Origin of the sequence: Mesorhizobium salmacidum (SeqCode) (assembly GCF_037179605.1) — a bacterium.
Classification (GTDB): Bacteria; Pseudomonadota; Alphaproteobacteria; order Rhizobiales; family Rhizobiaceae; genus Mesorhizobium; species Mesorhizobium salmacidum.
This window is the reverse complement of sequence record NZ_JAPYKS010000028.1, coordinates 1-56,267: the sequence shown is the minus strand read 5'-3', so window position 1 is coordinate 56,267 and position 56,267 is coordinate 1. Positions and strand designations below refer to the sequence as shown.

Sequence of the window (56,267 nt, the reverse complement as noted above, 5' to 3'; positions counted from 1 at the left end):
GTGATGCGTCAGGCACTGGAAGCTTCGCATCGCGGTTGGGGCAAGTCGGTCGTCATCGGCGTCGCCGGCGCCGGCCAGGAGATTTCGACACGGCCGTTCCAGTTGGTCACCGGTCGCAGCTGGATGGGCACCGCCTTCGGCGGCGCACGCGGTCGCACCGACGTGCCGAGGATCGTCGACTGGTACATGGACGGCAAGATCCAGATCGACCCGATGATCACCCACACGCTGAAGCTCGAGGATATCAACCAGGGATTCGACCTCATGCATGAGGGCAAGTCGATCCGGAGTGTCGTGGTTTACTGAAGACGGCAACTGCCGCCGACTCCAGCTCGATGAAATAGATACGCCGAGCCCCGGTTCTGTGTTCCCAAATACTGTGCCTCGGGCAAATGGCGTAAAACCGGCGGCGTGGTTGGGTATGAGTACCTCAGATCACGCCGCCGGTGCAGGTCATAAAGGTGCGATGCTGCGGCACATTGTGGCAGCTCTATCGTGATCACAGCAGAATAGCGAAAATCACACATCCGCAGCCGCGCCCGTCTTGGCCGAGAGGCCCGATGAGCCTCCATGGGTTCTCCACTCAGACGACAGCATAAAGGTGGCGGGCCTCCTCCAGTTTATGGGATCAGGCCGCTTGATCAGGCCTCTTTTGCGGAGGCCGGCGGACCCAATGACGCGTTGGGCATGATAGCCGAGCGGATGGCGGGGGCGACGCTCCCAAACTTCAGGGCTGCGACTACAGGTGTAACTGTCCCGCTAACGTTTCCCTCCACCGTGACAGCTCATTCCGCTGGCGCGACCCGCAGCGATGGCATTCGGGCGCTTAGCCGGTCGAGATAGAGGTAAACGACCGGCGTGGTATAGAGCGTCAAAAGCTGAGAGACGACGAGCCCGCCGACTATCGCGATGCCCAGCGGCTGGCGGAGTTCCGCGCCGGTGCCGGTTTCGAGCGCCAGCGGCAAAGCGCCGAGCAGGGCGGCGAAGGTTGTCATCATGATAGGCCGGAAACGCTGCAGGCTGGCCTTGTGTATGGCCGCGCGGGACGAGAGCGCTTCGTGGCGTTCGGCCTGCAAGGCCATGTCGATCATCATGATGGCGTTCTTCTTGACGATACCGATCAAGAGAATGATGCCGATCAGCGAGATCACGTCGAACTCCATGCCGGTGATGATGAGCGCGAGCAGCGCGCCGATGCCCGCCGAGGGTAGCGTCGACAGGATGGTGATCGGATGCACATAGCTCTCGTAGAGGACGCCGAGTACCACATAGATCGTGGCGAGCGCCGCGGCGATCAGCAAAAGCTCGTTTATCAAATTGGCGCGGTAGGCGAGCGCCGTGCCGGCCAGTGAGCCGTGGATCGACACCGGCATCTTCAGCTCGGCCATGGCGCGGTCGATCGCGGCCGAAGCGTCGCCAAGCGTGGCGCCATCGGCAATGTTGAACGAGATTGTCGTGGCGACGAAATGGCCCTGGTGGTTGACCGAGATCGGCATCGTCGCCGGGCCGTAGGTGCTGAAGGCGGCCAACGGCACCATTTTTTCGGCCGAGGTGCTGACCGCCGCGCCGCTCGACGCACTCCCATGGCCGGTGACGGCAATGGCGTTGGTCGCCTGGTTCCGCAGCGAGCCCGTCAGGCTGCCGGCCAGCGCGTTGGTCTGCTGCGCGCCGCTGGCCGCAGCACCCGAGGTGCTGACATAGATGCCGTTCAGCGCGCTCGGATCCTGCAAATAGCGCGGCGCCACTTCCATGACGACATGGTACTGGTTGCGGGCGTTGAAGATGGTCGACACCTGGCGCTGGCCGAAAGCATCGTAAAGCGTGGCGTCGATGCTGGCCGGGGTCAGGCCGAGGCGCGCTGCGCTCTGGCGGTCGACCGTGATGTTGGTCTCGAGCCCGGCCTCGTCGCGGTCGGAATTGACGTCGGTGAGCTCGGGCGCCTGCTTCAGGACATCGACCAGCTTCGGCGTCCATTCGTCTAGGTCGGCGGTCGTGTCGGCCTGCAGCGTGTATTGATAGGTTGCGAGGCTCTGGCGGCCGCCGACCCTGATCTCCTGGCGCGGATTGAGGAAGAGCCGCGCGCCGGGCAATTGCCCGAGCTGCGCGCGCAACCGCGTCAGCACCAATTGCAGCGGCGCCCGTTCGCCCTTCGGCTTCAGCGCGACCTGGACGAAGCCGGAATTGGTCTGCCGACCGCCTATATAGCCGACCACATTCTCGACCGCCGGATCGTTCTTGAGAATCGCTTGCAGCTGTTCGAATTTCTACCGCATCAGCTGGAAGGAAATGGCCTGATCGGCGCGCAGCCCACCCATCAGTTCGCCGGTGTCCTGCTGCGGGAAGAAGCCCTTCGGGACCACTGTATAGAGATACACGTTGAAGACGATGGCCGCGAAAAGCACCACCAGCATGAGTTCCGAATTGTCGAGCGACCAGGCGAGCGAGCGGCCATAGAAGGCGCGGACGCGCTCGAAGACGCCTTCGCCGAAGCGGGCAAGGACCGAGCGCCTGGTTGACGGGCTCGCGCCCAAGTGCAGGAAATGCGCACACATCATCGGCGTCACGGTCAGCGACAGCACAAGCGAAATGGCGATCGACAGCGACAGCGTCAGGGCGAATTCATGGAACAGGCGGCCGACTATGCCGCCCATCAACAGGATCGGCAGGAAGACGGCCACCAGCGAGGCGCTCATCGACAGCACTGTGAAGCCGACTTCCTTGGCGCCGGTCAGCGCCGCCTTGCCGCGCGGCATGCCGTCCTCGATATAGCGCGTGATGTTTTCCAGCACCACGATGGCATCGTCGACAACGAAGCCGGTGGCGATGGTCAGCGCCATCAGCGACAGATTGTCGAGCGTGAAGCCGAGCAGGTACATCGCCGCGAACGTGCCGAGGATCGAGAGGACCAGCGCGACGCTCGGGATCAATGCCGCCCGCCAGTCGCGCAGGAATGAGAACACCACGAGGATGACGAGCAGCACCGCCAATACCAGCGTCAGCTCGGTGTCGTGCAGCGAACCACGGATGGTGGTCGAGCCGTCTGTCGCGATGCTCAACCGCGCATCCGCCGGCACCGAGGCTTGCAGCGTAGGCAACAGCGCGCGCACCCGGTCGACGGTCTCTATGATGTTGGCATTGGGCTCGCGGTAGAGCACCAGAAGCACCGCCGGCTCGCCATTGACGAGGCCGAGGTTGCGCACGTCCTCGACGGAATCCTCGACATCGGCCATGTCGCGAAGCCTGACCGCGGCATTGTTGCGCCAGGCGATGACGAGGTCGCGAAAATCGGCGGCATGGCTCGCCTGGTCGTTGGTATACAGCTGGTAGTGCAGCACACCATCTTCCTCGAAACCTTTCGGGCTGCGGGCGTTGGCCGAGGCAAGTGCGGCGCGCACGTCCTCCAGGCCTATTCCGTAGTGGAATAGCGCGCCGGGATTGAGCTCGACGCGCACGGCCGGCAGCGACGAGCCGCCGAGGTCTACATTGCCGACGCCCTCGACCTGCGACAGGCGCTGCTGCAGCACGGTCGCGGCGGCATCGTAGAGCTGGCCGGGTGTCAGCGTGCGCGAGGTCAGCGCCAGGATCATCACCGGCGAGTCGGCGGGATTGTATTTGCGATAGTTCGGGTTGCTGCGCAGGTCCGACGGCAGGTCGGCGCGCGCGGCGTTGATGGCGGCCTGGACGTCACGCGCCGCTCCATTGATGTCGCGGTCGAGGTCGAATTGCAGCACGACATTGGTCGAGCCGGTGCCCGAGCGCGAGGTCATTTCGGAGACCCCGGCGATCTGGCCGAGATGGCGCTCCAGCGGTGCGGCGACATCGCTCGCCATCGTGTCAGGGCTCGCGCCCGCCATCGAGGCCTGCACCGAGATGGTGGGGAAATCGACCTTGGGCAAAGGTGCTACGGGCAGATTGAAATAAGCGATCAGGCCCGCGGCGGCCAGGCCGATCGCCAGCAGCGTGGTGGCAACCGGCCGCGCGATGAACGGCGCCGAGAGGTTCACGATGTGGATCCGCCGTTGGAGGCTTCGACGACGCCGGAGCCGCGCCGCGTCAGCCGGTCGAAGGCGAGATAGATGACAGGCGTTGTGAACAGCGTCAGCACCTGACTGACGATCAGCCCGCCGACGATGGTGATGCCGAGCGGCTGGTGAAGCTCGGAGCCGGCAAGGCCGCCGAGCAGCAGCGGCAGCGCGCCGAACAACGCGGCGAAAGTCGTCATCAGGATCGGGCGGAGCCTCAGCAGGCACGACTCGTAGATCGCCTCGCGCGGATCGAGCCCCTGCAGCCGCTCAGCCTGGAGGGCGAAATCGATCATCATGATGGCGTTCTTCTTGACGATGCCGACGAGCAGCACGATGCCGATGATGCCGATGACATCAAGTTCATGACCGGCGAGCATCAGCGCCCCCAGCGCGCCGACGGTGGCGGACGGCAGCGTCGACAGGATCGTCAGCGGGTGGATGAAGCTCTCATAGAGCACGCCGAGCACGACATAGACGGTGGCGACGGCCGCCAGCACCAGCAGCAGTTCGTTGGACAGCGAGCTCTGCAGCGCCAGTGCCGCGCCCTGGAAGCCGGTCGTCAGGCCGGCGGGTGGCTGCATGTCCTGCTCGGTAGCGGTGATTGCCGCAGTCGCGTCGCCCAGCGAGACGCCGGAGGCGAGGTTGAAGGAGATAGTCGCCGCCGGGAATTGCGCGAGATGGTTCACCAGCAACGGCGCCTGCCGGACATTAATGCTGCCGATCGCCGACAGCGGCACCTGGCCCGAACCCGACGATGGCAAGTAGATCGAGCCCAGCGAAGCCGGAGTTTGGCCGACCGACGGATCGGCTTCGAGGATGACGCGGTATTCGTTCGACTGGGTGAAGATGGTCGAGATGATGCGCTGGCCGAAAGCGTCGTAGAGCGCGTTGTCTACCGTCGCCGGCGTGATGCCGAAGCGCGCCGCCGTAGCGCGGTCGATGGTGACGTCGACGGCAAGTCCGCTCTGCTGGCTATCGCTGGCGACATCGGCAAGCTCGGGAAGCGCCGAGAGCCTGTCGGTGAGCTTGGTCGTCCATGCCGCCAGCTCGACGGGATCGGAATCCTGCAGCACATACTGGTATTGCGAAGCGCTTATCGTGGAATCGACCGTCAGGTCCTGCACCGGCTGCATGTGCAGCGCTATTCCCGTGAGCCCGGCGGCTTCCCGCGTCAGCCGCCTGATGATGGCGCTGGCGTCAGCCTGGCGCTCGTCGCGCGGCTTCAGATTGATCAACATATGGCCGCTGTTGGCGGTCATATTCTGGCCGTCGACGCCGATGAAGGACGACAGGCTGGCGACATCGGGATCCTTCAGAATGGCGTCGGCCAGCGCCTGCTGATGGTCCGCCATGTCGGCATAGGAAGCCGAGCCCGCCGCCTCTGTGATGGCCGAGATGGCGCCGGTGTCCTGCGCCGGGAAGAAGCCCTTCGGGATGGCGATGTAGAGGTAGACGGTAAGCGCCAGCGTCGCGACCGCCACCAGCAATGTCAGGGCCTGGCGGTCGAGCACCCAGCGGAGCGCCGCACCATAGCCGTTCGCGACCGCATCAAAGGCGCCTTCGCTCCAGCGCACCAGCGCGCCTTGCCTGCGCTCCGCCGGCGGCTTCAACAGCCTGGCGCACAGCATCGGCACCAAGGTCAGTGAGACGACGGCCGAGATGACGATGGCGACGGCTAAAGTGATGGCGAATTCGTGGAACAGGCGGCCGACGACATCGCCCATCAACAAAAGCGGAATCAGCACCGCGATCAACGAAACGGTGAGCGAGATGATGGTGAAGCCGATCTGGGCGGAACCTTCGAGCGCGGCGGTCACCGGATCTTCGCCATGCTCGATGAAGCGCGAGATGTTCTCGATCATGACGATGGCGTCGTCGATGACGAATCCGGAAGAGATCGTCAGCGCCATCAGCGACAGATTGTCGAGGCTGAAACCCAACAGATACATGACTGCGAAGGTGCCGACGAGGGACAGCGGCACCGACAGGCTGGGGATGATCGTCGCCGGGATATTGCGCAGGAAAAGGAATGTGACGAGCACGACCAGAAGCGCCGCCAGCCCCAGTTCGAACTCGACGTCGTGGACGGAGGCCCGGATCGTCGTGGTGCGGTCGGTCAGCGGTTCGACATCGAGCGCCGCCGGGAGGCCGGCGCGCAGTTGCGGCAGCAGCGCCTTCACGCCGTCGACGACGCGGATGACATTGGCGCCGGGCTGGCGCTGGATGTTGAGGATGATCGCCGGCGTGCGGTTTTTCCATGCGCCCAGCCTCGAATTTTCGGGCCCTTCGACGATGTCGGCCACCTCGCCCAGCCTCACCGGCGCGCCGTTGCGGTAGGCGATCACCATATCGGCATAGGCCTTCGGATCGGCGACCTGGTCGTTGGCGTTGATGGTATAGGAGCGCGCCGGCCCGTCGAAACTTCCCTTCGGCGTGTTGACGTTGAGCGTGCCGATGGCGGTGCGCAGATCGTCGATGTTGAGGCCCATGGCGGCCAGAGCCTTGAGCTTGACTTGCACGCGCACGGCCGGGCGCTCGCCGCCGCTGATCGAAACCAGGCCGACGCCGGGAAGCTGCGATATCTTCTGCGCCAGCCGCGTCTCGGCATAGTTCTCCACTTGCGTCGGCGGCAGCGTCCTGGAGGTGATCGCCAGCGTCAGGATCGGCGCGTCGGCCGGATTCACTTTGGCGTAGATCGGCGGCGCCGGCAGGTCGGCGGGCAGAAGATTGCCCGACGCATTGATCGCCGCCTGCACCTCCTGCTCGGCGATGTCGAGGCTGAGCTCGAGGCTGAAGCGCAGCGTGATGACCGAGGCGCCGGCGGAGGAGCCCGACGACATCTGCTCCAGGCCCGGCATCTGGCCAAACTGGCGCTCGAGCGGCGCGGTCACCGAAGTGGTCATCACCTCCGGGCTGGCGCCCGGGTAGAAGGTCTGCACCTGGATCGTCGGGTAATCGACTTCAGGCAGCGCCGAGAGCGGCAGGAACAGATAGGCGATCATGCCGACGATCAGGATGGTGGCCATGATCAGCGTCGTCGCCACGGGCCGCAGGATGAACGGCCGCGACGGATTCAGCCAGCCGGAGACGAGGCCGCTCGGCGTGTTCATCGGCTTTCGCCGGAATCGCCGCCATTGCCGGCACCACCGCCGCCGTCGCGACGATTGTGGCGGTGGTGCTTGTGGCCGGAAGCATCGCCCGATGCAGCCGTGCCCTCGCCCGCCGAGTCGTGGCCTGTCGAACCGGCGCCTTGGCCGCTCGATGTCGCGGGCGGGTTGCCGGGATTGGCGGCCGGCGCACCGGCGGCCGCGCTGCCGGTGCCCGCTGCTTGCGGCGGCGCTGGAGATGCGGCGCCGGAGATCGGCGCCGTGCCGTTGTCGGGCACGGTGACCTTGGCGCCGTCCTTGAGCCGGTCGACGCCGTCGACCACGACCTTGCCGTCAGGCGCCAGGCCGGACAGAAGCTGCGTGACGGTGGCGTTGCCCGGGCCGAGCGAAACGGTCTTCACCGAGACGGTGCTGTCGTCGTTGAGCTGGTAGACGAAGGTGCCCGGCGCGCCGTGCTGGATGGCGGCGTTGGGCAGAACGCTGACCCCGGTGAGCGTGCGCACAAGCAGATGCACGTTGACGAACTGGTTGGGATAGAGTGCGCCGTCGGCATTAGGGAAAACCGCGCGCAGCTTCACCGTGCCAGTCGTCGGATCGATCTGGTTGTCGATCGTCTGCAGCGTGCCTTCGGCGACCTGGTTGGTGTCGTTGCGGTCGAACAAGCTGGCCTTGAGCCCGGGATTGCCGTGAGTCTGCTCCAGCACTTGCGCCAAGCTGTCCTCGGTTAGCGAGAACAGCACCGAGATCGGCTGCATCCGAGCGATCACCGCAATGCCGGTGCTGTCGCCCGGCGTGACATAGTTGCCCTGGTCGACGAGGCGCAGGCCGATACGGCCGTCGGCCGGCGCCGTGATATGGCTGTTGGCGATGTTGACCTGCACACCCTCGATCTGCGCCTGGTCGGACATCACCGTGCCCTCGTCGGACTGCACCGTCGCGCGCTGCAGGTCCACCGCCTGCTGGGTGACCGCGTTGGAGGTAAGCTTCAGGTCACGGTCGAGGTCGAGCTTGGCATCGGCAAGCAGCGCCTGGTCGTGCTGCAATTGCCCCTGCAATTGGTGCAGCGAAGCGTTCAACGTGCGGTCGTCCATCTGGGCGAGGAAATCGCCCTTCTTCACCATCTGGCCCTCGGAGAAGCCAATTGCGGTGATCTGGCCACTGACCTGCGACCGCACAGTGACGGTCGACAGCGACGTGACCGTGCCCAGCGCCTCGAGAACGATCGGGATATCCGCCTGTGCCACGGGCGCCACGGCAACCGGCTGCGCGAGATCGCCGCCGCCGCGGAAACGGCCGCCGCCACGCTGGCTGCCCTGCTGGTGGACCTGAATGGGATGCAGCCAGAACGCGCCGCCTACCGCCGCCAGGACGAGGAGCAACGCAACGATCCAGCCTCGCCGCGAACGGCGCATGACCACTGGCCGGACCCCTGTCAGGGGCTCGCCGGGGGTCACGGGGCCGCTGGGGGGCGCCGCCTTGCTGCGGAGCTCGCGCCGGCTGACGACTTCGTCGTCCACTTCTCTCACCTGTCGTTCGACCGCATTCCCGGGCTACCGTCTTCGCCGACCGCGCCGACCGCGCCGACGGACCGTGCCGAGGCGACAGCCCGAGGTGCGATCCAGCCGGAGCATAGGCACCCGAATTTCCCCGTTCAATTCCAGGCACATTAAATTCTCGTGAGAAATTGAACCACTTAGGCGCTGAAGGCTGCTTCATATTGCGAGATAGTCCGGTCGCAGTTCGCCGCCAATCCGAGCGGGCAAACGAGAGTGGATGAGTGGCTTTATGCAAGCGACGACAAGGCCTTACGGGACCCGTCACCCGCGCGAAACGGGCCGCGAACACAGTGGTGAGGTGCTCATGGCCTCGACGCCCCCACCTTCACGACTGGGGCTGCAAGAAATCTAGCTCGCAAAGATGTGAACGCGCCACCGGCTGGTTCCGCCAAGCCTGCATTAAGTCGGGAAGCTGCTACCGGACCAAGGTTCTGCTGACGCATCGGCGCATTTCGAAGGCCAAGTTGCTCGACCTAGAGGACGCAATCCGGCCTTCGCTGAAGTCTTTCGTCATCCGCTTGTGCAAGGTCGGCGGCCGGGCTTTCGAGCAGGCGGTGCTCGCCGCGATGGCGGACGAGTCGGCTGTCGGCCGAGCTGATGGAAGTTATGCTGACAGCGCGCGCCTCGGAGGAAACAGTACTGCCGGCGGCACGATCTCGTCGTAAAGATTGTCGCCAAGAGCGAGCCATGCTGACGCTTCGTGGCCATTCCGGTGACGGCACTTTCGTTCACAATGGCGATCCGTCACCCTTGCGCCGCTCACCCGACGTGGCGGCCTACTTCGGGCTGACGTCGTGGCGCTGGCAGTCGGGAACCTCGATTGACGTCCGGGCCGCATCTCGAAGGGCGGCGACGCGGACGTGCGCCGCTCGCTTGACGAGGCGGCTTCGGGCTGATGACGCGCTTCAAGGGCTCCGACAAGGTCAAGAGCTGGGGGCAGGCTATCGCCAAATGCTCCTGCCACCGCAAGGCCTGCGTCGCCGCGTCGCGCAAGCTGGCGGTGACCATGCACCATGTGGAGCGACGGAACGTTCTATGTCGGCGATTCCGCGGCGAACCGAGGCGATGCCGCGCAGCGCGCTCATCGCAAGGATCGCAGGCTTTTGGGAGCGCATCGATGAACGGTGCGAGCGTGGTTCAAACATGGCGCAGGCACGCTGACGGGCGCCATCTGACATAAGGATCCGCTCCGTCGGACGAGGACCGATGCAGACCAGGAACGGCGAAACGCACGCCACGCTCAGCAACAAGCCGATCCCTCTACCCTAAAAAGGGAGGTCGCGCTAAAGGGCTGGAAGCCAGTCCGTGAGGACTTGCGAATAAGTCGCGACTTATGCGGCCGTGTGAAGCACTTGCGCGGCGAAGAGGACTTGCGCCACGCGCGGGGGCAGCGGGGTAGTTAGCCTTGCGCACCCGCGCGGCACCTCGGCCCCGGATTACGATTCAGTTACCGTCGAAGGCGTAGGACCGCCGGGCGGCAGGAAACCGCTCTCCGGCGGGGGTTTGCCAGCCCTTGTTAATAGTTCTTCATCGCTCGGTGCGGCATGCCGGCTTCCTCGAACTCGTCGCCACATGCGACGAAGCCAAGCTTTTCGTAAAGTGCGGTCTTGTCGGCCTGGGACGTGAGGTAGAAGCGGTTCTCGCCACGTGACCGCGCTATCTGCATCCCCGCCTGCATCATCCGCATGGCGATGCCATTGCCCCTTTGGCGTAGAAGGGCGACGCGGCCGAACTTGGCATGTTCGGTCAGAAAGACAATCCGCAGCGTGCCGACGACATAGCCTCCGGCAATTGCGACGAGGTGAGTGGCCAGCGCGTCATACGCATCCTGTTCCACCGTCTCGGGCACGTTCTGCTCGACAATGAACACTTTGCGCCGGACTTCCAGGGCGAGGGCGCCTAGGTCAGAGGCAATCGGAACGGAGAGGATCGTGAAACATGGCAGACTATTTCCGCAATCTTACGCCAGCGCCACCACCATTCTCGGGATGAACTCGACCCCGGCCGTTTCGCAGGTTCACGCAACTCTGAAACGCGATCCATTTTGTAGGCCCAAGCGCTGATGACGGGGCAGCAGCGGCCTTGAAGGGAACGACCACAGTTTCGACCGAGTCCCAGCCTCCTGGCAACCATGACCTTCGCCTGACGTTGCGCGGGCGGAGAAGATCGAAAACATGCTGCGGTATGGGAGTGGCATCGCAAATTGATCCTCATAGGGCTCTGACCCCGTTGTCGACCTTAGCCCGGACAGGAACCGGTTGCAGGGTCTTCAGGAAGGAAGAAGCTTCGCCGCTCGCAAGCGGTGAGTTCGCGACGGACGGTGCGCCGTGCGAAGTCAATGAGGTCCCGGGGTGTTTGGAAGACGCGCAGGATGCGGACACCTTTTTCGCCGGAAACAATTGCGACGTGGGTGCCGTCGGAACTGAAAGCTGCGCGTGTAAAGCCCAGTAGAACGGTTGCTTCGTCGTGGCTGCCAAGGACGGCAACCTGGCGCCCGGATTGCGTCGCCCATAGCCGGACCGTGCGATCTTTCGAGGACGCGGTCACGACATATAAGCCATTGGGACTGAACTGGGCGCTGTCCACCGCGCCGCTGTGGCCCCTTAGAACGGCCCTTTCCAGTCCGCCAGCCACACTCCAGATCCGGACGGTTCCATCGCGCGAGCCGGTCAGCAGCAACTGACCGTCGGGGCTGAAGGCGATGACCGTTACCGCGCTGGTGTGTCCCACTAGCGTTCTGACGTTTGCTCCGTCCGTGGTCGACCAAATGCGAGCCGTGTGGTCGAGTGAGCCCGTGGCGACGAGTTGACCGTCCGGGCTGAAGGCCGCTGCCGTGATGCGATCCTGATGCCCCACAAGAACCCTGAGCTCGGCTCCGCCCGTCGTCAGGAGGTGGCCCGCATTGTCTTCCCTGGCCGAGAGGATCAGATTTCCGTCATGGCTAAGAATGGCCTGCGGCAAGTTACTGCTCGTATGGATGGCGGCTAGCTCGGTGCCGGTCGCGGCGTCCCACAGCTGCGCGGTGCCGTTCATCGATGCGCAAAGAAGCGATTTGTCATCGCGACCAAACTGGATCTGGATCAGGCCGCGATGTGATCGGAACTGGGCGGTCTCGTGTCCTGTGGCCACATCCCAAACACGTACCTGCCCCCCAAGAGATGCCGTCCCGACGCGCCTTCCATCTAGGCTGAACGTCGCGCTTTGAACGATCTCCTGTGTATCGAGCCGGATTGTCTCGCGCCCGCTCACGACATCCCACAGGTGCGCCGCGCTGTCGCCGCCGCCGGTCAGCAGGTGGACATTGTCGGGACTGAAGACCGCGAAAGTCGGCCGATATTCATGTGAGAGCGCGGTCGTTAGTGCGCCGTCGACATCCCACAGCCGAGCGGTGCCATCGTGTGAAGCAGTGAGAAGAATGTTGCTGTCGACCGGGCTGAATTCCATATGCTCGACCAAAGATTCATGACCGGCGATCGTCGTCATCAACGAGGTGCGTTCAGCGTCCCAGATGCGGATCGGCCCATTGACCGAGGCGGTCGCCAGGAAGCGGTCGTCCGGAGTGAAAGCACCGTTCATCTCGACATCGCGTTCATCCGTGTCCATGTCTGCCTTCAACCCCGAAACCTCCTGGCCGAGCACATCATCCAGCGTTCCCAACGCTCCATCCCAAATCCGGGCAGTGCCATCGAGGGATACTGTGGCGATTCGCTGACCCCCGTGACTGAAAATCACGCCGTTCAATTGCGTGTCGCTCTTGCTGCCGGCCAACTTTGCGATCTCCGTTCCATTCGACAAATCGAAAAGGCTGGAAGTGTTGCGGTGTGAATGCCAACCCCACGGGCCGGCCAGCATCCGGCTTCCGTCCGGGCTGAACGCCAGGCTGTAGGGCCAGGAGGTCACTCGGATTGACCGCGTCAGCGCCCCGTCTGCGGTATTCCAGACCGAAACAAAATGCTTGCCTGCCGTCGCGAAGCTGCGGCCGTCTGAACTGAAAGCAGCACGCGTATATGCGTCGCTCCTTACACCCAGGACTTTCTTTCCGATCCGAGCATCCCACAGCGTTGCATCGCTGTTCTCCCCCGCCGTCAGCACCCGGGTGCCATCCGGGCTGAAGATTGCCGTCGGATAATTGCCTACCGGCCGCAGGATGAAGAGCTGTTCTCCCGAGACGGCGTCCCAGAGACGTGCAGTGCCGTCCCTCGCGGCCGTCAGGATACGGCTCCCGTCCGGGCTGAATTCAGCCCTCTCCACGACCTCCTCATGACCTTTCAGAACTGCAGTTTCTGCACCGCTGGAGATGTCCCAGACGACTGGGGTCTTGTCGTAGGATGCGGTGACGATGCGATCGCCGGTCGGATTGAATGCCGCATCCGTCACGCCGGCGCGATGCCGGAAGATTTTGATCTGTTGGTGCGCCAGCAGAGCCTTGTAGAGGGCTGCCTCCGCCTCAAAGAGATATGGCCGCTCGGATTGGTCCTTCGGGGACAGCGCTTCGAGCGCCAACAGGATCGCAGCCTCGGTGTTGCCTCTCGACGCGGACTGCTCCGAAAGAAACGAGAGCGAAAGGAACTGATTGCGCAGCGCCTGGTCTCGTTGCCACCTTGCCTCCTCCTGCGCCCTGAAGGCGACCAGTGCACCTGCGCCCGCCAGGAGAGCGAGCACTATCGCCACGATCGCGGCGTTGCGTGTACGTCGGGCAAGCCGGTTTGCTGCGGCAGCCGCGAGGCTCCGGCGCTCGGCTTCGCGCTCCAGGCGCTCGCGTTTTGCCTCTTCGGCGGCCGCGATCAGCGCCAGCTCTGCGCGCCGGTCCTTCTCCTCTTTCTGCCGGTAGGCAAGCAAGGACTCCTCGATGTATTCCAGGACGTAATCGTCGACCTCCTCCCGTCTTGACAGCATCAGCTCTTCGCCCTCCGCAAGACGTTTGCCGGACGGAAGGAGAAGCTCTCTATTCCTGTTCTCCAGGTGCCATCGGTGGGCGTCGGACCTGAGGCGTTCGCGCGTCTCTAGGAAATTCCGGTTTGCATTCACAATGTCACCGGCGCTCGGCCAGCGCCTCAACAGTGCTTCATGTGCAACGCGGACTAGGACATGTCCTGCGGCGTCCTCATCGCTGACGAGGAGCCGTGCGTCGATCAGCGCCCTGACGAGGGCCGATCGCGCGGGCGTGCTTGCAATTTCGGCGAAGACGGCCGGACGTGCCGTGACCGTATCATCGCCCGGATTTGCCGTGGTGAGGGCGCGCAGCACCGCGGGCAGGGCCTCCTGTATCTCGGGCGCCAGCAAGTCCACGACTTCGTCGGCGCGGCGCGCGATTGCGCCTTCGAGCCCGCCGAGCGCACGATAATGCGCAAAGGTGAGAACTCGGCGCTCGCGGCCGGCCTCGTACAACGCGTCAAGGACAAACTCAAGAAGCGGCAATGATCCGGGATCGGCAGCTGCTGCCTCCTGCAGCACATCATCGAGACGCCCCCACTCGGCATTCTCCTCGAAGCGGAGGCCGGCAACGCGCGCGGGTTCGCGGATGATCTGCCCAATCTCTGTGCTAGTCGGCGGCAGGAGTTCGTAGTTTGCGAGGCCGTCCTTAAGTGCCGAGAAACCCTGGACCTCACCGCAGCGGTGAAAGAAGTCCGAACGGATCGCCACTATCACCCAGACCAGTCCGCTGGCGGCCAGCACCGCCATGAACCGCACAAGGGCCTCGCGCGTCGCCGGCTGTCTCTCTGACGTGAACAGCTCCTCCAATTGATCGATGGCGACAAGCAATCTGATCTGCGACCGGTCCGGCCCGGCGGCCTTGAGAAGTGCCTGTCGGACCATCGCCATTGCTCGATCCGGCGTGCTGCTGCAGAGCCGGGCAAACTCCGCGGCTGTTATTTCGCAGGACAGCTCCGGCACGGCAGCTTCGTGAAGCAGCGCCGCAGCCAGCACAGTGAATGCATCCGGTCCTTCGGAAAGGCGGATCAGGCAGCGGCGCCACAAGGATATGCCTGCCACGGCTTCAGATCGCGTCAATGACGGCAGCAGGCCAGCGCGCAGGAGGGAAGACTTGCCGCAACCGCTCATTCCGTAGATGAGCAGGAATGCCGTGCCGCTTGCTGCCTGCTGCTCCAGTCTTGCAGTGCAGGCAGCAATCGCCCGCGCTCTGCCAAAGAAGAGATCGGCGTCTTCGAATTCGAAGGCATCGAGACCGCGAAATGGCGACCTGTCCGGTTCCTCCGAAGCAAGAGGTACGCGGTAGATGCGCAAGGCACGTGCGACGTCCTTCAGCTTGTGCTCGCCGAGCTTGATGAATTCCAGCGGGAGCCGGTCTCGAGCCTGGGCGTGAACCGCTTCCGTGACACAAATCCCGCCCGGTCGTGACAACGTTTGAAGGTGAGCTGCGACCTCGACCGCCTCGCCCCGGAGGTGGTCACCCTCGTCGACGACGTAGCCGAGGTGAACGCCGATGCGGAAGTGCAGGCGCTTTGTCTTGGGAACTTCGCAATTCCGCCTATCGACCTCATGCTGGATGTCGCTCGCACATCGCAACGCCTCGACAGGGCCTGTGAATTCGGCGACCACGCTCCCCTCGGCGCTCGAGAACACGCGGCCCGCATGTTGAACCAGCAGCCTATCGATGATCTGCCTGTACGGCCGGATAGGTACGACAGTGCCCTGCTCATCCTCATTTGGCGGCCGACCGTCAGCAGCCAGTTCGGCTGCCAGAATAGTGGCCATTCTTGGGCCGGCGTTTGAGGGCCGGACCAGCCTGTACCCGCGCCTAGGCACTGTCTCCACAACAGCCTGCCGACTGTCGTTGAGCGCCGCACGGATCTCGTGAATGCATTGCACAAGGCTGTCGTCGGTAACCGCGATCCCGTTCCAGACCGCCCTCATCAGCTCGTCCTTAGTGACGACGCGATCAGCGTTCTCCAGAAGGTGACGAAGCACCTCGAAGGTTTGGTGGCGAAGTGCGATTGTGCTGTTGGATTTGTCGCGCAAGGTCTCGCTGCTCACGTCGACGGTGACGCCGTTGAGCACGAACATCGTGGGCGGCGAGCTAGTCAAGCCATTTCCCTCAAGCACGAAGCCGCAGTCCAATGCTCCGATCTTAGCACGGTTTCGCACTTGCCATCATCCTTCAGATCGGGCGGGACCGCGGTTTTCGGCAAATGATCGGAAGCCGTTCGTGACCCCGAGACGCCTCGGACCGACAATCGCAGTGTCAGCGAGAGGCTCACCATGGACGACGAAGTGCAGATGGCTCGAAGTGTGGGTGCAAGACCGGTGCTACGGCTCACAGGCGTGTGCCTGCTCACCCTGTTCTTCGCGATGGCGCCACAGGCTCACTCGACCAATCGTCCCGCAGCTGGTCTGGTCGAAGTCGATCTGCAATTGATCCTTGCCGTGGACATCTCGCCGTCGATGAGCAGAGCTGAGCAAAGAGTGCAGCGCGACGGCTACGTCGATGCTTTCCGCCACGCGGACATCGCGGGGGCAATCAAGTCGGGAGAGCGGGGCAGAATCGCAGTGCTCTATCTGGAGTGGGCAGGGCCAAATCAGCAAACCGTCATCGTGCCGTGGACAATTATCCAAAGTCGCGAGGACGCTCTCACTTTGGCAGACGGGCTCGCGGCTTTGTCGTTGACTGAAGGCCGCGGTACGTCGATCTCCGGCGCATTGTCGGCCGCGAATAAACTGTTCGCGAATAGCGGCTTACGCAGCCCGCGCAAGGTAATTGACGTATCCGGCGACGGACCTAACAATGCCGGAGCACTCGTTGACCCCATCCGGCAAGTTCTTCTCGCCGATGGCGTGACGATCAACGGGCTGCCTATCGCGCTGCCCCGCATTGGCGGGGTCGGCGGGTTTGCGATATATGATCGTTCCTATCTGGAGTCTTATTTCGAACGCTGCGTCATTGGCGGACCAGACGCATTTACAATCAGTGTCACTGAGACCGCCATGTTCAACACCGCAGTCCGACGAAAGCTGGTGCGGGAAATCTCCATGAATACGGGGCGGATGATCTACGCCGCTTTGAGTTCAGACAGCACGCTCGATTGCAACGTGGTCGCCCAGTGGCCGGGCCGGTAGCGATAGGCCGTGACGGCATTGTAGAGGGCGGGAAGCAAAGGAATGCCCTTGCGCACCCTGCTAACAGCCAATTGGGTCTCCTTGCGGATCAATGTCGGCCGTTGAAGTGAGCTCTGCCGACGCCTGAAAGCCGACCTTGACGGCGACCAGGGTGGAGGTCGTGGTTGCGCCACGTGTCGCGTTGAGTTCGGCCCGTCGTGCTGTCAGGGTCGACAGCTGATCAGTCAGTCTGGGTTAAAGGCTATCGACGAGCGATGTTGAGTTTCGACCGGTTGCGGATGCAGTAAGCATTATCGTTCGATAGCGATCCAGAATTAACCGCTTGCTTCGCAATGTCGCCACCTTCGCCGACGGCTCGATGACACCCGCAGACTGGAGAGCCTGCGGGACCGAAATCTCGATATCCTCGGGGGTGAGATTTGCGACCAGGATACGGGTGCCGTCGCCGGTGTGATAGGCAACAGCCGCGATGCCGGAGCGATCGGACGCAACCTCGCAGCGTTCTGCGCCCGAGGCCGCTGCCAGTTCGGCGTGGACTGCCTGGAGCGGCCGGCGCTCCCCGGCGGCGTTAAGCAGGCCGAACCGCCCCGTTGGCGCCGCGAGAATGAGACGATCTACACCGGCGGCGGCGGCCTGAGCCGCGACGCCGACAGCGAAAGCCGCCCCAAACAGCGCGCCGTGACGAGGGTCATCGCCTGCACCCGGCACTCGGGAAGGAGCCGGATTCGCCGCAACGCCCTGGCCGTAGGGATTGTGGCGCATGCCGATCGTGCATGGGCCAAGCCAGATCGGTTTTCCCGGACACAGATGCCGCGCCGTGGCGATAACCGAGGGGTAAACGGTCAAGGTCTCCATGACCGAAAGATCGTCGGCGGCATGGACGATGGCTGCGTTGCCGAAGAAGACGAAGTCGGCGTCGCCGGTCGGTGGGTTTCGATTGAATTCGGTAAACAGGGAAGGGGTTCCGGCGCCCACGGAAGCGGTGATGCCGGCTGCGTTAAATGCGTTCACCAGATCGCCGACCGGCCGTTCGCCTGCAGGCACCAGATTCGACGCCCGCGTCTTGAACTCGCGCCTTGGTGAAATCAGGATGGCGCTTGGTTCGACGCCCGATGAACGGATCGCATCAACAACAATCTTCGCCTCGGCTGCCGGGTCGACAGCATCAACGATCGCTTCGATCGCCAGCCGGGCACCAATCGAAGCGGCTAAGCCGGCTGCTTTTCTCAGCGAGCGCTTATCATGCCGACGCGCACTATCGAAGCGAACTATGACCTCTTGTGCCGGGCCAAGCAACGAGGCTCCGGCTATCGCTGCAGGCAAGTCATCCGGATCGAGAAACAGCGCCATGGATGGCATGTGTCCAGCTGATCTACCAAGCGTCAGCGTCGCCGTATCGGTGGGCTGAACTCGCACCACTGATGCCTTGGCTTCAATGGAGACAACGACCCGCTGGATGTCGTTTGAGCCCTTGCTTATGACGTAGGGCCGCGGCTTCGACAGGGGACGGACATATGTCTTGAACGAGGCGTCAGTCCAATTGCGTTGGTCCTCCATCTCGAAGGCATCGCCTTCCATTGCGACTGTGCAGACCATGCCAGGGGCCGGCTCGTGGGTAAGGGCGGCGATGTCAAAGGCCGGCTGGTTAGGACTGATCATCTCTGGAAATACCGTCTCCTCGATCCGACCGTCGCTGTGGGTGATGGTCAGCCGTCCACCCGCAGCCTCGGACGGGTGGAGGACTACGAAACCAGTGCGATTGGTCGAAAAATCGGTGAGGGCGATGCCTTGCGCCTCCATCGTCAGCTCACCGGAAGCCTTGCCTGTTATCGTCATCCGGTAAGAAAAGCGGCCCTGTGGACCTGCGCACAGCCCGTCGTAACCCACGTCGAACGCAGCCAGGCCTTCCGATATTCGGATGTTCGAAAGCTCGGGCTTATATGTCCCCCAGGACGCATCCCGCGCCAGATAGTTGATGGCGCGCACGACCTCGACGCCGGCGAAGCGGATTGTGCGAAGGTTACCGTCTTCCAGGATGGCGCTCAGTGGTCCAGCGGTGAGGATGCGACGCTCGGCAACACGCTCGTTCGTGCCGAATAGGTCGAGTGCACTGACGTCCCCGCTCACGTCGATTCCCTGATCTTCGCGTTTTCCTGCACGGTATAGGCGAGAACGGTTTTGCTGATTACCAGCTCCCGTGAGCGTTGGTCGAATTGACGGAAATGCTCCGAGGCGAGGTGCAAGTCGAAGGCGGCGCGATCCTTGTAAATCTCATAGAGGAAGACGTGCGTGGAATCGGCCTCGTGCGTCGGCGTCAGCACGTCGAAGCGCAGGCAATCGGGCTCAAGTTTGACGGAGAGCGCGGCGTTCTCAGCAACCAGGCGATGGAATTCGGGAAAGGCGCCTTCGAGAAGTTCAAATGCGACTGTGATTGCAAAAGCGGCGGCCTTTGATCGTCCTTGCGTCTTTTCCCGGCCGGCCGTCATTGCGCCCTCCGCTCTTTTGAGGCAACGCCAAGACTTTCCTTCCACTGCGCCGGCACGACCGCCCGGTGTTGAGCCGCGGCGCGGTATGCGGCGTCAACCAGGGCGTAGGTCTTCAAGTTGTCATGGCCCGATGTTTCGGCAGGCACGCCGCGCTGAAGGCAATCGAGAAAATGGCGGCAGGCAAGGAACGCGCCTTCCTGGGCGACATGCCAACGAACGGTGGTCCATGAGCGCAGCGGTGAGCCAATGTCTTCCTCTGTCGTCACTCCGTTGCTGCTAACCCGCAGGCGCGAGCCCGGAAGCACAACAATTGAACCCTTGTCGCCCTCGATCTCCACCAGCGTTTCTGGGAACGGATCGGGGTCGCGCCGTGCCTCGTATGTGCAGTCGACGACGCTGACGGCACCGCTGTGATGGCGCAGAAGCATCGTGGCCGTGTCCTCGGCCCGCACCTTGGGATTGCGACGCTGGGTTTCACAGGCGATGTGCTCGACCTCGCCCAGGAAGAAGCGTGCGAGGTCGAGCAGGTGGATGCCGACATCGGCGATCGCCAGTCGCTCCTCGTCATAGAAATAGGGCTGCGTGCGATACACATCGAAGCCGGTGCGAAACATTATCCGAGCCCAGCTCGGCGCGCCGATGGCGCCGCTGTCGATAACGCGGCGAACATGGCGCATCGGCGTCTGGAAGCGGAAATTCTCGTGAACCGCCAGCCACACCCCGGCCTTTTCGGCGGCTTCGACGATGGCGACGCAGTCCTCCCACGTCGGTGCGAACGGCTTCTGAACGACGGTGGCGATGCCGCGCGAAATCGCCAGTTCGCAGAGCGCACGGTGTGTGTCGTGCCGGGTGACGATGTCGACGGAGTGAAGGTGTTCGCTTGCAAGCATGATTGCGGCGTCCTTGTAGAACGGCACGCCGAAAGCACGGCCGGCCGCTTCCGCCTTGCCGGCGTCGACATCACAGACGGCGGCAAGCACGGCACCTTCGCCCGCGAGGTCCTGCCACGCATGCAGATGGTTCTGCGCGTAGAAGCCGCAGCCGATCACGCCGATCCGGATCGCCCCCCTCGCCATTTCTATCCCGCAACGATCGGAGTTCTGAGGATGCCGATGCCCTCGGCTTCGATCTCGACGATGTCCCCGGCCTTCATGAAGATCGGCGGCTTCTGGAAGATGCCAACCCCAGCCGGCGTTCCCGTCGATACGATGTCGCCAGGTTCGAGCGGAATGTATTGCGACAGGAAGGAAATCAACAGCGGCAGTGAAAACAGCCAGTCCGAGGTGCTGCCATCCTGTAGGGTTTTGCCGTTCAGCCGCGTCTTCAGCGCGACATTGTCGGGGTGGGGCATCGCGTCTGAGGTCACGATGCACGGACCAATGGGCGAGAAGCCGGCAAAGTTCTTGCCGATGGTGATCTGATTGTCCTTGAATTGTACGTCGCGTGCCGAAATGTCGTTGAGCAGCGTGTAGCCGAAGATCGCCGGCATCACGTCAGCCTCCCTAGCCTTGTGCAGCTTCCTGCCGATGACGGCGGAGAACTCCACCTCGTAGTCCATCTGCTCGGTTCTGACAGGCTTTTCGACCGGCACATCCGGCCCAACCACCGAAGTCGGCAGCTTGGTGAAGAAGAACGGCTCGGTCGGCATTTTCGCGTTGGGGTTTTCCTCGGCGTGGCCCTTGTAGTTGATGCCGGAGCACAGCACCTTGGCGGGCCGGATCGGCGCTTCGAGCGTCACGTCTGCCAATGCATAGCGCGGTGCCGAAGCGACGCCGGCGCGGATCTGGTCCAGCATCTTTTTCCCGCCGAGCACGATCTCCATCAGGCTGCCGGCGATGCCGGCTTCAGTCAGACATGCGACGTGATCGCCGTCGAGCACGCCGGCGTGATGGTCATGGCCTCCCTTACGATGGGAGAAAGTAACAAGCTTCATCTAGCCCTCCGAAACGAACACGGCCTTGTGCAAAGCCATTGGATTGTCGGCGAGTGTTTGGAAGACGCCTGGGGCTTCGCCGAGCGCGAAGGAGCTTGCGATCTTCGGATAATGGATCTTGCCCGAGGCAAGCAGGGCCAGCGCCTCGGGAAAGCAGTCGACCGAAGCGCGCGAGCCGAGGATCGTCACTTCCTTGCGGGTGAAATCGAGGCCAGGATAGGTGATGCCCTGGCCCTTCTTGAGCAGGCCGAGAATGACGATGCGTCCGCCGGCTGCAACGAGATCGATCGTCTCTTCCATCATCGTCGCTGCGCCCGTCGCCTCCATGACAACCGGCATGCCTTCGCCGTTGCTGATCTCAAGCACCCGTTCCAGAAGACCGGCACCGCCGGCAATTGGTATGGCGCCGAGGTCGGCTGCCGTGGACAGGCGCTCAGCCGAAAGATCTGTCGCGTAGACCTTTGCACCGACCGCGCGGGCCACCTCGACGATCGCCAACCCGATCGGTCCGGCGCCAAGCACCAACACGGTATCCTCTGATGTGACCATGCCGCGTCGGCAGCCCTGAACACCAATAGCCACCGGCTCGGCAAAGGCTGCCTCGAAGTCGGTTAGCGTCTCTGGCACGAGGTTGAGGTTCTGAACCGGCGTTGTGACGAATTCGGCGAAGCCGCCCTCCCGATGCACACCAACAATGGTGAGATTGGCGCAGCAATTGCGCTTGCCGATCCGGCAGGGATAGCAGTGCCCGCAGCCGATGAACGGATCGACAACCACACGTGTGCCGATTGCCGGACCGCTGGTGCCAGCGCCATAGGATTCGACAACCCCGGCGATCTCGTGGCAGCCGATCCGGGGATAGGTCACATAGGGGTTCTTCCCGGTATAGATGTAAAGGTCGCCGGCGCAAAGGCCGGCAGCTTTCACCCGAACCAGCACCTCTCCGGCTCGCGGCCGCGGCTTCGGCGCCTCGGCCATGCGGATTGAAAAAGGTGCGTCGAAGATCGCTGCGCGCATCGCGTCAGGCCGCCTTGGCCGGCCGCAGGACCTTGCCGTCGCGGCCGAATTCGATCCAGTCACCGGCACGCAGCAGGTAGGGATCGGCTATCGTTTCGCCGCGTGCCTTGGCTTCGCGATGGTGCTTCATATATTCGGCGACGTCCTTGTCGCCATCGAGCTTGATGTAGTGGCACGGCAGCACGGTCTCCAGGCCAAGCCATTGCGTGGCGAGCACGCCTTCATAGGGGCTCATCTCGCCGGTCAGCATTTCGCCCGGCATCGGATTGAGATGCAGGATTTCCTGCGGATTGGCGATGCCGATGCAGCCGACATTCGGCTTATAGAGCTCGCCCTGCAATTTGAGGTCCGAGAAGATCGCCGTGTCGCCGTAGTGGTAGAAACGCAGATTGTCGTCGGCATAGACGATGAAAGCCATTGGCACACCAGAAATGAAGGAGTTGTCCTTTAGCCTGATCTGCGACCAGTGATGGCATTCGAGCGGCTGGATTTCGATACCCGCCACCTTGACGCGGATGCCCCAGGTCGTGGCGCGGATCTGGGTTGCGGGAATGCCGCGATCCATCAGCCAGGCTTTCACCTCGCCGCCGCAGACGACTGGACAGCCATATTTGGCTGCGATCTTGTCGGTGTCGCCCAGATGGTCGTAGGCAGCATGGCTGACGATGACGAGATCGACATGATCGAAGTCGGTCGACTTGGTCGCAGCGCCAGGGTTCTGGTCCAGAAACGGATCGCACAGGATGCGCAATCCTTCGCGCGTCAGGATTTCGTAGGCGGCAACGCCATGGAAGCGCATGCGGGTGGTGGGGTGGGTCATGGTCAATGCGCCTTTTTTCTACCAATGAGCAAGGGCAGGCTTGCAAGACCGCGCCGATCGCCTGGTCTTCGAGCGCGGTGCGACTGCCGGGTCGAGGGCCAGGCCAATTCCGGCCTCGATCAGAGCCTCCAGCGTCACTGCGAATTCCATACGGGCGACACCGGCCCCGGCGCAGAGATGCGGTCCAGCGCCAAAGGTGAGATGCCTGTTGGGCTTTCGGTCCAAACGCAATTCGTCCGGTGCCTCGAACGCCGCTGGATCACGGTTGGCTGAGCCGAAGCTCAGGGCGACGATGTCGCCCGCCGGTATTCGGCGCTCGTGCACAAACAGGTCGCGCGAGGCGTTACGGCCGAAAATCTGGATCGGCGCGGAAAAGCGCAGGAATTCCTCGACCGCCGTCGGGATCAGGCTTGGCTCGGCGACCAGCCGCGCCAAGCCATCCGGATTTTCGGCGAGCCAATGCAACATGACCGAGAGGCCGTCAGCGGTGGTCTCGAAACCGGCGCCGAACACCACTGTCATGAAGGATCGTATCTGTCCGTCGTCGAGACTTTCGCCATCGATCTCGGCGGCCATCAGCATGCTGATGAAGTCGCCCGTCCGCGCCGCCCGCCGCGCCGCTACCAGCCCATCGATATAGGCACCGAGGTCGCGGCTCGCGGCCGCGCCGGCAACGGGATCGCTGACGTCGAACATTTTGGTAATCCAGCCGACCCAGTGTTCGGAATCAGCCAGCGGCACGTCGGTGAAGGCGGCAAGCGAGGCGATCGCGACCGGCACGCAGAATTCGGCCACCGCGTCGGCGCTGCCTTTCTCCGCCATGCGTGCCAGGATCGACCGCGCGAGACTTCCGATGCGCGGCGTGATTTCTGCGACCCGTTCCGGCGTGAACACCGGATTGACGAGGGCTCGGTAGCGAGAATGGCGCGGCGGATCGATCTCGATCGGCAGCATCGGTTCGGTGCGCGGGGTGATGACCGGAATAGCGGTAACGCCTGCGACGCTCGACGTATAGTCGCGCCAGTTGATGGCGCTGGCGCGCACGTCCTCATAACGGGCCATCAGCCAGAAGCCGCCGTGCTTGTTGGAGCGGGCAATCGGACACTTGCGGCGCAACCGGTCATATGCGGTGAACGGGTCTCGGACGAACGTCGGATCGTGGATATCCACATCCTCCGGAATCTGCGGTTCGCTCATTGCTGCGGTGTTCGACATGGTTTCGGTCTTGCCAGATGACGTTTGAATTGGCAGTCCGGCGGCGGGGAGATAACGCCGCCGGACGCTGCTTGAGCCTTGATCCAAGACTCCGCGATGTCTGCGTTCACCCTACTTCACATTCAGAGCGGTCAGCACCTTGTCGACATTGTCCTTGGTGATCAGGATGACGCCCGTATCGAGCGAGTCCGGGATCGGACGGCCGCCGTCTTTCGACGAGAGGCCGGCCGACTTCAACGTGTTGGTGTTGTAGTCGTGCAGCAGCTTGACCGCGTAGTAGATGAAGAGCTCGCGATTCTGCACGACGATGCCGTCGACCCAGCCTTCCTTCGCCGATTTGAAGAAGTCCGGCGTCTGCTCCATCGCAGTCACCTTGATGTCGCCGGGATTCTTGCCGGCTTCACGCAATGCCGTGACGATGCCGGCACCAGATTCGGAATCGAAACCGGCCAGCCCGGCGATGTCTGGATGGGCAGCCAGGATCGCCGCCGTTACCTGCGCCGCCTTCTGCGCGTCGCCGCCGTCATCCTCATTGGCGACGATGGTGTATTTGCCGCCGCCATTGGCCTCGACATAGGCTTTGAAGCCGGCCACCGCTTCGCGCATGTTGCCGGCATTGATGATCGACATCGACGCTACCTTGCCGCCCTTCGGCAGCATTTCCATCAGCTTCTTGGCCTGTGCGACGCCGACCTGCGTCCAGTTCGTGCCGATATAGGCGAGACGGCCGGAGTCGGGCAGATCACCGTCATCGACGACCGTCGGCACGCCTTGCTCCATGCACTTCTTGACGGATTCGGTCAGCGACGGGTCCCAGCCACCGACGACAGAGACGCCGCTCGGCTTCTGCGCGCAGACCTGGTCGACAGCGGAGATGAAGCCAGGCACGTCGAAATCGGTCGGCCCGGCGACGATCACCTTGACGCCGAGCTCTTCGGCGATCCGCTTCATGCCGACATAGTCATACTGCACGAACAACGGCAGGTTGGCCTTGTTGGAGATCCAGTAGTAGGTCTCCTTGGCGTCGGCCGGCCCGAAGGATGATTCCTGCGCGCTGGCCGGAAAAGTGTGGAGCAATGCGGTGGCAGCGAGCGCTGCGCCGGAAAGTATCGTTCTCACTATCGATTTCATGCCCGTTTCCTCCTGATGTTTTTGTATTTTCAGTTCCTTCATCCGGTTGTCCGAATGCCTCCTCCCGTCCCCGCCTGAAATCAGGCGCGGCCGCTGGTCTTGAAACGATCGAGCGAAACGGCGAACAGCAGGACCAGACCCACCACCAGCCCTTGCCAGAACACGCCGATCGCATTGATGATCATGGCGTTCTCGATCAACGCGATGAAAAGCACGCCGAGAATGCCGCCGAGGATCGTGCCTTCGCCGCCCTTCAGGCTCGCTCCTCCGAGCACCGTGGCGGTGATGACCTTGAGCTCGATGCCGACGCCTGCATTGACGACGGCGCTGTTGAGGCGAGCCGCGCCCAGCACGCCGGCCAGACCCGCCAGCGCTCCCATGATGACGAAGCCGATCAGGATGAGCCGGTCGACGCGGATGCCCGAAAGCTGGGCCGCGCGCGGATTGCCGCCGATGAAATAGAACTGCCGGAAGAAGCGCGTCCGCGCCACCAGCCAGCCACCGATGAGCACCAGTACCAGCATCGCCCAGAACGGCGACTGGATCCTGAGCAGCGGATCGGCGCCGCGGCCATATTCGGCGAAGGCATCCGTGATCGGGGTGACGCCGGTGCCGGCGGTGACATAGGTCAGGCTGCGATAGATGGTGAGTGTGCCAAGGGTTGCGATCAAGGCGTTGATGCCGATGCGGGTGACGATCAACCCATTGACCAGACCGCACAGCGCGCCAACCAGAATGCCGACCAGAACAGCAATCTCGGCCGGCCAGCCCCACCAGCCGGCGACGACTGCGGCCCACACACCCGAGAAGGCCAAGGTCGAGCCGACCGACAGGTCGAAGGTGCCGCCGATCATCAACAGCATCATGCCGCAGACAAGAATGCCGACCGGCGCGAGATTGAGCAGCACGGCCCGCATGTTGGAGGCTGTGGGGAAATTGTTGGGGTAAACGATGCTCATCGCCAGCGCGAGCGCGATGACGAGCACGAACAGCGTCAATTCCCTGGAATCGGCGAGGCGCCGCACGATACGCACGAAAAGGTTTTCGCGCCGGTGCTCGGCATTCTCGGCCATCGGTTGCGTGATCTGCATCGTCATGCCTCTGCCATTCCTGGTTCCTTGCGGACTTCAGCAACCGAAGCCGTGTATCTGGTGGCCAGCCGCAGCACCTGTTCCTCGCTTGCCCCGTCGCCCGGCAATTCGCCAACCGTCGTGCCTTCAGCCATCACGACGATGCGGTCGGCAAGCGCCAGCACCTCCGGCAGATCCGAGGAGACGACGAGCAGTGCGACGCCCTTGTCGGCGAGTGCCCGCAGAAGCCGGTAGATTTCGGAGCGTGCGCCGACATCGACGCCGCGTGTCGGTTCGTCGACGATCAGCAGGCGCGGCTCCATCGCCAGCCATTTGGCGAGAAGCACTTTCTGCTGATTGCCGCCGGAGAGATTGCCGACGATCTGGCGCACGCTCGGCGTCGCGATGCGCAGCTCATCGACAAAGGTCTTCGCCAGCGCCTCGGCCTTGCGGTTGGAGAAATTCGCGCCCGAGGAAACCTTGGAAAGTACTGTCGCTGCGACATTGTTGACGATGTCCATGCCTAGGAACAGGCCGGCCGCCTTGCGGTCTTCCGGGACCATGCCGATGCCGGCATGTTTACCATCCCACGGACCCTTTGGATCGATCGGCTTGCCGCCAATCCGGATCGAGCCGCCGCGCCGGCGGCGCGCGCCAAAAATCGCTTCGCAGAATTCGCTGCGACCGGACCCGATCAGCCCGGCGAGACAGACGATCTCGCCCACCCGCACGGTGATCGATGCCGAGCGCACCAGCGGCGGCGCGTCAACATTTTCGGCCTCGAGCACGATGTCGCCGATCTTGCGCCCTGCCGGCGCACGCGAAAAATGCACGTCGCGTCCGACCATCAGACGGATCAGTTCGCCGGTCGAGGTGTTGTCGACCTTGCGTGTTCCAGCAAGCCTGCCGTCCTTGAGCACGGTCACCGAATGGCAAAGCGCGAAAATCTCTGCAAGGCGGTGCGAAACGTAGATCACCGAAACGCCGTTGCTCGCCAGCCGGCGCACCACATCGAACAGTTTCTCGGTTTCGGTAAGGGTCAATGCCGCTGTCGGCTCGTCGAGGATCAAAATCCTGAGGTCGCGAGACAGCGCCTTGGCGATCTCGACGATCTGGGCCTGCGCCGGCGAAAGGGTCGACACCTTCAGAGCCGGATCGATGGCGACGCCAAGCTGCGCGATAAGCACCCTTGCACGATCGCGCATGGCTCGAACATCCACCTGGCCAAGCCATTGCGTCGGCTGCCGGCCGGCGAAGATGTTCTCGGCAACAGAAAGCTGCGGAACGAGTGAGCCTTCCTGATGCACGATGCCGATGCCGAGATCGCCCGCCGCTTTCTCGTCGAGGTCGGCGATTTCGGCGCCATCGACAAGGATGCTGCCCTGGTTGCGCGAATAGACACCGGCGACGATCTTGCCGAGGGTCGACTTGCCGGCGCCGTTTTCGCCGAGCAGGGCTCGGATCTCACCACCCTCGACGCTCATCGAGACATTGTCGAGCGCCCTGACGCCAGGGAAGAACTTCGACAGACTCTTAATTTCGAGCCGCGGCGCCATGGCCCTATTGAGCCTTGGCCTGGAGGTAGTGGGTCTGCTTGGCCTGGATCATCCAGACCATCGTTTCGTTGACAGGTGTGGCCACACCGGTGCGCTTGCCTGCATCGACAATGGCTCCGTTGATCACCTCGATTTCGGTCTGCCGTTTGGCCTCGACGTCCTGCAGCATCGAAGCCTTGCCACCGACCGCCTTCTCCAGCAGACCGGTGATTGCAGCCCAGCGTTCGTCATAGTCGAGCGCGATGCCTTGTGCCTTCGCGACAGCCACGACCTCCTTGAGAATGGCCGCCATCAAGCTCTTGGTGCCGTCGAAGGCGACGAGTTCATGTGACATCAAATTCAGCAGCCCGGCGACCGGCAGCGTGCAGGCATTCAGCGCCAGCTTCTTCCAGACCTCGTCGAGGATCCTGTCCGACTGGGTCGTCTCGATCTGCGCCGCACGAAACACCTCGATGACCTTGCCGAGCCGCTCGGAAGGTTTGCCGGTAAGCTCGCCGATATAGGTCATGCCGGAGCCGGGATGCTTGACGCGGCCAGGCGCCAGCAAGGTGCCGCCATGGTAGGTCAGGCCGACCAGCACGCGGTCTTCACCGACGAGCGAGGCGATGCGCGGTGCATTGCCCCAGCCGTTCTGCAGGCTGAGCACGGCCGTTTCCTTGGCGATCATGGGTGCCGCAGCCCGAACAGCAGCTTCGGTGTGATAGCATTTGACAAAATTGATGATGAGATCGACCGGTCCAACGCTTGCGGGATTGTCGCTTGCAGGAACCTTTATCACCGGCTGCAAACCATCCTTTTCCTCGATGGTCAATCCGCTGTCGTTGATCGCCGTCACCGCCGCCTTGGAGACGTCGATCAGCGTGACGTCATTGCCGGCGCGGGCCAGATATCCACCGAATATCCCGCCCATAGCTCCGCCGCCGCCCAGAATGGCGATTTTCATCGCATCTTCCTCCCTTGGCGATCGCAGTCGCCGTCTCAAAGCAAGTTGATTTGCAGAGGGTCGAGCTTGCCTTTTGGGGGCCTCCAAGCCGGTGCTGGCCGATGCTCATCAAGCCCGGCTTCGTCGTCCTGCTTTTCAATCTTCTATTTTCAGCATTGCAAGCTGTTGCATGGTTGTCAAGCATGATGGTATGAAAGGTCTATGGTCGACCCTTTAATCATCGAACGAAAGAAACTCTTCGAGCATGTGGCGACACATCTCGAGGGGCAGATCCTCTCCGGCAAACTGAAGCCAGGAGACCAACTGCCGCCCGAGCGGGACCTGCAGTCGCGCTTCGGGGTCGGCCGTCCGGCCATTCGCGAAGCACTGATCTCGCTGCAGAAGGCCGGCCTCCTCGAACTCACCAATGGTGCGCGCGCCAAGGTGTTGATGCCGACCGCCAGCCATATCTTTAGCGGCATGGCACCGGCCGTCAGGCAGATGTTGTCGACCGAAGTGGGACAACGCTCCTTTCAGGGCGCGCGGATGTTCTTCGAGGTCGGCCTCGCCCGCGAGGCCGCCCGCACCGCCACGCCTTCCGATCTGGAGACGCTAAGCGAGGCGCTCGAAGCCAATCGCCAGGCGATCGGCGACCGCGAGCGTTTCACCAGCACCGACATTGCCTTCCATTTCGAATTGGCGCGTATCGCGCGCAATCTCGTATTCGTGGCGCTGCACGATCAGATTTCGGAATGGCTCAAGGAACAGCGCACCGTCACGCTGGCCGCGGACGGTCAGGAGCAAACGGCGTATGAGGCACATCGCGCCATTTACGATGGGATCGTCGCGCGCGATCCCGATCGCGCCGAACAGGCGATGCGTGAGCATCTGGATCAGCTGACGACGATGTTCTGGCGCCAGCGAGCAAGTGATCATGAGGCTGATGATCATCAGATGGGCGACCGCGACGCATGAAGATCGGCGTCATCGGCGATGATTTCACCGGTGCCGGCGATATCGCCAACACGCTCGCCAAGGTCGGCGCGCGCACTGTTCAGTATGTCGGAACGCCGACCGTACGACTGAAGACCGAGATCGACGCCGCGGTCATTGCGCTCAAGACGCGCTCGATTGACGCCGGCGATGCGGTGACGCAATCGCTCGCTGCGTGCAGGTGGCTGATTGCCAACGGCGCCGAGCAGATCGTTTTCAAATACTGCTCGACTTTCGATTCCACGCCGCGAGGCAACATCGGACCTGTCGCGGAAGCGCTGCTCGTGGAACTGGACACGACGCTGGCGCTGGTTTGCCCGGCTTTCCCTGCCAATCGCCGGACGCTGTATAACGGGCATCTCTTCGTCGGCGACCGCCTGCTGAGTGAGTCTGGCATGGAAAACCACCCGCTGACGCCGATGACCGATCCCGACATAAGGCGATGGCTTGCACGGCAGACCGCGCTCAAGGTCGGCCATCTCTCTCTGGAAAGCCTGCGTTCGGGCAATGCTCAGGCCGCCTTGCGCCTGGCAAAGCACAACCACGAAAGACTGATCGTCGCCGACGCGATCTCGGATGACGATCTCCTGGCGCTAGGGCGGATAGTCAGGACCCACAGGCTGGTTACAGGCGGATCCGGCATTGCCATGGGCCTGCCCGGCAATTTTGGCATCCAATCGGCAATGGATCGGCGGCCGTTCGCGGGGAGCGACGGTCCCGGTCTCATTCTCTCCGGCAGTTGCTCTTCGGCGACACGCAGGCAAATTGCCGCGTATGACAGCGGTCACCCGTCAAAGCGTCTGGATGCCGCCGACGCGCTCGATCCGGGTGCGGCCGTCGCGAGTTGCCTGGATTTTCTCGTCAGCCACAAGGATACGGGCCCGCTCGTCTATTCGACCGCGGAACCATCGGAGGTGGCTGCAGCCCAAGCCCAATATGGGCGCGATAGGCTGGCGGCATCGTTCGACACGATCTTTGCAGAGCTCGCTATCGAGGCAGTGGCTGCCGGCTTCCGGCGGATCGTGGTTGCGGGTGGCGAAACGTCCGGCGCGGTTGCCTCGGCGTTCGGAGCGGCAGCACTCGAAGTTGGGCCGGAGATCGACACCGGAGTGCCGGTACTCATTCTCGACGGAAAGCCGAGGCTCGCCTTCGCGCTGAAGTCGGGCAATTTCGGCGCCGACGATTTTTTCGAATGTGCACTCGCTACCCTGAAAGGTTGGGCCTCATGACCTTGGAAGAACAGCAGCTTCGCGACGAGTTTTGCCGCTGGGGCGAGTCCCTATTCAGGCGCGGCTACACCGCCGGTTCGTCGGGCAATCTGTCGGCTCGGCTTACCGATGGTTTCCTGGTCACGCCGACCAATTCCTGTCTGGGTTATCTCGATCCCGCCAGGCTGTCGAAACTGGATGCCCAAGGTGTTGCTGTATCGGGCGATGTCCCGACCAAGGAGATTCCGCTTCACATGGCATTCTATGAGGCGCGGCCGCAGGCGGCAGGTGTCGTGCATCTTCACTCGACCTATGCCACCGCATTGTCCTGCCTTGAAGACACAGACCCCGACGACACCGTCCCGCCAATTACACCCTACGTAGTGATGCGCGTCGGCCGCGTGCCGCTTTTGCCTTACACCCACCCAGGCTCTGCCGACGTAAGGCCGCTGGTATTGGCCAAGGCCCGTGAACATGCCGCCGTCCTGCTGGCCAATCATGGTCCGGTGGTTTCGGGCCGCAGTTTTCGCGACGCCGTCTTCGCCGCCGAGGAACTGGAAGAGACGGCGAAGTTGGTATTCCTGACAAAAGCACTAACGGTGCGGCAGTTGGATGCGATGCTGGTTGCCGAACTGCAGACGCGGCACAAGTAATCGGGACGTTCGACGAGCAAGGGATCGGTGGGGAACGGCAAAGTCTGCTCGAAGCCGACGAACGTTCTCCACTACGCGAACGACAGTTTCGCGCCCATTGTCGGTCATTGAGGTCGGCCTCGCGATCACCGGAAAGCCGACATGCGATACGCGCTGTGGGTCGCCGATCCTAGCAGCTTCGAGGCGAGCGGACATCCGGCTGTTGACCCCAACGAGTGTTGCGGCAAACATGACTGGGTCGAAAGTACAGGCATGGCGAAGATGAATTTATCGAGGGGTCCTGCTCAGCGTATTTGAGGCGAGGCCCGAGGCTTCTGTGCGCCGGCTAAGGCGTGTGCGTTTTTTAACGGCCATGTTCATCGATTTCTCCTTGGCGACAGCTCGTATTTATCGCCCGGGGTGCATGCAGAGGCATGTCGACCTGAATTATCGTGAGAGGGGCTATAGCTTCAATCGTGACGCGGTTGGGTCTCACTCACATCTCATGGATTTCTATGAGGTGCGGCTGCGGCGTGGTCCGGTTAAGATGATGAACCAATTCGCGAGCCCAGATGGTCAACGATGAGAGTTAAAGAAGGCGCTGACAGTCTCCGCCTTTCATTGTCCGGTAGGAGAAGACAATGACGACAGCGTTCAACTCGCTTGGCGACCCCGACGCGGAAGCGTTGCGGGCGGCTCAGCTCATCGAAAGCGTGGTCGGCAATGGATGGGCGACAGACGCGGCCGGCAGATTCAGCTATGTTACTCCCAGCACGCTATCGCTTCTCGGCACGACGCTGGAGGAGTTCAACACTTCGTCAAAAGATGGCTCCGCGGGTTGGAAGCGGCTAATCCATCCAGACGACTATGACCGAGCCGTGGCCGAGTGGCGTCGCTGCCTGCAGACAGGTGAGCACTACAATGTGGAGCACCGCATTTTGCGCGCAAGCGGTGCTTACGGTTGGAGTCGAAGCTCCGGACAGCCGCTGTGCGATAGCGAAGGTAACGCCGTTGCATGGTATGGCACACTAATTGAAGGCGATGCGCCGTCCGCAGCCACAGAGCGATTCGCAGATGTGATCAGTGCGGCACTCGAGAAGGAAGCCGCCTCCGACGCTCTCCATTCTCTGAATCTGGTCCATCCGGATGACCGGACAGCGGCGGCGCACGCAGTCGCCCGCGCCTTCTGGACGGGTGTCCCCCAAGTAACGAGGCACAGGCAACTGCAGGCCGACGGAAGTTATCGCTGGAACGAGACCCGATCGGAGCCCGGCTACAGTGTCAGTGTGGACATTGATGATCTGGTGACAGACGGGGAGCCGCTTTCCGGGGCGGACCTGGATCTCTTGGTTGAGAACAATGCCGGGCCAATTCGATCGGCAAAAATCGTTGAAAGCATATTCGGGAACGGATGGGCGTTCGATGCGGCGGGTAGATGGATCTACCTGCATCCGTTCGCGCTGAGCTCCCTCGGGGTGACGCTGGAGTATCTGAACGCTCCATTGAACGAGGGGTACACCGCCTGGAAGCGTTTGCTTCATCCAGACGACTATGAGCAGATCGCGGTTACCTGGCGCCATTGTCTGAGGACCGGCGATCATTTCAATGTCGAGTTTCGCTTTCGGCGCGCAAACGGCACCTATGTATGGGCCCGAACCGCCGCGCGGCCCGCGCGCGACAGCAAGGGTCGTATCACGGGATGGTACGGAATCGCGCTCGACAACGATGTCTACAAGAAAACCGTGGCGGAGCTGCGCGGTCGGGAGCGGGAACTTTCTCAGCTCGTCGACATGGTCCCAGTCCAGATTAGACGGCTGACGCCTGAAGGCGAGCCGACCTTCTTCAACAGACGTTTGCTTGACTTCTTCGGTCTCGACGGTGTGGCGGATCTGGACAAGCCGGGGATGAGCCGGCAGGCGGCGGCCATACAGTCCCTCGTCTATCCCGAAGATGCGGCACGCCTCCTGGAGACCGTCCGCCACTCTCTGGCTACTGGCGAACCATACTCCATGAAGTATCGAATGCGCCGTGCGGACGGAGCGTACCGCTGGGTGGATGGACGCGGCGAGCCGCTGCGTGATCACAGCGGAGCGATTGTTCAGTGGTATGTGATCTCTATCGACGTCGATGACGAGATGCGCGCACAGGAAGCGTTGCGCGACCGGGAGCGGGAACTCTCGCAACTGGTCGACATCGTGCCGAGCTTCCTCTGGCGCCTGTCTGCGTCGGGCGAGCCGGTCTTCTTCAGCAAGCGAATGGTTGAGTATCTCGGCCTTGACGTAGGAGGATACGAGAATGTGGGAGGAAATGGCCTGAAGGCGGCCATTGCGGCTGTCGTACATCCCGATGACGCCGCCAAGCTGGAAGCTGCGATCAACCACTCGGTCACCACCGGCGAGAGCTTCTCCCTGAACTATCGCCTGCGTCGTGCTGACGGCGTCTTCCGATGGATGTCGGGCCGTGCGGAACCGATGCGAGACGAATGTGGGACTGTCGTCCAGTGGTACGGTCTTTCGCACGACATCGACGACCAGGTGAGAGCAGAAGAAGCGCTGCGGAAAGCCAACCGGCAACTGGAGCAAATGATTGACGCCGTGCCCGTGAATCTCCTGAGCTTTGCCCCTTCAGGCAGGATCACCTACACCAGCAAGCGATACCTGGAGAAGGTCGGTTCGCCACCGACGCACATCAATGACTTCGATGCCCTGGCCCGGGACCTGGCCCATCCTGAAGACTTTCCGACAATGTTTCGGAGGGCTTCGAATGGCTTTGCGTCCGGCCAGCCTTTCGTGAATCGCTTTCGTCGACGCGAGAAGGATGGCGTCTACCGCTGGATAGAAGCACGAGCGCAACCGTTAAGGGATACTGATGGCGCGATCGTTCAATGGTATATGGCTTCAATCGACATTGAAGATGAGATGCGGGCGCAGGAGGCATTGCGCGAAAGAGAGCGCGAGCTTCAGCAGCTTGTCGATGCCTTGCCGGTCCACATCTGGAGCTGGACGCCCGATGGCAAGCTTGCGTACGTCAATAGGCGGTCTTTGGAGGAACTCGGCATCTCCGGGGCAAACTTCGAAGACTTCACGAGGGTGGCTCGAGATCTGATTCATCCCGAAGACGCTCCCGAGGTGCTCAATAGGTCAGCCAGCTGCCTCAAAACTGGCGACTCCTTCATCATGCGGTATCGCCGGCGTTGGAAAGACGGCAGCTATCGCTGGATAGAAGGGCGTTGCGAGCCTCTGCGCGATCGGGACGGAGCCATCGTTCACTGGTACCAGGTCTCCATCGACATCGACGAGGAGATGCGCGCACAGGTGGCGCTGCGCGAGAGAGAACGTTCGCTGTGGCAGCTGGTTGAAACGCTGCCGGTGATGATCGATTGCGCCGCACCGAATGGTGAGCCGATATATCGAAGCCGTCAGCTCCGCGAGTTCCTCGGATATGAGTTGGAGGTATTGGACGGTAAGGGAAAATCCCGCCTATCCGGGACACTCGACGAAGGCGTTCATCCTGACGACCTGGCGGGCGTCAAAGCGAACTATGCTCATTCGTTGGCCACTGGCGAACCGTATGCGCGGAGGCACCGTCTGCGTCGCTTCGATGGCGAATATTGCTGGGTCGATACGCGCGCGGCACCGATGCGCAATGCAGAAGGGGGGATTGTTCAGTGGAACGTCGTCTGTCTGGACATCGACGGTGAAGTTCGAACGCAAGAAGAGCTGCGCCTGGCGCAAGAGAGACTTGCACGTGCGAGCCAGGCGGCGAGTCTCGCCGAGCTTTCAGCCTCTATAGCGCATGAGGTGAACCAGCCTCTGGCGGCTGTTGTCGCCAACTCATATGCGTGCCAGCGTTGGCTCACGGCCGAACCGCCAAATATCGAGCGAGCGCAGAAGACTGTGGAGCGTATTATCCGTGACGCCAACTCAGCTGCGGATGTCGTCAGCCGCATCCGCGCCTTATTCAAGCAATCTGCAGACGCGATGGCTTACACAGCACTCGACAGCGTCATAGCGGAGGCGCGCGACCTCATCGCCGAGGAGGCGGTGCGGCGCCGTGTTCGTCTGGATATCGATGTCGAAAGCGACCTTCCTATTGTCGCGCTCGATCGGGTGCAGATTCAGCAGGTTCTGGTGAACCTCATCCGCAATGGGATCGAGGCGATGGACTCTGTTACAGGCGACAAGGTTCTTGGACTTCGCGTGCGCCGGATAGGGGACGCGATCCAGATCGAGATCAGCGATTGTGGCCCGGGCATTGAGTTTCCTGACCGAATATTCGAGCCGTTCTTTACGACGAAAGAGCACGGCATGGGCATGGGACTCGCGATCTGCCGTTCGATCGTCGAGTCCCATGGCGGACGGTTGTGGGTGGAGAAGAACGAGCGGCACGGATCGGCGTTCGTCTTCACGATGCCCGTTGAAATGAAAGCGGCAGCATGACGCCCCACGATCAAATGGTCTTCATCGTCGATGACGACGTGCGTATTCGGGAAGCACTTGGTGAGCTTCTGGAGTCCCATGGCATGCGAGCCGTAGCGTTCGGATCGGCCGGCGACTATGTCCTTGCCGACAAGCCGGACGTCCCCGCATGCCTGATCCTCGATGTGGAATTGCCTGACATCAACGGTCTCGATCTGCAGAAGCAGATCGCCGAGGGCGATCATCCGCCGATCGTCTTCATAACCGGGCATGGAGACATTCCGTCCTCTGTGCGTGCGATTAAGCACGGCGCTGTGGACTTCCTGACAAAGCCTTTCAGCGATGCGGACCTGATGGTCGCGATCCGGGCAGCGATCGCCCAGGATCGGGAAAGGCGATCAGAGCGCGCCGAGGTCACCGTGTTAAGGCAACGCTATCAAGAGCTCACGCAGCGAGAACGCGAGGTGCTGCCGCTCGTTGTGAGTGGCCTGCTCAACAAACAGGCCGCGGCTGAGTTGGGGATCAGCGAGGTCACGCTGCAAATCCATAGACGGAACGTGATGCAGAAAATGGCTGCGGCATCACTCGCTGATCTCGTGCGCATGGCGGAGCGGTTGGAGATACCGATCAGCCACTCTCGGCGAACGGGAGGGAACGGAGTGTGAGCAAGGTGCGACCTGTCGTGGCGATTGTCGATGACGACCCAAGATTGCTCGAGTCGCTCGAGAACCTTTTGGAGTCTGCGGGCTATGCTCCCCGCAGCTTCTCGTCGGCGGGATCACTCCTCGTCAGCGGGCTCTCCGACGTGGACTTGCTCATTACCGATATCGGGATGCCTGGGACGGACGGCTTTGAACTTCGTGACTTGGTCAAGAAGACGCGTGCAGACCTACCGGTTTTCCTGATCACCGGCCGCCATGAGATAGCGGATCAGTACCGTGCCAAAGGCATCAGCGGATTTTTCCGCAAGCCCTTCGACGGCCAGGCCCTGCTTGCAGCCGTGAGCGACGCTTTACGCAACCAAGAAACCGAGGGATGAACATGAGAGTTGACCAACCGCTCTTGCAGAGATCGACGCCGGTGTCACGGCAGCGGAAGGCTGAGCCGCAGCAGCCGCTCGTCATCATTGTCGATGACGATGCGTCTGTTCGGGAAGCACTATCGGAGTTGATCCTCTCCATGGGTTTTGAGCCGGTCTGCTTTGCCTCGACCCGCGAATTGCTCGACTCGGACGTCTTGGACAGCCCCGGTTGCTTGATCCTCGACGTGCGCATGCCAGGGGCAAGCGGTCTCGATCTACAGCACCATCTTGCGACAAACGGCAATCCCAAGCCCATCATCTTCCTGACCGGGCATGGCGACATACCGATGACTGTCCAGGCGATGAAGGCGGGCGCTGTGGATTTTCTCACCAAACCGGTGCGCGACCAAACACTCCTTGACGCCGTGATCGCGGGCATTGCGGTGGATGCCAAGCGGCGGGCGGATGCGGTGGTCGTCAAGCGCAACATCGAGCGCGTCGAGACGCTGACCCCGCGCGAGCGCGAAGTTCTGCATGAAGTGGCGCGCGGGCGCCTCAACAAACAGATCGCTTTCGACCTCGGCATCAGTGAAGTGACCGTCAAGCTTCACCGCGGCAATGTCATGCGCAAGATGGAAGCTGCTTCCATCGGTGAGCTGATCCGGGCCTGGGAAACGCTGCCCCCGTCAATGCGCGAGGCCGGCGCGGCCAGGACTTTCGAAGGGGTGAACCTCGCCTCCGTCCGATAGGATCGCCCGGCCGCTGGCGCTTCTTTCGTTAAAAATAGCCTGCCCAGGGCGATCCGGACGCAGACAAAACTTTATAAAGCTTAGAGCGAGCGACAACCGCCGCGTGTAACCCGGTGTTGAGGTTACACTACCAAGTTCTTGCCCCGCATCGCGAGCTAGCCGCGGCGCACCTTTGGAGCGGCGTATCTCCATCACGGCGACTATCGCTAATGTTGTGCCTTCAGCCATCAGCGAAGCTTAGTATGCTGGTGGGAGGAACTCGATCAGGGCCTTGGTGACGGCAGCTGGCTGCTCCTCCGGGACCCAGTGGCCTGAGCCCTCGACGACTACGGCGCGTACGTTTTCGGCGACGTGGCGGAGATGGTCTTCGTACATCGATCCCAAGCCACCCGAACCGCTTATACCGAGCACCGGCATCGTCAGCTTGTGTTTTGCAAAAGCTTTGTTCTGTTCTTCGTCACGGGGGAAAGCCCGATAGTACTCGAAGCCTGCGCGCAATGCGCCAGGCTGGGCATAGGAACGGCCGTAGACTTCGTCGGCTTCGTTGTCGAACACGCGAGTATTTACCCCCTCTGCATTATGAAACCACTTTAAATACTCTAGCTCGCGACCGGCAATGAGCATTTCCGGCACGTCGCGCACGGAATGGAAACGAAAATGCCAAGTGCGGGGGCCTTGGATCAATTCGTTCCACGGCTCGATGCCAGGCAGCGGGACGTCTAGGATGGCCAGTGTGGTGACTTCCTCCGGGTGCTGCGCCGCATAGGAATAAACGACCATGCCACCCATATCGTGGCCGACAAGATTGACGACCGGACCAAGGTTCAACTGATTGACCAGTGCGCGAATATCCTCGGCAATCGACGCCTTTTCGTAGCCGGTCGCAGGCTTGGCGGTGTCCCCCAAACCGCGCAAATCGGGCGCAAGTACCGTGTAACCGCGCGCCACCAGTTGTGGCATTACAAAGCGCCACATGTATGAGGTCGTGCCCCAACCATGCAACAACACAACAGTTTTCGGGCCACCTACCGCCAGCAAATAGTGATATACTACACCGTTTACGTCGGCCTTGCCGTCGACGATACGTGCCGACAGGTCAGTCAGTTGTCCGGGCGGCATGTCTGAGCTCGGAGCGTTGGCAGAGGTCGATGGCGCGGCGGCAAGGGTCGCAACGAGGAAACCAGAAAGCAAGCTAAGGCGCATTAAAAGCACTCCGGGATTGGAAGGTCCAAAGGGCTCCAAGAGCGGCAAACGCTGCTTAATGTCTATAGAACGAAAGCTACCAGGTCTTTGTTTCTGATAATCACACGCGGTGTACGTAAGTATATAAGCCTCAGACCCGCGGCGAGTTGATCCCCCATATAAGGACCACATTGGCGAATCTTGTCGCGATCCGTTCGGGCGGTGACGTGCTCGTGATCAGCCGTTTCTCGTTTTGGGAAGGAATCCTCACACGGCTGATGGGTCTTGTTTGTAACGGCCGCCGCACGGGCGGCTCATCGCGCTTGACACTAACGTCTGTCAATTTCAGCCCATCTCAGTGACAGTTCCACCTCAGCGTGGCTACCCTGCACCTTGGCATCATATGTCAGATCCTTCCGTAGAATAGGTTTGCGGGTCGGATCGGCGCATCTTCTCCCTTGCAAACCATCACGATCATCGAGCGTCGCCGCTCTTTCGCCCGCTCCTCCCCCGAAAGCGACCGTGCAGGTCGATCCGGTGATCGTGATGGTGAGCCACTCTAGAAGCCAAGCACCAAGGATGGACATGATGAGTACGGATGGACTTTTCACCCTCGGTGCAACCCGCCGCGACGTCTTGTTGGCCAGTTTTTCAGCGGCGGTCATAGCCGGACTGCCAGTCGCTTCGTCATCTGGCGCCCAGCAAAACCCGCATGTTCCCAGCCCTCAATCAGGACGCAAAACGATGAGCACCATCACAACCAAGGACGGTACGGAAATCTACTACAAGGACTGGGGTAGGGGTCCGCCTATAACCTTCTCACACGGCTGGCCGCTGAATTCCGACGCCTGGGACGCGCAGATGCTCTTTCTAGCCCATAACGGATTTCGCGTGGTGGCGCATGACCGGCGCGGCCATGGCCGCTCCAGCCAGGCCACGTCCGGCAACGACATGGATGGCTACGCGGACGATCTTGCAGCCGTGATCGAGGCGCTGGATCTCCGGGACGCCACGCTGGTCGGGCATTCAACCGGGGGAGGCGAGGTCGCTCGCTATATCGGACGGCACGGGACGGAACGCGTGGCCAAGGCTGTTCTTGTCGCCGCTGTTCCGCCGATCATGGTGAAGACGCCGGCCAATCCGGAAGGTCTGCCGATCGAAGTGTTCGACGGCATAAGGGTTGGCCTCCTCAAGGATCGCTCGCAGCACTATCTGGACCTCGCACGGTCGTTTTATGGTGCAAACAGGCCAGGCGCCACGGTCTCCCAGGGGGTTCTGGATCAGTTCTGGCTCTGGAGCATGCAGGTCGGTCTCGTGAATGCATATGAATGCGTCAAAGCGTTCTCCGAAACCGACTTCACCGAAGACCTCAAGAAATTCGATATACCGACGTTGATCTTGCATGGCGAGGACGACCAGATCGTCCCGGTCAAGGATTCTTCAGTCAAGTCGGCGCGGCTGATCAAGGGTGCAAAGGCCATATATTACCCTGGGGCGCCCCACGGCATCACAGCCACGCACCAGGACCAGGTCAACGCCGATCTGCTCGCCTTCATCAAAGGTTAGTGCTCAAGCAGCGGTCTAGGCTGGCCACACCATACCGGTGCGGCCAGCCTAGTTTTGAAAACTCAGCATCGATGGCTGCTGGAGATGCTTTCTGGTCACAGCCGTCCGAGTTCACGCTGAGAACGGCGGTTGGCAGCGGCGGCGGCTCTCGTGAAAATCATCAGAGGCAATTCAAATGGGTATACTTTCAGGAAAAACTGCGTTGATCACCGGCGGAAACAGTGGGATTGGGCTATCGGCGGCGAAAGCTTTCGCATCGGAGGGGGCGCAGGTCGTAATCACCGGCCGGAGACAGCGTGCCGTCGAGGAGGCAGTCTCCGAGATCGGAGCGGGCGCACTGGGCATTCAGGGTGATGTAGCCGACGTGGCGCACCACGAGGATGTCGCGCGACAGATCCATCAAAGGTTTGGGGCATTCGACATCTATATGGCGAATGCAGGCGTGAACACCATCACGCATTCGTCGGCAGTTTCCGAAGACGAGTACGATGCGCAGTTCTCTATCAATGCGCGCGGCGCCTTTTTTGGCGTGCAGAAACTGATCCCGTTGATGCGCGATGGCGGCGCAGTCATACTGACGGGATCAATCGCCAGCGAGAAGGTCTTGGAAGGCCATGCCGTTTATGCAGGCTCCAAGGCAGCCATCGGCGCCTTCGCGCGCAGTTGGGCGATAGAACTGAAATCGCGTCGCATACGCGTCAACGTACTCAGCCCCGGCCCCGTCGATACGGCTATTCTCGACAAATTGGGTGTACCGGCCGAAATGCGTGCTTCCTTCCAGAACTCCATGGCGGAAGCAATTCCCCTTGGTCGAATGGGCCAGCCGGAAGAACTGGCAAAAGCCGCTCTGTTCTTGGCATCGGACGCAAGCAGTTTTGTCACCGGTGTCAATCTGCGGGTCGACGGCGGAATGGCATTGTTTTGAGCCGGGGTAACCAAGTCGCTGCAGCTGTTTGATTGTCGAGCGTCGAGCGCCATCCCACCCGGCCAGATCCAAGGGTGAAAGGTGGTTCTATAGCTCCCCGGTCTCAGAACCTGTGTCAGGGGCTCGAGGCGAATTTCAAGGTCCTTTGGAAAGCGTGAAGAGGACCGGGGCGACGCCCCGGTCCTTCCAGGTTCTACAATTTTCGGGTGCTAGTGACCCCAGATGCCCTGCCCCGGGTCCTTGCTGGGAGCAATCGGTTTGCGCACGGTCTCCTGCACGCCGGCATCGATGCCCGTCTTCCTGATCGAGGAGGTGTGCATGCTCTCGGAAGAAGTTGCGGGTTGCTGGACCGAGTTTGATCCGTAGTGATCGCTTCCGGCGACGGCGTTTCCTGCTGCAACAAGAAGGATTGCGGCAGCAAGAGATGTCTTCTTCACTTTGGTAACTCCATGGTTAATGTTAGATCGTATTCACAATAACAATATAAATGCTGCGCCATTGCGGAGCGATCAGACGATGTGGCTGTTTGATCCATACGAAAGCATTGGGCTGTGAAGGCCGAAGGTCAGGAGCAATGTCGTTCGCGGTGGGAGTCTCGCCGTTACGCCGGGGCGGCAGTGGTGTTTGGAGGCAGCTCAGTGAACTTCTATTGGTCACGAACTCCCCCGTTGCCGTCGATCGGCGCCCCGCATACCCAGGTCACCTGATCGTAGCGATGAGCCATCCTGCACCTTGGCATCGTATGACTGACCATTCCGCACAATAGGTCGTCGCCCCGGATCGGCGCATCCTTCTCCACATTGGTCAAATGCAAGGCCGACAAAGGAGAACGCAAATGCGAAATGTCACTGGAATCCTGGCGCTGGCCGCCGCGCTTGCCGTCGCGGGTGGCGCGACGGCGCACGCAGCCGGAGCGAAGCCCAAGCCGACGATCGTGCTTGTGCACGGGGCCTTCGCCGAATCGTCGAGTTGGGACGCGGTCATAACCAAACTCGGCAGGGACGGCTATGTAGCGAAGGCGGCAGCCAATCCCCTCCGCAGCGTCGCCAGCGATGCCGCGGCGGTCTCGGCCATCATCCGGTCGGTCCCCGGACCGATCGTGCTGGTGGGGCATTCCTACGGCGGACCCGTGATCACCGAAGCCGCCAATGGCAATCCCAATGTGAAGGCCTTGGTATACGTGGCCGGATTCGCGCCGGATACCGGCGAATCGAGCGCCACGTTGTCCAGCATGTTTCCCGGCAGCACTTTGGCAAGCGCGCTTGCTCCAGTCGCGTCGCCGAACGGCGGCCAGGATCTCTTCATCCAGCCGGACAAATTCCGAGCCCAGTTCGCGGCCGACGTTCCCGAAGAGCAGTCGTCGCTGATGGCGGCCACCCAACGCCCCATCGCGCAGGCAGCTCTGGCCGAGGCCTCGGGCGTCGCTTCATGGAAAACGCTGCCGTCCTACATGATCTACGGCACCGATGACCGAAATATCCCGGCAGCCGTCATGAGCTTCATGGCCAAGCGCGCGCACGCCGTGAAGACGGTCGTCATCGAGGGGGCTTCCCACGCGCTCATGGTCTCTCACCCCGACGAGGTCACCTCACTTATCGAGGACGCCGCATCGGCCAGCGAATAGCTGGCCGGAAAGTCGTCATCCGACCAACACCCACAAATCAACACCCCCAACAGGAGATTGGAAATGAAGATCGTCGTCATCGGCGGAACCGGGCTGATCGGTTCAAAGACTGTGGAAAGACTGCGTAAGAAGGGACACGACGTGCTTGCGGCGTCACCGAATTCAGGAGTGAACACCGTCACCGGAGAAGGGCTGGCCGTTGCGCTTGCCGGGGCGCAGGTCGTCGTCGACCTCGCGAACTCGCCGTCGTTCGAGGAAAAGATTGCACTGGAGTTCTTCGCAGCCTCTGGACGCAATCTTCTTGCAGCCGAAGCCGCCGCCGGCGTCCGCCATCACGTCGCGCTGTCCGTCGTCGGCACCGACCGGCTGCAAGACATGGGCTATTTCCGCGGCAAATTGCTTCAGGAAAAGCTGATCAAGGAGTCCGCAATCCCCTACACGATCGTGCACGCCACACAGTTCTTCGAATTCACCGCCGCCATCGCAAACACCGGCGCTGTGGGGGATACCGTCCATATGTCACCGGCGTACTTCCAACCTATGGCGGCCGACGACGTTGCCGATGCAATGGCGGACGTCGCGCTTGCAGCGCCAGTGAACGGCACGATCGAAATTGCCGGCCCGGAGCGCGTTCGTATGAGCGATCTGATCGGACACTTCCTGAAGGCCACCAACGATCCGCGCAAAGTCGTCTCGGATCCTGGCGCTCTCTACTACGGTCAAGTGGCAATCGACGATCAAACGCTTGTCCCCGGCGAGAACGCGCGCATCGGCGCCATCCACTTCGACGACTGGCTCAGCCGGTACACGCCACCGGCATAAGCAACTGAACGCCGGTTCGCGACCCTCAGACCAGCATTCTCTAGCCCTCATTCCACCAAGGATATCAGACATGATCAGCAAACTCCTCTGTGCAGCGCTCGCCGCCGCATCCGTCACCGCAGCAATGGCCAAAGACGCGGACAGCGTGAAGCTTGTCTACGACCACGCGCTTCCAAATGTGCCCGGCAAGAGCTTGAAAGCCGTGCTCGTCGAGTACGGGCCGGGCGGGACATCGCCGGCGCATACCCACCCCAGTTCCGCGTTCATCTATGCCACGGTGCTGGAGGGGACGATCCGAAGCCAGGTCAACGGTGGACCCGTGAAGACGTACCGTGCAGGCGAAAGCTTCTCGGAATTTCCGGGCGACCATCACGCCGTCAGTGAAAACGCCAGCAAGACGGAACGCGCTCGCCTGCTTGCGGTCTTCGTCGTCGATACCAACGAGACCAACCTGACGACTTACGCGAAATGAACTGGCGACGCCCTTGCCAAGGCAAGGGCGTCAAACCGAGCACACAATCGGCGAAGGAAAGGCACTCAAATGGATGCGATCGCCAGGCGCACGCTTGCAGGGGTTTCGGTCCCCGATACGCCGCTTGTTGGGCGGGCGATCGAACATGCCCGCCAGCTGTGTGAGCCCTATTTGTTCAACCACGTGGTCCGATCATGGCTCTTCGCCGTCCGAATCGCACAGGTCCAGAACATTGAGCACGACGGCGAAGTCGTTGCCGTCGGAACCCTGTTGCACGACGTCACGCTCAACGAGACCTTCGCTGGGCCGCGCCGTTTCGAGGTGGAAGGCGCCGATCTGGCTCGCGCCTTCGTCCGGCAAGGCGGCTTCGACGAGCGTCGTGCTCAGTTGATATGGGACAGCGTCGCACTCAACTCGACGCCGTCGATCGGCCTCTACAAGGAGGCCGAGGTGGCGCTGTGCACAGCCGGCATCTGCCTTGATGTCGTGGGCCTGCAATACAGTCTCATCTCTGCCGCCGAGATAGCCAGGATCGTCGGCGAATTTCCGCGTCTTCAGATGAAGCGACGGATGACGCGTTGCTTTTGTCACATCGCCAAGGTGAACCCGGAAACGACCTACGATAACTTTGCCCGGGATTTCGGTGAGCGCTTTGTGGCTGGCTACAAGGCGCCGTCTTCCGTCGATTTTGTGATGAACACTCCCTTCGAAGAGTAAGCGAAACCTCGAACCTGATCTCTCCGGCTGCGGCCGCGAGACGCCTCAAGAGGGCATCATGCGCATTGACAGCCTACATCCAGAAACATCGGCGCGCCTTGCGGCGGTCGACCTCGACACGTCGCTGCGGGCAGCTGCGCTATGGCTGTCCAAGCCGGCCATAGGCCTGGTTGTCGTATGCCATGGCAGTGGCGAGGCGGCAGGCGTGCTGAGCAAGTCCGACCTTGTCCGTCATCTGGCGAATTCGGGGCCGGCGGAAGCGCCGGTATCGACACTGATGAGCCGGTCTTTCGTATCCTGTGGGCCCGATGACGACCTGCATTCGGTCTGGCAGACCATGACAACACAGCGGCTCCAGAACCTACCGGTGCTCGGCGCCGGCGCTAAGCCGATAGGCGTCCTCGATATCCGCGACGCGATGAAGGCGCTCTTCCAACAGGAAGAGCTCCAGGAGCGGCTGCTCGCCAACTATATCGGGGGCGTTGGCTACCAATAGAGGAGAATCTCGCGACGGTGCGATGAGCACGAAAGAGCGGGAGATCTGTCTCGCGAGATGTTTGGTCCCGCACTGGCGATGGTCCGCAGATCACGGGACATATACTGCAGTATGGTTCGGCTTCTTACTCGATCTAATCGACCACTCCCGTCCTCTATTGTACCGTCTTCAAGCAACTGAATTCTGCCTGAGCAAACATGAGGGCTATAATGTCTCGTCCGGAAGTGAAAGTGGATGTCTTCGACAGCCCGCCCGAGATTCCCCGAGATGGCCTGCCCATTCAGCTAGCGACCGCCGGCATCGTTCATGACCTTGGCAATCTCATCCAGGTCGCCTCGTCGGCATTGAATCACCTGGCCCGTGACCCGAGCGTCTCGGCGGCTCCAGCGCTTGGGCATGTAATTTCGGGCGCCAGAACTGCCCTGGAACGAGCCGGCGCGCTTGTCCGCCAGACTATCAGTTCCGCCCGAGAGAGCCGCAGAGAAAGCGAATATGCAAATGTCGGCGCCTATCTGGCTGAAATCGAGACCCTCATTCGAAGCGCGTGGGATCCCAAGATTCGACTCGAGGTTCGAGTGACGCCGGACTTGCCGTCAGTGAGGTGCAATCGCCTGGGTTTGCAGAACGCGATTCTGAACCTGGTATTCAACGCGCGCGATGCATCCCCCAACGGGGGCCTGATCTCGATTGATACCGCAGTGGTCTTTGATGGCTCGTCAGCCACTCAGGTGCATATCACCACCGCCGACCACGGTGTGGGAATGACCGCCGAGCCGATTGCCTTCGCATTCGATCCCTTCTTCACCACAAAAGCGCAGGGCCTCGGCGGCGTCGGCCTGCCGATGGTGAAACGCTTTGCCGAAGAGTCAGGCGGAAGCATCGATATTCAGAGCGCGCCCGGGGCAGGCACAACTGTCACGCTGCGTTTGCCCGCGATGCGATAGCGACCGGGCAAGCTACATCCAGCCTCAAGCAACGCACATCAAGAGATAGAGATGCATGCAAAGGTCACAGAAAACATTCAGCAGCATCGGTTCGAGCTCCCGATCACCAGCCAAGCCTTTGCCGTTGCCTACTACACGCTCCAAGACGGCAAGGTAGCGCTTATACATACCGAAGTGCCTTCGGAATTTTCCGGACAGGGGATCGCGTCGCGGTTGGCGCAAGGCACCTTCGAATTGCTCCGCAAAACAGGCCGCAAAGCGGTCTTGAAGTGTCCCTTCATGAGCGGCTTCGTGGCCAAGCATCCGGAATACACCGATGTCGTTGCAGGGTGATCAGGCACGAATACAGCTGTTTGCAAAAAAGGTCTGAGTCGAGATGGACGACCAATATAATTTGCAGAGGTTCGCCAACGCTCAGGATTCCGTGTACGGCGACGCGCTGGCTATGCTGCGTCGAGGCATGATGTGTACTCCATACATGGAGTTGATCTTCCCGAGGTTGGCTACAGGGCGAAGCGACACGGAAGCCGATCCGTACGCGATCACATCACGCGACGAGGCAGGCGCTTACCTCCAATCGCCGATACTGGGCGGTCGTTATCGGGAATGTGTCGGCACGCTGCAACGACTTTCCAATGTAAGTGCTCGCGCGGTCTTCGGTGATGAAGATACAAAGAAATTGCACGCGTCCCTAACGCTGTTTTCCGAAGCAAGTAACGACGAGTTCCTGCTCGAGACCATCTTCGATGTCTGGTTCGACGGTGAAATCGACGAGGGTACGATGCGCAAACTCTACTCGATGTCATAACGCCGCCGGCGACCGGCGGATGTGGCCGCCGCCGAAACCGACACCGCTCTATTTCCTCCCTGTGGCAGAGGCATCAATCCCTGCTCCCCTGGGACTCCCGGGAAGCGGCCTTCACGCCTTTGCCTGCTCAATCCGGTCAACTGAGGAGGAGACGAAGTTCCAATGGATATAACGTGGTTCGGAAAGAGGCTCGCCGCCGATCAGCATCAGCCGCGCGGCATGGAAGGCAGGCGCCCGGAGCACGATCTCGGCGCCGGGCGCTAGCATGATGAATTCGCCTTCACCGAACGTGCCAAGTTGGCCCATGACTTCGATTTCCCGGCGACAACATAGATCGCACGCTCGCGATATCCGGGTTTCACCTGATATCGCGCACCGCCCGTGAGCACGATTTCGGCGCAGACCAGGTCGGAGTACGTCCTTGCCGGAGAGACCAACCCGTCGAACACCCCTGCGATCAAAGTGAACTCGACCCGGTCGGCACAGATCCGTGGGATTTCGGGAGCGCCATAATGTGCAAAGTGGGGAGCAACTTCTTCGTGCCGGGAGGGGAGCGCCACCCAAGCCTGAACGCCGAAGAGATTGCTTCCCCGCGTTCGGGCTTCTGGCGACGTGCGTTCGGAATGGACGATGCCGGACCCGGCCGTCATCCAGTTGACCTCGCCGGGGCGGATGGCCTGCACTTCACCGAGATTGTCGCGATGGATGATCTCCCCGTCGAACAGATAGGTCATGGCCGCGATCCCGATATGCGGCTGCGGGCCCATGTCGAAACCACGACCCGCGTCGAATACCGCGGGGCCGAAATGGTCGAACAGGATGAAGGAGCCGATCATCAGGCGGTTCGAGGAGGGCAATACGCGCCGCACCTTCAAACCGTCGGCAAAATCACCCATAGCAGGCTGCCTGAGTGAATCGATGCCGACGATGTCGCTTTGGACAATGGTCATGGATGTTCATCCTTCTGCTTGACCTCTCGGCCAGGTGCTCGAACGTGCTTGAACGGGGTGGTTTGGAAGACAGCCTGAATGGCATTCAGGAGCGCGAATTTGGAGCTCTCGTGCTGCTGGCCGGGGAGACGGGTTTCGCCGTAGCCCGACGTTCCCATCGACAGGATTGCAGCAAGATCTTCGGCCATCTCGGGCCTGCCGAGCAGGAGCGGCGCGAAGGTCTGCTGGTCTATCTCGTAGACCAGAACGGGGGTCATTGCCCGCAATGTTGACGTCTCGCCAATACCAGCGAGCAGGCCGGTCTCGCCGAAGAAGTCGCCAGGTGCAAGCCGGCCAACCTCCTGCGTGTCAGCAGCGCCTTGGCCATGTTGCCGGACGATCACGCCCTTCCGAACAATCATGAGGGACGGCAGCATCTCTCCCTGTTCTGCAATGACGTCGCCCTTGCGGTAGCTGCGAACCGAGATCGCCGCGGCAAGCGACTCCTGCTCGGCATCCGTTAGGGCCGAGAAGATCGGTATGGCCTTGATCAGGTCGATCGCGGCGAAGCCTCGGGAGGTCGCCGTCCCGTCACCTGGTGAGGAGGTCATGACCACCGAAGCCGAAAGTGGCGCTGCCAGCAGCACGCCGACTGACCTTGAATGGCGATAGACGAGATCGAAGATCTCGTTCCGAGCTGTAATCCGCTGATCAAGCCTGGCGACGCGAAATGACAGCTCGATCTCGATTGCAGCCGCATCCAGGCTTGTGATGGCAACCGCGGGCGACGGGTCCTGGAGGATCGAGTTGCAGCTCAGCAGGACCATGCGCATCGTGTCTACGATGACGGCCGGCGTCTTCGTCAGCGACATCTTGATCGTCACGGCAAGTCCATGGCTCTCGTCTGGGCCGCTAAGATTTGTCACCCCGATTTTGGCGACAAGGCTGTTCGGAAGCGCGATGACGTTGTGGGCCGGGGTGAGGAGTTGGGTCGAGCGCCAATTGGTCTCGACGACGCGGCCCTCGGTTCCGTCGTTCAGAATGATCCAGTTTCCCAGCACGTAAGGGCGGCCGAGGTTAAGCGCGATTCCCGAAAATACGTCGCCAAGTGTATTCTGGAGCGCCAAACCCAGCATGACCGCAAAGACACCCGAGGTGGCGATGAGCGTTCCGACCGGCACGGCAAAGACGAACGCCAGTATTGAAAGGAGCATTCCCGTGTAGACGATGCCGACCACGACATCCTGCAGGAGGCGTGCCTCATGCGGCTTTCGCTCGAACACGACATAGATGCGGACAAACCCGATTAGCGCCCAGGCAAGATGTATCCACCACAGCAGCTTGACCGATCCGATGAGGATCGCTCCGCTGGTCGTCTCATCGCCTCCTGTCGGCTCGTACGGGACGACCCGCAGTTCAAGAACCATGATCGACATTGCAAGGAAAAAGACCAGTTGGACGAGCAGCCTCGCATTGGCGAAGCGTCCCGGAACGAGATTCCAGACGACAATTCCAGCCAAGCCGATCAACACGATGTAGATGAGAGGAGAGCTCGACCAGCTCAATGCCAGACCTGGATCGACCATAATCGCAACCTTGGTTTTCGAACTTGCGGCAGGGTGATTCCTGGCGCTCGACACGAAGTTGTCCCGCCGCTTCGACGTAAGGGCCCGGCTTGGCGCATGTTCAAGCAGACGGAGAGACGATCATCGCCGCTCAACTTTCGGCCTCCGGCCCGGCGACCGCCTTTTTGCGCCGGCTCCCCTGTTCGTCTCGAGCACCGCTTCGGTAATCGAATTCGGCAGCCGGCGTGGCTTCTCGATGAAGCCCAGCACCGGCAGTGCGATCAGGAAGAAGGCGAAGTAGTAGAGCGTCGCCAACTGAGACAGGACGACATACGTGCCTTCGGCCGGCCGCGAACCAAGCCAGCCGAGAAACAGGCCATTGGCGACGAAGAGCCAAAAGAACACTCTGTACCGGGGCCTGTAAACGGCCGAGCGAACCTTGGACCTGTCGAGCCACGGCACGGCGAACAGCACCGCGATCGAGCCGAACATGGCGAGCACGCCACCGAGTTTGGAGTCGATCGGCCCGACATTGAAGGTGATGGCGCGCAGGATCGCATAAAAGGGCAGGAAGTACCATTCCGGCACGATGTGCGCGGGTGTCTTCAGCGGATTTGCGATCGTGTTGTTGTCAGGATGGCCGAGATAGTTCGGCAGATAGAAGACGAAATAGGCGAAGAAGAACAGGAACACGATGATGCCGAATGCGTCCTTGACGGTGGCATAAGGCGTGAAGTCCACGACATCGGTTTTCGATTTCACATCAATGCCAGCTGGATTGTTCTGCCCGACGACGTGAAGCGCCCAGACATGCAAGGTCACCACACCTGCAAGCACAAACGGCAACAGGTAATGCAGCGCAAAGAAGCGGTTCAGCGTCGGATTGCCGACCGCGAAACCGCCGAGCAGGAGCCGCTGGAACCAGTCGCCGGCCAGTGGGATGGCCGTGAAAAAGTTGGTAATGACCGTGGCTCCCCAGAATGACATCTGGCCCCAAGGCAGCACATAGCCCATGAAGGCGATCGCCATCATCAGCAAAAGGTTCGTGCATCCGAGCAACCACAGCAGCTCACGCGGCGCCTTGTAAGAGCCGTAGTAGAGCCCGCGGCAGATATGGATGTAGGCGGCGATGAAGAAGAAGGAGGCGCCGTTCGCATGGAGAGAGCGCAGCAGCCATCCCGAATTCACGTCGCGCATGATCTTTTCGACTGAATTGAAAGCCAGTCCGGTATCGGGAGCGTAATGCATCGCCAGCACGATGCCGGTCAGGATCTGCGAAACCAGCATGACCGTGAGAATGCCGCCGAACGTGTAGGCGTAGTTCAAATTGCGCGGGACGGGATAGACGATGAAGCTATCGTGCACCAGCCGCGGCAGCGGCAGGCGGGCGTCGAACCAGCGCTCGATTCCGGTCTTGGGCGAATAGCTCGAATGTTTGTCGCTCATCGAATGCCCCCTCAGCCGATACGGATCCTGGTGTCGGCAATGAACTGAAACACCGGTACCGCCATATTCTCGGGCGCCGGGCCTTTGCGGATGCGGCCGGCAGTATCGTATTGCGAGCCGTGGCACGGGCAGAGCCAGCCCTCGAACTCGCCTTGCTGGCCAACCGGGATGCAGCCGCTATGCGTGCAGACCTGGACCATCACGATCCAGGCTTCCTTGCCCGGGACAGTGCGGTTTACGTCGATTGCCGGCGCATCGACCGGCAGATTGGCGTTACGGGCGATCGGATCCTTGAGCTCGGCCAAGCTTACAGCTTTGCCGTCCTCAATTTCCTTCTCGGTGCGGTTGCGCACGACGACGGGCTTGCCGCGCCATTGCACGACCAGCGACATTCCCGGCATCAGCGAGGAGACGTCGACTTCGACCGTGGCCATTGCCTCGGCGGGCAATGCGGCAGTGCCGGTCTCGATTTCGGAAAGCTCGGCCATGATGAGGACTCCTCTGATTGGAAAGCTGCTCCAGTGCGTCGGCGTCAGTCGGGGAAACCCGGCCGCGGCCTTCACCTTTCGCGCTTGCTCATTTCGAGTTGAACTATGCAGGCCGTGGCGGGATGTGGGCCATCGTGCCAAGGGCACGTGCGTCCAATACTTTCGTTTATGGTTCCTGAGCGAATGATTACCGGAGTGTCGAGGACGCCAGGCGTGGTGGTTCTGAATTCTTGGCTGTCGCCGTTCCCCACCTGAGCGGGATTCCGGCATTGCATGCGGCAATCGCAGAACGATTGCTTAGCTTGATCATACCTCGGCATAGGCACGCCTACCTGTCGGTGTCGTAGCCTTCCTTCCCGGCAAGTGAAAGTTTCTAGAACATCAAGGACGCGGCTCCCGCCCGTGAATTTGCGAACTGCGTCCGCATTCAAACAAGGGAAAAACCGTGAAACTCTATTACAGCCCGCTCGCCTGCAGCCTGGCCGACCACATCGCACTGGAGGAGGCGGGTGCCGCTTTCGAGCGCGAAACGGTCAATCTCAAAACCAAACGAACGGGGTCGGGGGATGATTTCACCACTGTCACGCGCAAGGGGTATGTTCCCGCCCTCGTGCTGGATAGCGGGGAAACGCTGACAGAAAATGTCGCCGTCCTCGATTGGATAGCGGCGCAATACCCGGCACTCGGCGTTGAAGGGCCGATGGGTCGTACGCGCGTTCTCGAAGCGCTGACCTACGTATCGACCGAAATACACCGAAGCTTCAAACCCATGTGGCACCAAGGCAGCGATGCTGAAATGGCCAAGGCGCGCACCACGATTACGGCGCAACTCGATCTCTTCGCGAACGGTCTCAAGACGGATTATCTGTTCGGCGAGAAACCCAGCGTAGCGGACTTCTACCTTTTCGTGATGCTGCTTTGGGCAGCCCGCTTCCAAGTCCCTGTTCCCGCTCCTTTGGAAGCGCTGCGCGCCAGAATTGCGGCCCGCCCGGCCGTTCGCATCACAATGAAGCGCGAGGGCCTTGTCTAAGTGCGAGACCGGCCGCGTGTCGTGTCACCCTTCAGCCACAACACATTACGAAGGAGTTTGTCCATGCTTCCGTTGCTGCAGAACCTCCACCTGTTCGCTGCCAAGCGCGGCGACGGGTTACGCCCCGAATTTGTAAGGATGGGAGGCGAGGCGCCACTCAGCTTGCCCTTCCCGCGTGTTCAAGCGCAACTTTCTACACTGCCCGGCAATCGCGTCATGCCAAGGCACGCAGGTGGGAACGCCAAGCCGATGAATGAAGGTGATGCCGGTGCTGCGCCAAAACAGGTGGCATCCGATGGTGCCGGGGAAGAGGTTGCGAGGATGAAAAATCCAAGACCGCCGGGAGAAATTGATCGCTATCGCAGGGCCTTTGTCGGCGTTGCCGCAATGGGTCTGGCTGCTACTCAATTCACGACAGTACGCCCAGCTAAGGCGCAAGGCGTTTCAGCGCTGAACGGTGCAACGACAGAACGCTCGACGGCTGCCTCGTTCGCGCTCCGGCAAATCGACGCCGGCCTGCTGAACGTCGGCTATGCGGAAGCTGGTCCGCCCAACGGTCCCGTCGTTATCCTCCTTCACGGCTGGCCCTACGACATCCATAGCTTTGTCGATGTCGCTCCCTTGTTGGCGATGGCGGGCTATCGCGTGATCGTTCCGTATTCGCGCGGTCACGGCACGACGCACTTTCTTTCCAGTCGGACGGTCCGCAACGCCAGCAGTCTGTGCTGGCTCTCGATGTCATCGAATTGATGGATGCGCTGAAGATCGACGAAGCAATCGTCGCCGGCTATGACTGGGGCGCGCGCACAGCCTGCATCATCGCAGCGCTCTGGCCGCACCGTTGCAAAGCTCTCGTTTCGGTCAGTGGTTATCTGATCGGCAGTCTCGCGGCAAACAGAATGCCGTTGACGCCGAAGGCCGAGCTCCAATGGTGGTATCAGTACTATTTTGCGACGGAACGCGGCCGGGCCGGCTATGAAGAATACCGGCGCGATTTCGCAAACCTTATTTGGCGGATCGCCTCGCCGAAATGGGACTTTGACGACGCCACATTCGATCGCAGTGCAACGTGTCTCGACAACCCGGATCACGTCAGCATCGTCATCCACAATTACCGCTGGAGGCTCGGTCTGGTGCAGGGCGAGCCGGAATATGACGGCCTGGAAAAACGGCTGGCCGAAAGCCCCATGATCACGGTGCCCACGATCACCCTTGAGGGCGATGCCAATGGCGCACCTCATCCCGACAGCAGCTCCTACGCCAAGAAATTTTCAGGCAGATACGCGCATCGGATCATCACGGGCGGAATTGGCCACAACTTGCCGCAAGAAGCCCCACAGGCTTTCGCTCAGGCAGTCATCGACGTCGGCGAATACTGATCGGGCAAAATCGTGACCAACTGAGGCGGAGATGATGCTGGGGTCATCTCGCGTCGGTGGTGGCAACTCCGCCCTTCCGCCGCCTGTGCCGGTCGACCAGTGGCGTTACGAACAAGATAAAGGGACCTATTGTGGATTCGACCTTGCCATCCGCTGTTTCGCAACCAGTCGTCGCGCAACTGACGCGGGCCGCGATATTTCTCGTCGTGACGATAAATTCTGGACCAGAACACGAAGCGACCGTGCGCGCCTTGTGTGCCGATCTTTCCACCCTCGTGCGCGCAGTCGGGTCCCGCGACCTGGACGGCCGGCTGTCGTGTGTCATGGCGTTTGGTTCCGATGCCTGGGACCGTTTGTTTGGAGCCTCCAGACCGAAGGACCTGCATCCATTTCGCGAGATGCAAGGCCGGCATCACGCCGTCTCGACGCCGGGCGACATCCTCTTTCACATTCGTGCATCGCGCATGGATCTTTGTTTCGAACTGGCGACGCAGATCATGTCGCGGCTCGATGGCACAGTCTCCACAGCAGATGAGGTGCACGGCTTCAACTATTTCGATGACCGCGACCTGATCGGCTTCGTCGACGGCACGGAAAACCCGGTGGCTGAGCGCGCCGTCAAGGCCGCGATCATCGGCGAGGAGGACCCCTCATTTGCCGGAGGCAGCTATGTGATCGTGCAAAAGTACCTGCATGATCTGAAAGCATGGAACGGGCTCCCAATCGAGGAGCAAGAGGGAATTGTCGGCAGGAAAAAACTCACCGATGTCGAGCTGGACGATGCCGTAAAGCCGACCTCCGCCCACAATGCGCTGACCACAATCGTCGAGGACGGAGAGCAGTTGGAGATCGTCCGCGACAACATGCCATTCGGCGACGTGGGCAAGGGCGAGTTCGGCACCTATTTCATCGGCTACGCCCGTTCGCCGCGCAGAATCGAGCAGATGCTCGAGAACATGTTCATTGGCCGCCCGCCAGGCAACTACGATCGGTTGCTGGACTTCAGCCGTGCAGTCACCGGCAATTTGTTCTTCGTACCGTCGGCGACATTCCTGGAAAACGTTGCGACGGGGGAAGCCATTTCGGCCGCTGGTCTGGGCCCGTCGGGTCGACCTGTTCGGAGTCGCCGTCAAATACGTTCCCACCAAATATGAAAACATACGCCTTACTCGCGCGATCTCAACCCGATCGAGAGCGCCATGTCCTCAACATGGGCTAACCGTATCGTTCGGTAGAGTTCCGCGCCGGCGGCCTTGATCGCCTGACGTTTGCCGTCGACGGGGCCGTCAACGACGCATGGCGCAGTGAATTCATCGTGGCGTAGCGCGCCCAGGAAGGTCAGGATTGGCCAATGGCCGTGCGGTGGCGAAGCTGCGGAGGCGTTGGCCCCTTGGCCCCTGCCGAGAAGCGGCGCCATGTTGGTCTCGATCCACGTTTCGTGAATGACACTAAACGCGCCCGATCGAAGCGTCCCTGCCATGATCGGCGAGACCTGACCTATTCTCTTCAATTTCGCCGTTCGCGTTAGGATCAGTTCAGGCCAGCACACAGACGTCCTGTTAAGTCCGCTTCTGACGATCCGCGCCTCAAACCCGACAGTCCGGTTCCGTGAAGAGTTTCGGGCGCTGGCAGGCGTACGAAAGTCCCCGAGGAAGGAACCCGCGGGCCACAGGCGATGGCTATGGGGATTTCAGATTCCGGCTGATGTCAGCGGTGGCGCGACCGTCTCCGGGAAGCGCCGCGATTGGTACGGACATGCCGCATTGTTGCGCTTCCGCGCGATGATGCCGGACGGCTCGTCGCGCTTCTCGATCGGCAAGGACAAGATCTTTCATTACATGGGCTGCTCGACCTTCTCCAACTTCACCGTGCTGCCCGAGATCGCGGTCGCCAAGGTCAATCCGGACGCCCCTTTCGACAAGATCTGCTACATCGGCTG

42 protein-coding genes and 6 pseudogenes are annotated in these 56,267 nt (G+C 61.5%); 24 read left to right on the top strand and 24 right to left on the bottom strand.

Features of this window, described 5'->3' with window-relative positions:
• A pseudogene (locus tag O7A60_RS27375) lies at positions 1 to 306 on the top strand (S-(hydroxymethyl)glutathione dehydrogenase); the annotation flags it as partial.
• A gap of 479 nt (positions 307 to 785) precedes the next feature.
• Here the strand turns inward: O7A60_RS27375 and O7A60_RS27370 are convergent.
• From O7A60_RS27370 to O7A60_RS27360, 3 genes and pseudogenes are all read right to left on the bottom strand, one after another.
• Positions 786 to 4,004, bottom strand: a pseudogene (locus tag O7A60_RS27370) (efflux RND transporter permease subunit).
• Positions 4,001 to 7,102, bottom strand: a complete 3,102-nt coding sequence (locus O7A60_RS27365) for a multidrug efflux RND transporter permease subunit (RefSeq protein WP_337108850.1) — start codon at positions 7,100 to 7,102, stop codon at positions 4,001 to 4,003. The pseudogene O7A60_RS27370 and the gene O7A60_RS27365 overlap by 4 nt, the downstream one beginning before the upstream one ends.
• Positions 7,103 to 7,131: 29 nt before the next feature.
• Positions 7,132 to 8,649 carry an efflux RND transporter periplasmic adaptor subunit gene (locus O7A60_RS27360; protein ID WP_337108846.1) on the bottom strand — a complete coding sequence of 506 codons (1,518 nt, stop codon included), beginning with the start codon at positions 8,647 to 8,649 and terminating at the stop codon, positions 7,132 to 7,134.
• Positions 8,650 to 9,062: 413 nt separating this feature from the next.
• On the opposite strand from O7A60_RS27360, the pseudogene O7A60_RS27355 reads away from it, so the two are divergent.
• Positions 9,063 to 9,809, top strand: a pseudogene (locus O7A60_RS27355) (transposase); the annotation flags it as partial.
• Between the two features lie 395 nt (positions 9,810 to 10,204).
• Here O7A60_RS27355 and O7A60_RS27350 read toward each other — a convergent pair.
• Together O7A60_RS27350 and O7A60_RS27345 are read right to left on the bottom strand one after the other, a co-directional pair.
• Positions 10,205 to 10,558, bottom strand: coding sequence for a GNAT family N-acetyltransferase (locus tag O7A60_RS27350; protein ID WP_337108845.1), 354 nt, complete (start codon positions 10,556 to 10,558; stop codon positions 10,205 to 10,207).
• 368 nt (positions 10,559 to 10,926) lie between these two features.
• Positions 10,927 to 15,714: an nSTAND1 domain-containing NTPase gene (locus O7A60_RS27345; RefSeq protein ID WP_337108844.1), complete on the bottom strand. Its 4,788-nt coding sequence runs from the start codon at positions 15,712 to 15,714 to the stop codon at positions 10,927 to 10,929.
• A gap of 195 nt (positions 15,715 to 15,909) precedes the next feature.
• Between O7A60_RS27345 and O7A60_RS27340 the strand changes: the two genes are divergently transcribed.
• Positions 15,910 to 16,764, top strand: a complete 855-nt coding sequence (locus O7A60_RS27340) for a DUF1194 domain-containing protein (protein ID WP_337108843.1) — start codon at positions 15,910 to 15,912, stop codon at positions 16,762 to 16,764.
• Between the two features lie 234 nt (positions 16,765 to 16,998).
• Here O7A60_RS27340 and O7A60_RS27335 read toward each other — a convergent pair whose 3' ends face one another.
• From O7A60_RS27335 to O7A60_RS27285, 11 genes are all read right to left on the bottom strand, one after another.
• Positions 16,999 to 18,891, bottom strand: a complete 1,893-nt coding sequence (locus tag O7A60_RS27335; protein ID WP_337108842.1) for a hypothetical protein — start codon at positions 18,889 to 18,891, stop codon at positions 16,999 to 17,001.
• Entirely contained in the window at positions 18,888 to 19,250 is a 363-nt protein-coding gene (locus O7A60_RS27330; protein ID WP_337108841.1) for a putative quinol monooxygenase, read from the bottom strand. The genes O7A60_RS27335 and O7A60_RS27330 overlap by 4 nt, the downstream gene beginning before the upstream one ends.
• Positions 19,247 to 20,326, bottom strand: coding sequence for a Gfo/Idh/MocA family protein (locus tag O7A60_RS27325; RefSeq protein ID WP_337108840.1), 1,080 nt, complete (start codon positions 20,324 to 20,326; stop codon positions 19,247 to 19,249). The genes O7A60_RS27330 and O7A60_RS27325 overlap by 4 nt, the downstream gene beginning before the upstream one ends.
• Positions 20,327 to 20,328: 2 nt before the next feature.
• Entirely contained in the window at positions 20,329 to 21,183 is an 855-nt protein-coding gene (locus O7A60_RS27320; protein WP_337108839.1) for a fumarylacetoacetate hydrolase family protein, read from the bottom strand.
• On the bottom strand, positions 21,184 to 22,200 hold the full coding sequence (locus O7A60_RS27315) for a zinc-binding alcohol dehydrogenase family protein (RefSeq protein ID WP_337108838.1): 1,017 nt from the start codon (positions 22,198 to 22,200) through the stop codon (positions 21,184 to 21,186).
• Positions 22,201 to 22,204: 4 nt separating this feature from the next.
• Positions 22,205 to 23,020, bottom strand: a complete 816-nt coding sequence (locus tag O7A60_RS27310) for an MBL fold metallo-hydrolase (RefSeq protein WP_337108837.1) — start codon at positions 23,018 to 23,020, stop codon at positions 22,205 to 22,207.
• 18 nt (positions 23,021 to 23,038) lie between these two features.
• Entirely contained in the window at positions 23,039 to 24,235 is a 1,197-nt protein-coding gene (locus tag O7A60_RS27305; RefSeq protein ID WP_337108836.1) for a cytochrome P450, read from the bottom strand.
• A gap of 111 nt (positions 24,236 to 24,346) precedes the next feature.
• The gene (locus O7A60_RS27300; protein ID WP_337108835.1) at positions 24,347 to 25,366 is read right to left on the bottom strand and encodes a substrate-binding domain-containing protein; all 1,020 of its coding nucleotides are present in this window, start codon (positions 25,364 to 25,366) and stop codon (positions 24,347 to 24,349) included.
• A gap of 80 nt (positions 25,367 to 25,446) precedes the next feature.
• Positions 25,447 to 26,463 (bottom strand): ABC transporter permease, encoded by a 1,017-nt coding sequence (locus O7A60_RS27295; protein WP_337108834.1) that lies wholly within the window; start codon positions 26,461 to 26,463, stop codon positions 25,447 to 25,449.
• Positions 26,460 to 27,992: a sugar ABC transporter ATP-binding protein gene (locus O7A60_RS27290; RefSeq protein ID WP_337108833.1), complete on the bottom strand. Its 1,533-nt coding sequence runs from the start codon at positions 27,990 to 27,992 to the stop codon at positions 26,460 to 26,462. The genes O7A60_RS27295 and O7A60_RS27290 overlap by 4 nt, the downstream gene beginning before the upstream one ends.
• Before the next feature lie 4 nt (positions 27,993 to 27,996).
• Positions 27,997 to 28,935, bottom strand: a complete 939-nt coding sequence (locus tag O7A60_RS27285) for a ketopantoate reductase family protein (RefSeq protein ID WP_337108832.1) — start codon at positions 28,933 to 28,935, stop codon at positions 27,997 to 27,999.
• 201 nt (positions 28,936 to 29,136) lie between these two features.
• Here O7A60_RS27285 and O7A60_RS27280 point away from each other — a divergent pair, with 201 nt between their 5' ends.
• From O7A60_RS27280 to O7A60_RS27250, 7 genes are all read left to right on the top strand, one after another.
• Positions 29,137 to 29,889 (top strand): FCD domain-containing protein, encoded by a 753-nt coding sequence (locus O7A60_RS27280; RefSeq protein WP_337108831.1) that lies wholly within the window; start codon positions 29,137 to 29,139, stop codon positions 29,887 to 29,889.
• Positions 29,886 to 31,136, top strand: coding sequence for a 3-oxo-tetronate kinase (gene otnK / locus O7A60_RS27275; protein ID WP_337108830.1), 1,251 nt, complete (start codon positions 29,886 to 29,888; stop codon positions 31,134 to 31,136). The genes O7A60_RS27280 and otnK overlap by 4 nt, the downstream gene beginning before the upstream one ends.
• Positions 31,133 to 31,768, top strand: coding sequence for a 3-oxo-tetronate 4-phosphate decarboxylase (otnC, locus tag O7A60_RS27270; RefSeq protein ID WP_337108829.1), 636 nt, complete (start codon positions 31,133 to 31,135; stop codon positions 31,766 to 31,768). The genes otnK and otnC overlap by 4 nt, the downstream gene beginning before the upstream one ends.
• A gap of 620 nt (positions 31,769 to 32,388) precedes the next feature.
• Positions 32,389 to 36,186 (top strand): PAS domain-containing protein, encoded by a 3,798-nt coding sequence (locus O7A60_RS27265; RefSeq protein WP_337108828.1) that lies wholly within the window; start codon positions 32,389 to 32,391, stop codon positions 36,184 to 36,186.
• A complete protein-coding gene (locus tag O7A60_RS27260; protein ID WP_337108827.1) occupies positions 36,183 to 36,830 on the top strand; it encodes a response regulator transcription factor in 648 nt (215 codons plus the stop codon). The genes O7A60_RS27265 and O7A60_RS27260 overlap by 4 nt, the downstream gene beginning before the upstream one ends.
• On the top strand, positions 36,827 to 37,204 hold the full coding sequence (locus tag O7A60_RS27255) for a response regulator (RefSeq protein WP_337108826.1): 378 nt from the start codon (positions 36,827 to 36,829) through the stop codon (positions 37,202 to 37,204). Before O7A60_RS27260 ends, O7A60_RS27255 begins: the two co-directional genes overlap by 4 nt.
• A gap of 2 nt (positions 37,205 to 37,206) precedes the next feature.
• Positions 37,207 to 37,935 (top strand): response regulator transcription factor, encoded by a 729-nt coding sequence (locus O7A60_RS27250; protein ID WP_337108849.1) that lies wholly within the window; start codon positions 37,207 to 37,209, stop codon positions 37,933 to 37,935.
• Positions 37,936 to 38,172: 237 nt separating this feature from the next.
• On the opposite strand, the gene O7A60_RS27245 is transcribed toward O7A60_RS27250, so the two are convergent.
• Entirely contained in the window at positions 38,173 to 39,138 is a 966-nt protein-coding gene (locus O7A60_RS27245) for an alpha/beta fold hydrolase (RefSeq protein ID WP_337108825.1), read from the bottom strand.
• 567 nt (positions 39,139 to 39,705) lie between these two features.
• Between O7A60_RS27245 and O7A60_RS27240 the strand changes: the two genes are divergently transcribed.
• Together O7A60_RS27240 and O7A60_RS27235 are read left to right on the top strand one after the other, a co-directional pair.
• Positions 39,706 to 40,683, top strand: a complete 978-nt coding sequence (locus tag O7A60_RS27240) for an alpha/beta fold hydrolase (RefSeq protein WP_337108848.1) — start codon at positions 39,706 to 39,708, stop codon at positions 40,681 to 40,683.
• Positions 40,684 to 40,858: 175 nt separating this feature from the next.
• Positions 40,859 to 41,608, top strand: a complete 750-nt coding sequence (locus tag O7A60_RS27235; protein WP_337108824.1) for a glucose 1-dehydrogenase — start codon at positions 40,859 to 40,861, stop codon at positions 41,606 to 41,608.
• 209 nt (positions 41,609 to 41,817) lie between these two features.
• Here O7A60_RS27235 and O7A60_RS27230 read toward each other — a convergent pair whose 3' ends face one another.
• On the bottom strand, positions 41,818 to 42,045 hold the full coding sequence (locus O7A60_RS27230) for a DUF680 domain-containing protein (RefSeq protein ID WP_337108823.1): 228 nt from the start codon (positions 42,043 to 42,045) through the stop codon (positions 41,818 to 41,820).
• A 416-nt stretch (positions 42,046 to 42,461) separates the two neighbouring features.
• On the opposite strand from O7A60_RS27230, the gene O7A60_RS27225 reads away from it, so the two are divergent.
• The 8 genes from O7A60_RS27225 to O7A60_RS27190 all read left to right on the top strand — a co-directional run bounded on the left by O7A60_RS27225 (position 42,462) and on the right by O7A60_RS27190 (position 47,491).
• Complete coding sequence (locus tag O7A60_RS27225; RefSeq protein WP_337108847.1) at positions 42,462 to 43,232, top strand: alpha/beta fold hydrolase; 771 nt, start codon at positions 42,462 to 42,464, stop codon at positions 43,230 to 43,232.
• A 63-nt stretch (positions 43,233 to 43,295) separates the two neighbouring features.
• Positions 43,296 to 44,054, top strand: a complete 759-nt coding sequence (locus O7A60_RS27220; protein ID WP_337108822.1) for an SDR family oxidoreductase — start codon at positions 43,296 to 43,298, stop codon at positions 44,052 to 44,054.
• A 70-nt stretch (positions 44,055 to 44,124) separates the two neighbouring features.
• Positions 44,125 to 44,526, top strand: a complete 402-nt coding sequence (locus O7A60_RS27215) for a cupin domain-containing protein (RefSeq protein WP_337108821.1) — start codon at positions 44,125 to 44,127, stop codon at positions 44,524 to 44,526.
• Positions 44,527 to 44,595: 69 nt separating this feature from the next.
• Positions 44,596 to 45,243, top strand: a complete 648-nt coding sequence (locus tag O7A60_RS27210) for an HD domain-containing protein (RefSeq protein ID WP_337108820.1) — start codon at positions 44,596 to 44,598, stop codon at positions 45,241 to 45,243.
• Positions 45,244 to 45,301: 58 nt separating this feature from the next.
• Positions 45,302 to 45,739 carry a CBS domain-containing protein gene (locus tag O7A60_RS27205; RefSeq protein WP_141906333.1) on the top strand — a complete coding sequence of 146 codons (438 nt, stop codon included), beginning with the start codon at positions 45,302 to 45,304 and terminating at the stop codon, positions 45,737 to 45,739.
• 209 nt (positions 45,740 to 45,948) lie between these two features.
• Positions 45,949 to 46,683: a sensor histidine kinase gene (locus O7A60_RS27200; RefSeq protein ID WP_337108819.1), complete on the top strand. Its 735-nt coding sequence runs from the start codon at positions 45,949 to 45,951 to the stop codon at positions 46,681 to 46,683.
• A 51-nt stretch (positions 46,684 to 46,734) separates the two neighbouring features.
• The gene (locus O7A60_RS27195) at positions 46,735 to 47,016 is read left to right on the top strand and encodes a GNAT family N-acetyltransferase (RefSeq protein ID WP_337108818.1); all 282 of its coding nucleotides are present in this window, start codon (positions 46,735 to 46,737) and stop codon (positions 47,014 to 47,016) included.
• 43 nt (positions 47,017 to 47,059) lie between these two features.
• The gene (locus tag O7A60_RS27190) at positions 47,060 to 47,491 is read left to right on the top strand and encodes a DUF1810 domain-containing protein (RefSeq protein ID WP_337108817.1); all 432 of its coding nucleotides are present in this window, start codon (positions 47,060 to 47,062) and stop codon (positions 47,489 to 47,491) included.
• A gap of 111 nt (positions 47,492 to 47,602) precedes the next feature.
• Here O7A60_RS27190 and O7A60_RS27185 read toward each other — a convergent pair whose 3' ends face one another.
• From O7A60_RS27185 to petA, 5 genes are all read right to left on the bottom strand, one after another.
• The gene (locus O7A60_RS27185) at positions 47,603 to 47,758 is read right to left on the bottom strand and encodes a pirin-like C-terminal cupin domain-containing protein (RefSeq protein WP_337108816.1); all 156 of its coding nucleotides are present in this window, start codon (positions 47,756 to 47,758) and stop codon (positions 47,603 to 47,605) included.
• A complete protein-coding gene (locus tag O7A60_RS27180; RefSeq protein WP_337108815.1) occupies positions 47,752 to 48,441 on the bottom strand; it encodes a pirin family protein in 690 nt (229 codons plus the stop codon). The genes O7A60_RS27185 and O7A60_RS27180 overlap by 7 nt, the downstream gene beginning before the upstream one ends.
• Positions 48,438 to 50,006, bottom strand: a complete 1,569-nt coding sequence (locus O7A60_RS27175) for a mechanosensitive ion channel family protein (protein WP_415926863.1) — start codon at positions 50,004 to 50,006, stop codon at positions 48,438 to 48,440. Before O7A60_RS27175 ends, O7A60_RS27180 begins: the two co-directional genes overlap by 4 nt.
• A 120-nt stretch (positions 50,007 to 50,126) precedes the next feature.
• Positions 50,127 to 51,431 carry a cytochrome b gene (locus tag O7A60_RS27170; RefSeq protein ID WP_337108813.1) on the bottom strand — a complete coding sequence of 435 codons (1,305 nt, stop codon included), beginning with the start codon at positions 51,429 to 51,431 and terminating at the stop codon, positions 50,127 to 50,129.
• An 11-nt stretch (positions 51,432 to 51,442) separates the two neighbouring features.
• Entirely contained in the window at positions 51,443 to 51,919 is a 477-nt protein-coding gene (gene petA / locus O7A60_RS27165; RefSeq protein WP_337108812.1) for a ubiquinol-cytochrome c reductase iron-sulfur subunit, read from the bottom strand.
• A gap of 445 nt (positions 51,920 to 52,364) precedes the next feature.
• Here petA and O7A60_RS27160 point away from each other — a divergent pair, with 445 nt between their 5' ends.
• The 3 genes and pseudogenes from O7A60_RS27160 to O7A60_RS27150 all read left to right on the top strand — a co-directional run bounded on the left by O7A60_RS27160 (position 52,365) and on the right by O7A60_RS27150 (position 55,482).
• Positions 52,365 to 52,949, top strand: a complete 585-nt coding sequence (locus tag O7A60_RS27160; protein ID WP_224570925.1) for a glutathione binding-like protein — start codon at positions 52,365 to 52,367, stop codon at positions 52,947 to 52,949.
• Between the two features lie 321 nt (positions 52,950 to 53,270).
• Positions 53,271 to 54,328 (top strand): annotated as a pseudogene (locus O7A60_RS27155) (alpha/beta fold hydrolase).
• Positions 54,329 to 54,459: 131 nt separating this feature from the next.
• A complete protein-coding gene (locus tag O7A60_RS27150; protein ID WP_337108811.1) occupies positions 54,460 to 55,482 on the top strand; it encodes a Dyp-type peroxidase in 1,023 nt (340 codons plus the stop codon).
• 113 nt (positions 55,483 to 55,595) lie between these two features.
• On the opposite strand, the pseudogene O7A60_RS27145 reads toward O7A60_RS27150, so the two are convergent.
• Positions 55,596 to 55,813 (bottom strand): annotated as a pseudogene (locus O7A60_RS27145) (IS630 family transposase); the annotation flags it as partial.
• Positions 55,814 to 56,103: 290 nt separating this feature from the next.
• Here O7A60_RS27145 and O7A60_RS27140 point away from each other — a divergent pair.
• Positions 56,104 to 56,267 (top strand): annotated as a pseudogene (locus O7A60_RS27140) (S-(hydroxymethyl)glutathione dehydrogenase); the annotation flags it as partial.

Bases quoted from the DNA above. Each gene is read 5' to 3' on its own strand.
- O7A60_RS27345 (WP_337108844.1), bottom strand. From the start codon at position 15,714: ATGTTCGTGCTCAACGGCGTCACCGTCGACGTGAGCAGCGAGACCTTG.
- O7A60_RS27340 (WP_337108843.1), top strand. From the start codon at position 15,910: ATGGACGACGAAGTGCAGATGGCTCGAAGTGTGGGTGCAAGACCGGTG.
- O7A60_RS27330 (WP_337108841.1), bottom strand. From the start codon at position 19,250: ATGACGGCCGGCCGGGAAAAGACGCAAGGACGATCAAAGGCCGCCGCT.
- O7A60_RS27325 (WP_337108840.1), bottom strand. From the start codon at position 20,326: ATGGCGAGGGGGGCGATCCGGATCGGCGTGATCGGCTGCGGCTTCTAC.
- O7A60_RS27320 (WP_337108839.1), bottom strand. From the start codon at position 21,183: ATGAAGCTTGTTACTTTCTCCCATCGTAAGGGAGGCCATGACCATCAC.
- O7A60_RS27315 (WP_337108838.1), bottom strand. From the start codon at position 22,200: ATGCGCGCAGCGATCTTCGACGCACCTTTTTCAATCCGCATGGCCGAG.
- O7A60_RS27310 (WP_337108837.1), bottom strand. From the start codon at position 23,020: ATGACCCACCCCACCACCCGCATGCGCTTCCATGGCGTTGCCGCCTAC.
- O7A60_RS27305 (WP_337108836.1), bottom strand. From the start codon at position 24,235: ATGTCGAACACCGCAGCAATGAGCGAACCGCAGATTCCGGAGGATGTG.
- O7A60_RS27300 (WP_337108835.1), bottom strand. From the start codon at position 25,366: ATGAAATCGATAGTGAGAACGATACTTTCCGGCGCAGCGCTCGCTGCC.
- O7A60_RS27295 (WP_337108834.1), bottom strand. From the start codon at position 26,463: ATGACGATGCAGATCACGCAACCGATGGCCGAGAATGCCGAGCACCGG.
- O7A60_RS27290 (WP_337108833.1), bottom strand. From the start codon at position 27,992: ATGGCGCCGCGGCTCGAAATTAAGAGTCTGTCGAAGTTCTTCCCTGGC.
- O7A60_RS27285 (WP_337108832.1), bottom strand. From the start codon at position 28,935: ATGAAAATCGCCATTCTGGGCGGCGGCGGAGCTATGGGCGGGATATTC.
- O7A60_RS27280 (WP_337108831.1), top strand. From the start codon at position 29,137: ATGGTCGACCCTTTAATCATCGAACGAAAGAAACTCTTCGAGCATGTG.
- otnK (WP_337108830.1), top strand. From the start codon at position 29,886: ATGAAGATCGGCGTCATCGGCGATGATTTCACCGGTGCCGGCGATATC.
- otnC (WP_337108829.1), top strand. From the start codon at position 31,133: ATGACCTTGGAAGAACAGCAGCTTCGCGACGAGTTTTGCCGCTGGGGC.
- O7A60_RS27265 (WP_337108828.1), top strand. From the start codon at position 32,389: ATGACGACAGCGTTCAACTCGCTTGGCGACCCCGACGCGGAAGCGTTG.
- O7A60_RS27260 (WP_337108827.1), top strand. From the start codon at position 36,183: ATGACGCCCCACGATCAAATGGTCTTCATCGTCGATGACGACGTGCGT.
- O7A60_RS27250 (WP_337108849.1), top strand. From the start codon at position 37,207: ATGAGAGTTGACCAACCGCTCTTGCAGAGATCGACGCCGGTGTCACGG.
- O7A60_RS27245 (WP_337108825.1), bottom strand. From the start codon at position 39,138: ATGCGCCTTAGCTTGCTTTCTGGTTTCCTCGTTGCGACCCTTGCCGCC.
- O7A60_RS27240 (WP_337108848.1), top strand. From the start codon at position 39,706: ATGAGTACGGATGGACTTTTCACCCTCGGTGCAACCCGCCGCGACGTC.
- O7A60_RS27235 (WP_337108824.1), top strand. From the start codon at position 40,859: ATGGGTATACTTTCAGGAAAAACTGCGTTGATCACCGGCGGAAACAGT.
- O7A60_RS27220 (WP_337108822.1), top strand. From the start codon at position 43,296: ATGAAGATCGTCGTCATCGGCGGAACCGGGCTGATCGGTTCAAAGACT.
- O7A60_RS27215 (WP_337108821.1), top strand. From the start codon at position 44,125: ATGATCAGCAAACTCCTCTGTGCAGCGCTCGCCGCCGCATCCGTCACC.
- O7A60_RS27210 (WP_337108820.1), top strand. From the start codon at position 44,596: ATGGATGCGATCGCCAGGCGCACGCTTGCAGGGGTTTCGGTCCCCGAT.
- O7A60_RS27205 (WP_141906333.1), top strand. From the start codon at position 45,302: ATGCGCATTGACAGCCTACATCCAGAAACATCGGCGCGCCTTGCGGCG.
- O7A60_RS27200 (WP_337108819.1), top strand. From the start codon at position 45,949: ATGTCTCGTCCGGAAGTGAAAGTGGATGTCTTCGACAGCCCGCCCGAG.
- O7A60_RS27195 (WP_337108818.1), top strand. From the start codon at position 46,735: ATGCATGCAAAGGTCACAGAAAACATTCAGCAGCATCGGTTCGAGCTC.
- O7A60_RS27190 (WP_337108817.1), top strand. From the start codon at position 47,060: ATGGACGACCAATATAATTTGCAGAGGTTCGCCAACGCTCAGGATTCC.
- O7A60_RS27185 (WP_337108816.1), bottom strand. From the start codon at position 47,758: ATGCTAGCGCCCGGCGCCGAGATCGTGCTCCGGGCGCCTGCCTTCCAT.
- O7A60_RS27180 (WP_337108815.1), bottom strand. From the start codon at position 48,441: ATGACCATTGTCCAAAGCGACATCGTCGGCATCGATTCACTCAGGCAG.
- O7A60_RS27175 (WP_415926863.1), bottom strand. From the start codon at position 50,006: ATGGTCGATCCAGGTCTGGCATTGAGCTGGTCGAGCTCTCCTCTCATC.
- O7A60_RS27170 (WP_337108813.1), bottom strand. From the start codon at position 51,431: ATGAGCGACAAACATTCGAGCTATTCGCCCAAGACCGGAATCGAGCGC.
- petA (WP_337108812.1), bottom strand. From the start codon at position 51,919: ATGGCCGAGCTTTCCGAAATCGAGACCGGCACTGCCGCATTGCCCGCC.